The following is a 48,120-nucleotide window of genomic DNA, read 5'->3' on the forward strand; positions in this document are numbered from 1 at the left end:
CCATGAAGGACGAGAAGACAGCAACGATGACTGAAACGATCATCATGTTGCTAAATCTGCGGGTGAGCAAAAAGGCGATGGCGCCCGGAGCAATCAGCATGGCGATTGCGAGAATGATTCCTACCGCTTTTAAGACACCTACAATGGTGAGCGAAATCAGGCAAAGAAGCCCATAATGAAGTAGCCGTACGGGCAAGCCGACTGCACGCGCCTGTGCGGGGTCGAATGCATGCAGCAGGAAATCGCGCCATTTGACGATGAGAACACCCGCGGTCACAGCTGAGATAATCGCGGTCTCTATAAGGTCGCTTGCGCTGATACCGAGAATGTCGCCGAAGAGAATGTGATCAAGATGCACATTCGCACGCACAGAAACATAGAGCACAAGCCCCAGCCCAAACATGCCGGAGAAGACGATACCCATGACAGTATCCTGCTTGATACGGCTGTTTTCCTTGAGAAAACCTGTGGCAAGTGCGCAGACCATACCTGCAACAAAAGCGCCGATACCAAAGGGCAGACCAACTATATAGGCAATCACAACACCCGGCAGCACCGCGTGGCTTATGGCATCACCCATCAGCGACCAACCCTTAAGCACCAGAAAACAGGAGAGCAGGGCGGTTGGAATGGCAATCAGCACCGACGCGATCAGCGCATAGATCATAAAGTCAAACTGAAATGGCATTAGAAGCATGTCGGGAAAGCTCATAGCTCAACCTCCTGCAATGCTTTGGCTGCCCGCCTGCGGGCTGCAAGCATTCCATGTTTAGGTGCCAGAAAAAACACGGTGAGAAACACCAGTGTTTGCAGCACGACGATGATGCCGCCGGTTGCCCCATCCATGAAGTAACTAACATAAGCGCCGATGAAGCTGGTTAGCGCGCCAATTAGTACAGCAATCCACAAAAGCCGCGAAAAGCGATCTGTGAGCAGATATGCAGTCGCGCCAGGGGTGACGACCATGCAGATGACCAGAAACGCGCCTACGGTCTGCATGGCAGCAACAGTGCTTGCCGAAAGCAGCGTGAAGAACATGATCTTCAACGCCGTTGGTTTTAATCCAATCGAACGTGCATGACTTTCATCGAAAAACACCACCATCAGGTCTTTCCATTTCAGCAAAAGCAGCGCGAGCGAAACGAACCCTATGATCGCGAGTTGTAGAATATCGCCCGGCGTTATCGCCAGAATATTGCCAAGCACGATGGTCTGGATACTGATCGAAGTTGGCCGCAGCGAAATCATAAACAGTCCAAGGCCGAAGAAAGCCGTGAAAATCAGGCCAATGATTGCATCTTCTTTGAGTTTGGTTCGCTGATTGAGAAACAGCATTGCTGCAGCAGCCAATCCACCGGAAAAGAATGCACCGATGGAAAAGGGCAGGCCGAGCATATAGGCGCCAGCAACGCCGGGAACGATGGAATGGGAAAGCGCATCGCCGATAAGGGACCAGCCTTTGAGCATCAGATAGGCGGAAAGAAACGCACAAACACCGCCGACAAGCGCTGAAACCCACATAGCATTGAGCATGTAACCATAAGCAAACGGTTCGAGCAGGAGAGCCATCAGTTATGCCCCTGCTGCTTATGCTCATAGAGCACGAAAGGCCGCTCATCATCAGTGATCACACCGATGGCTGAGCGGTTCTGCTTCGTTTTCTCATCGAGAATAAGGTGTCTTAGCACCCCGCCAAACGTCTTTTCGAGATTGGCCTGGGTGAAAATCTCCTCCGTTGGGCCATAAGCCAGCACGGTATTCTTGACGAGAACTGTCCGGTCGCAAAACTCAGGCACACTGCCAAGATTATGCGTGGAAACGAGCATTACCCGTCCTTCATCGCGAAGCCCACGCAGAAGCGTGATAATCGCTTCCTCGGTCTTTACATCAACACCGGTAAAAGGCTCATCGAGAAGAATGACGTGCGCATCCTGAGCAAGTGCGCGAGCAAGAAAAACGCGCTTCTTTTGGCCGCCAGACAGCTCGCCGATTTGCCGCTTGCGAAAATCGAGCATGTTAACGCGGCTCAGTGCCTTTTCGACCGCTTCGTGATCGGCACGACGGGGAATGCGCATCATGCCCATATGACCGTAGCGGCCCATCATGACGACATCTTCGACCAAAACGGGAAAGTTCCAGTCAACCTCTTCACTTTGCGGCACATAGGCGAGAAGGTTCTGCTTGAGCGCCTGTTTGACCGGCAGGCCGAGTATGGAAATGTCGCCCTTTGCCAAACGGACAAAACCCATGATGGCCTTGAATAAGGTCGACTTGCCTGAGCCATTCACGCCAACCAGTGCCGTAATCGTGCCGGTAGGGATTTCAAAACTGGCATTGCGTAAAGCCGTGTGACCATTGCGATAGGTCACAGTCGCGTCCTTCACCTTCAATCCTTCAGCCGCGCTATTTCTAAGCGTGGCCTGTTCTTGAAAGTGGTGATTTATCGGAACGTTCATTGTTTGAGGCCTTTTGCGATCGTGTCCGAAGTTACTTTCAGAAGGTCGATATAGGTAGGAACTGGTCCGTCAGCCTCGGAAAGAGAATCGACATACAACACACCGCCGTATTTCGCGCCGGTTTCGCGCGCAACCTGCTCTGCCGGCGCTGCCGATACCGTACTTTCAGAAAAAACAGCCGTGATGTTATTTGCACGAACCGCATCAATCACCTTACGCACCTGCTGTGGCGTGCCTTGTTGGTCCGCATTAATCGGCCAGAGGTAAAGCTCTTTCAGATCAAAATCACGAGCGAGATAGGAGAACGCACCTTCACTGGTAACAAGCCAGCGCTTGTCAGCGGGTATAGCCGTAAATTCCGTTCTGATCGGATCGATTGTTGCCTTTATCTCGGCCTTATACTTCTCAGCATTGGCTTTGTAGGCTTCGGCATTATCCGGGTCATATTTGACGAATGCATCACGAATATTATCGACATATATGAGGGCAGAAGTTGGCGACATCCATGCATGCGGGTTGGGTTTGCCACTATAAGGGCCTTCCGTGATGCCCATCGGCACAACGCCGTCACTTACCACCGCGCTTGGAACATTCTTAAGTCGCGAGAAAAACTTCTCAAACCACAGTTCGAGATTAAGCCCATTCCAGAGGACAAGATCCGCACCCTGCGCCTTGATGAGATCGCCAGGTGTTGGCTGATACTCATGGATTTCCGCACCGGGCTTAGTGATCGATTCAACAGTGGCGGCATCCCCGGCAACATTCCGGGCAATATCTGCAATAACCGTAAACGTAGTTACAGCTTTGAATTTTTCTGCAGCAAAAGTGGTTCCGGACGCCAGCAACATTGCAAAGCCAGCAACGAGCGCTGTTGCTAAACCACTTCTAATCGGTCGATACATCACCATCTCCTTAATGCGAATAATTAGCAATTGCATAATGCAGAAGAATATCCATCTCAAGCGCTTTTGCAAATCATTTGCAATTAGATGGGGCAATATTATTGGTAGATATAAATTTAACCCATTCTTTTATACACGCATAAATTGTATTTCTGTATTTTGCGTGTAAATTCCTGTTTCAGAACAGAGATGATTGCGGTGTCGTTCGTTGCACGAATTTTCACCGAGTGCCCAAACGCAATTTAGATGGATCAACGCTGCAGAGTTTCTCAGAGTTAACAGTATTTTTTATCTTTCTGGAGTGGGACAGAATGCCTTGTAACAATGAAAACAGTCGAAAAAATAAAGAAAGTGTTCAGGCGGGGAGCCGTAAAAATGAGGAAAAGAACTGGGTAGAACCAGACAACTTGGGCAAAAGTTTTTTCTCTTATGGCGTCCAGCAACCAGGGGTAAGACGATATGTGTCGAAATATGCACTGATAATAATTTTGCTCGAATCTGTTCGCAATTTAAAGTGGAAAGTTGCTGACAATCATGAACTTACTGCGAACTGCATCGCGGGGACTATTTTTTTTGTCCCGGCCGAAACGGAATTGACGTTTTCATGGCCAGATTCTGTCGAGTACCTGCTGGTAACTATTCCTGAAACGAACCATTCTATAAGCGATCTTGCGAAGGCAAGCGCAGAATCGGTGAAAACACGCGGAGAGATCGTTAGCTTTTCCAGCAAACCGTGTTTGCAGATCAGTCAGCTTGTCGTGGGCTGCTTAAGAGACGCGCATGACAGTGACGAAAGCTATTTGAGCGCTCTACACTCCGTAGTGATTCACATACTGTTACGTAGTGAGGACTTTGTAGGTAGGCCCGGTCCCAGTCTTGTGGGCCTTAGCGCATATGCGACCCGGCAAATCGAATCCTATCTGGCGGAAAACTTCAACCGCCCACTTTCCGTTCCAGATATGGCGGTAACGCTTGGGATATCCGCTGGTCACTTTGCAACCTGCTTTCGGGAAAGCTTTGGTCAGACGCCTCATCAGTATCTGATGAATTTGCGCCTGAATAAGGCGGAACGATTGCTAAAAGAAACGGAAATACCGATCAATGCGATCGCTGCCCAGTTAAGCTTCTCCAGCCAAAGCCATCTTACGACAGCGTTGCGAAAGTACCGTCAATTGACGCCTGGCGAAATCCGACGCCGAGGATCGCGCCAAAGAAACAATCCACTGGGTAAAGCATGAAACAGGACTGAGGAGCGGTCGGGCTAGCTAGCAGTCGGTGTCGATCCTCGTTTCAGCCATTTACGCCAAATGTGAATTTCGCTTTTTCGGCGCCAACGCCGGACACGATGCGAGTCATGCGAAAGTACGATCAATCCCAGAGGCAACATCCAGAAGCCGAGCACCGGGAGAAAACCTAATGCGCCGCCGACGACCAATGAACCGCCAAGTGTTCGCCGCATGAGCACTGATTGCGGCATTGGGATTCGCTTTCCAAGAATCACAATTGCGCGTTTTCGTGGTGTAGGTTCGTATTCTTCGGTCACTCGGTCTTTCTCACAGCTTAGGGGTAGCAACTTTTCGGTTGGAAACGTACCAGAGAATATAGGGTTTCATGATCAGAATGCAAAAAATTGAAAAAAAACAAAATTAGGGCTTGGCAAATCAGAAATCCTCCTGCTATACGCCACCTCGCTGACGCAACGAGCACCTCTTCCCCGGTAGCTCAGTGGTAGAGCAACCGGCTGTTAACCGGTTGGTCGCTGGTTCGAATCCGGCCCGGGGAGCCACTTACTTCTAAGTGATTTAAGAAATTAAACTTCTTGCTCGTACGATAAAACTTCCAGAATTGATCATTTAGATCAGGCGAACACTCCTTTCCAATTGCAAGGGATTTGTCTTTCTAAAGTTGGAGTGGAAAAGATTTTTCCGACTTTGTGAATCCTTTTAATTGTTCGGAACCAGTTTGACCGTCATGCATTTTAGTTTCTGTCCTTATAGGAGAGAAATATGCTGACCGCCGGTGTGATGTGGCTTTTTGGCGTTCCCTTTATCGTCGTGATTCTTATCTATTTTCTTGTGCTTCGAAAGCGCTAGATCGATGCGCAATATCAAAACCATCAATGATTTCGGTAGGTTGAAAACAGAACGTGATGACGCTCCGTTCGTTTTTTTGATTACTGTCCCCAATATCGTCAAGTCTCGTGAATGGAGGAAGACATGAAGCTTTCTGTGATTTCGCTGGCCGCCGCTATGGCAATGTTTTCATTCGGTGCAAATGCTGCACCGGTATCAATGCCGGAGCCAACCAACCAAACGGGTTTGACCCATAATGTTGATTACCGCTGTGGACCAGGGCGCGTAACGGACCGTCGAGGCCGCTGTGTACGTGTTCGCCGACATGCGCCGCCTCCGCCCCGTTGGCATCGTGACAGGCCATCTCGTGACTGGAGAGGCGGACATCACCACCGCTCCGACCGACATTATCGCGGTAGAGATAACCGTCACTTCTGGCCAAAGAAGCGAGAATCTCACAACTAAAGGCTTGTGAGTTCTGAATCGTCCAAAAGCCCTGTCAGCTCATCTGCGGACAGGGCTTTTTCCTATTCTTGACTTGATCACAGATCGCGCCATTAATGGGGCAGGCTCAACTAGGTAGATGTTATGAAAAGAACACTTCTTGCCGCCATAATTTTTGTATCTGCAGGACCAGCACTGGCAGACAAAATCTACGACAAATGCATCAATCAATCCGACGGCAGCAATAGCGCATGGTCGCAGTGTGGCGGCGACTGGCTGAAACGCGCCGATGGCAAGCTAAACACAGCTTGGAAAAAAGTTTATGGCCAAGCCGATGGACAAACCAAAACCGATTTGCTGGCAGAACAGCGACTTTGGAATAGCTACAAAGAATCGTCCTGCAACTTTTACGCAAATGGTGACTGGGGCAGGGAAGGACAGGTTCTTAGCTATCCCAGCTGTCGAGCTAGCGTGATTGAAGCCCGCACGAAGCAATTGCAGGAATACAGTTCCTCCATATCCGGTAACTAGAACGAGGATAAGATGCCCTGTCGGCGCTTTGGCGTGCGACGGGGGAGCTGTCCTAAGGGGCGATCTGGATAGGCTTTAAGGTTTTTTGGCGCCTGCAATGGATCGATGATTGGCAACGCCGCTCGCGATCCTTGCTGGTGTAAATAAAGCGCCGCTGTCAAGTAAGCGTCTTCCAGGGCGCCATGGCGGGTCCCCACACGCGATAAACCTACTCTCGAAAGACAATCATCCAATTTGGCAGATTTGCCTCTCCAAAGCTTCCGGGCGCCGTCCATTGTGCAATGAACCGGCTGAGTCAGCATTTCCACTTCAGCCTTACGAAACTCGCGCTGAATGTAGCGCATATCGAACTCGACATTATGGGCAACGATTTCGTCAGCCCACGAAAACCAATCACGCAAAGATCTGGCCAGATCAGCAAACAAATCCTGATAACGCGTCATCCAATTGTCGAAACCGTGAACCGCTTCAGCTTGCGGTGAGCTGTCTTTTCGAGGATCAAAAATCAGATAAAGCGGCTGATTTAGCAACTCATCACCTTCGATTCTCACGGCACCAATTGTGATAATCCGGTCATATGGCAGGAGGCCTGTGGTTTCAGTATCGAAAACAATAATCTTCTTCTTACGTGTGCTAATTGCTGGATGTGAAATATCTGCCATGTCATGCCCTGTGCTTCTGGTGTGGAGGTAAGCACACTTCTTGCGCATGTCGAAGATTTTTAGTGCAGGGAAAGTAACCAAAAGACTTGCTTAAATATGGCGCTAAGACCGGTATATGATATGAGTGTCTTGTTTAGGTGTTACTCCTTGAAACATGGAAAACCTGCAAGATTCGGATGCGAATGCAATCATGGAAGCCGCGTTATCCTGTCGAACTGCCCATTCACTGCTAAAATCTTTCGAACCACACGAATTATGCAAAATCCCACGCTTTGGTGATTGCCTTGCATCAACAGCAAAGGAGCTTCTGGCCATCACTGGTAGGTTGCCGCGCGAAGCGCGTTACCTTTCTGATATGCAAAAGTGGCTGCTCAGTCAGGCAACATTCGCAGTGCATTTCGAGCACGCAACCAATCCTGAAAATCCTCCGATTTCACCCACAAACCTGCTCAATTTTCTAAAAGGGACGCCAATCGCCAGCAAAAATACCACGCTGGCATTTCTTCAGGAGACCCGCCAATATAAGCTGATAGAGGCTGTACCCACGTCAGATAAGCGACAACAGCTTTACCGAGCCAAGCCTGAAACGGAAGAACTGATCCGCTTTTGGGTGATAACGCATCTCACCGCGCTGGATCTGGTGGATGATGGAAACCGGGTCGAGCTGATGAACACTTATCCTTCTCTTCTCAGCTACGTTCAACCAATTATGACGAGGGAAGTTCTGCACAACAGTGATTGGTGCAGGCCAGTAGCTAGCATTGCCAATTTTACGCATGCGGAATCAGGAAACAACATTCTCCACGACGTTGCATCGCGCGCACCGTGGGAGTTTTCAGAAGATCGCATATGGGTAGGGAACGTCACATCAAACGGCATTTCTAATCGTTATCGCATGTCCCAAAGCAACACTGCGAGAATTCTTGCGCGTGCACGAGACGCGGGATTGATAGGATGGGAACGGCCCGCCAATCGCGGCGCTTGCTGGATATCTGCAACGCTGGTCAACGATTATCGTAACTGGCAGTCATTAAAATTCTCGGCCATTTCGAAAGCGATGCAAATGGCTGTTACTGCATTGGGTATCAATATTTAAGTCTAACAAAAAACGGTTGGATTACTACGTCCAACCGCTCTTGGACAATCCGATTGAGTATTAAAATGCGATATGATCTGTTTCTTCCGACTTTTTGCTTGAATGCCTTGGAAATCGGTCTTGTATCCACCCGAAGATATAAATTAAACGGCAACACAGATTTTCAATATTCGCTATCGTCGTGATTATTAATAAGCCATTCAAAATAGAACATCTGAATACTACGGGAAAATCAGGCACACATAATTATGCTCATTCGGAAATTAGCCGTTAGAGAGCACACTTTTCTCGATGCTTCCGGTGGTAGCAGCGTTACACAAACCATCCTTTTCGGAAATTTGGCGATATTTCCCTACTCGATTGAACCAAATCACGGCAGTCGCGTTGTTAATTTGTCATTAACCATAATGGAGATTGCTATGCTGTTCTATTCGAAGATTGAAACAGGTATTGCTGCGGCGTTTCTCGTTCTCATTCCACTGATGCTGTATGTGGTATGATTAGGATGAGACGTTTAGTTTAAAGGTGGCATTGAAGCTTATACTCTTCATTGCCGCCTTTTTAGTTTCTGATCACATTGATTTTATTTAATGTTTGCATAGTTCTTTATTCATCTCGTGTTCACTCCCGCGGCGATAAATTCGTTTCAACACAAAAGGAGTGTCCCATGATTAAGAAAGCCGTTCTCGCCGCCATTGCTCTCTCGTTTGTTGGCGCGCCACTTGCTCAGGCTCAGGATTATCATCAGCCACGCAAGCCGGGATATAATCGTGTTGAGCCAACCCGTCCGTCACACGGCAAGGAATTCCAGCGCTATGATCGCCGTGATCAGGGCCACAAACGCTGGTCGCGCGGTGAGCGCTATGGAGATTGGGCCGTCATCAGGAAATCCGCGACTACAAGCGTTATGGCCTGCGCAAACCAGGTCGCGGTCAGCATTGGGTAAAGGTTGATAACCAATATCTGCTCATCACAGCAGCAACCGGCCTTATCGCAGGGATTCTCGCTGCCCGGTAGGCTTCGCGAAAATCGACATATTCTAAGCTTGAAGGCGGCGTAAGCCGCCTTTTTGCATTTTCAGCATTTCATTCTGGGTAGGCAAATACGCTATAAAACAACGAACGAGGAAGAAAGCACTGCTTGCCCAAATAATCCCGAGTCTGCAATGTAAGGCCGCGTGACACTCCCCGTCACATATGCAGGCACAACGCCCAGATACTGACGCGTTAAGCGGAGAATTTTATATGAGCGGCTTTCTTGCCCTTCTGGATGACGTTGCAGCAATCGCAAAAATTGCTGCGGCTTCGGTCGATGATATATCCGCAAATGCAGCGAAAGCTGGCAGCAAAACCATTGGTGTCCTGATCGACGATGCTGCCGTCACACCGAATTATGTTGTTGGGATAGCTGCTGCGCGCGAATTGCCAATGATAGGCAAAATCGCGATAGGCAGTTTGCGAAATAAAGCCCTGCTTATTCCGGCACTCTTGGCACTGGATTATTTTTTGCCGATCGCAATTACCGCGCTTTTAATGATCGGCGGCGCTTATCTTTGCTTCGAAGGTGCAGAGAAAGTCTGGCACAAACTTTTCCCAAGCAATGACCATCATGAGCATGGCGGTTCAAAAGAAAAAGATCCAACTGCGCTGGAGGAAAAGCGCGTTGCAGGTGCAATCAAGACCGATCTCATCCTATCCGCTGAAATCATGACACTAGCGCTTTCCATGATCGAAACCAATTCAATCTGGATCGAGCTTTTTACGCTGATTGTAGTCGGCATTATGATCACTGTTTTGGTCTATGGCGTCGTTGCCGTCATCGTAAAGCTTGATGATTTCGGCGTCCTCATGGCTAGGAAAGGACGGCTTTCGGTGACACGCGCATTGGGCCGGTGGACAGTCCGCGCCGTACCTAAGCTCCTGCTTCTTCTCACCATAATTGGAACAGCCGCAATGTTATGGGTGGGCGGCAATATCTTTATCCATGGCCTTCATGAACTTGGTGTCCATCAGCCATTTGCATGGATTTCCGAAACAGCCAGCAATCTGGCTGCGTTCGTGTCGGCCGGCTTCTCGGGAACTGTTAACTGGTTCGCCACGGCCTTTGCTGATGGTGTCTTCGGCTTTGCTCTTGGTTCAGCAATAGTGATTATTATGGCCAAAGTTGTAGAACCACTTTGGAATACCGTTGGCCAAAAATCCTAATTATGCAGAATGAGCGAGGAACGGGTCTTCCTCGCTCATTGTTATCTTAGATCATACCACCATTGGCACGCAGAACCTGCCCATTTATCCAGCGACCATCTTCGCCGACAAGGAAAGCCACTGCAGATGCGATGTCTTCCGGAGTTCCAAGGCGCTCCAACGGGTTCATTTTTGCCATCCGCTCAATCAGTTCGTCAGATTTGCCATTTAAAAACAAATCAGTTGCCGTCGGTCCCGGTGCAACGGCGTTCACCGTGATATTTCGACCGCGCAATTCCTTGGCAAGAATTCCTGTGAGGGTTTCGACTGCAGCCTTGGTTGCAGCATAAACACCATAGTTTTCAAGCTTCAGACCAACCACACTTGTTGAGAAGTTGACGATACGTCCACCATCACGCAAGCGCTGGGCAGCCTCTCTCATCGTGTAAATGCTGCCCTTAAGATTAATCGCAATCTGGCTATCAATGACTGAGTCATCGCCGTCCTTTACGGAAGCAAGTTTCATAATACCGGCATTGTTGACCAACACATCTACTCCACCAAAGGCGGATTCCGCACTTTCAAACATATGTTTAACGGCCGCAGCATCGCTCACGTCTGCTTGATGAGCGACGGCCCGACCGCCTGACTGGATAATTTCTGCGACTAATTTTTCAGCAGCATTTTTGTTACCAGCATAATTGACGATTACGGTAAAGCCATCAGAAGCTAACCGACGTGCGATAGCAGCCCCAATACCACGCGATGCGCCTGTAACGATTGCAACTTTGTCCTTGTTTGCTGACATGAGCCTAATTTCCTTAAGATGTGTGTTTAAAAATTTCATCCGAGTGCAGCGCATTGGGATTGCGCTTTTCACCTTTGAGACGAAACATAGCGCTTCTAAAACGCCGGATAATCATCCATAATTCGGCATCACTATCCGAAAATGGCGAATAGTATTATGGATCGATTTGATGCCATGCGGGTTTTCACCCGTGTCGCGGAACGACGCAGTTTCACGCTCGCAGCAGAAGATTTAGGCCTGCCGCGCTCAACCGTAACAGATGCAATCAAGCAACTGGAGAAACGTCTGGGTGTATGTCTTCTACAGCGAACGACGCGCCACGTCAGTCCAACGCTAGACGGTGAGGCCTATTACCGCCGCTGCATTTCTATCCTTGAAGAACTGGAAGACGCGGAGGGTGCGTTTGCTGGTGCAAAGCCTAAGGGTCTATTGCGTATCGATGTGCATGGAACATTAGCCCGGCATTTCCTTATGCCTGCATTGCCACGTTTCTTTCAAACATACCCCGATATCGAAATTTATATGAGCGAAGGTGATCGCTATGTCGATCTTGTTCGCGAAGGCATCGATTGTGTTCTGAGGGCAGGTGTTCTGCAGGACAGCGATATGATCGCTCGTCGTGTCTCTTTGTTGAAAGAGGTCACATTGGCTTCCCCGGCCTATGTTGAGCGTCACGGTAAGCCTTCACATCCAGACGAACTAACAAATGGCCATCACATGGTCGGTTTTCATTCGACATCGACAGGCGGTTTGCTCCCGCTTGAATTTACCGTCGCGGGCAGGGTAGTGGAACTTAGTCTGCCCGCGCCAATGTCAGTTAATGCCGCTGAAAGTTACGTATCAGCTGCTTGTCTTGGTCTGGGACTTATTCAGGTTCCCATTTACCACGTACAGAAATCGCTTGAAGCCGGTGAATTGCTTGAGGTTCTAGCCGATTTTCCTCCAAAACCGACACCGGTATCTTTGCTCTATAGGCGAGAGAGGCAGCTTTCTCCACGCGTACGTGTTTTCATGGACTGGTTGCAACGTGAGTTCAAAGAAGCGCAGGCCTTCGACACAGACCTTGCATTCGTGCAGTCTTAGCGTATGTCAGTGTCCGGGGATGTTTTGAAACATGGTGCGATTGCAATCATTCATGCGAAATATGCGATATGCAGCAATCCGCAGAGGATTGGATGCAATTGCATTTTCCGGTCTGGGTAAGTTGTTCCCATCCAGCGGTGGGCGTGGTGTAATCTTTACTTTGCATCATATCGGCGCGGATAAAACTGACGAGTTTCGCCCAAACTCCATCTTATCGGTTACACCTGAGTTTCTGACAGACACAATCGAAACTGCGTTTGATGCGGGTCTTGTGCCAGTCCATCTGCACGATCTTCCCGCGTTACTTGCAAATAAGTTGGATAATCGAAAATTCGTAGCTTTCACATTTGATGATGGTTATCGCAACAACGCTGAGATTGCTGCTCCGATCTTCCGCAAGTTCGGAATTCCCTACACAGTTTTTCCCACGATGGGCTTTGTCGAACGCACCCATACAATCTGGTGGGAAACGACGGAAGCACTCTTGAGAAATACAACGGAGATTAGCTTCGATTTCGGTAGAGGATCTGAGACCCTATGCACCAAAACGGTCGCGCAAAAATATGAGGCTTTTGACCGATTAGCCGCTTTCGTTCGCGCTTTCGATGAAGACGAAGCTGTCCGACGGATCGATGATCTAGCCGTTAGCCAATGCGATGTCGATCCGCGAGCCATCGTTAATGACATGGTCATGGATCAGACCGAACTTAAAGCACTGGCTGCTGATCCGCTCGCTCATATCGGCGGACACACGATCGCGCATGTCAATCTTCGGAGCGTAAGCGAAGAACGCCTCACACATGAAATAGAGGCATCTCAAGCCGCAATAGAGCGCGTTGTGGGCTATCGACCAAAATCGTTTTCCTATCCATACGGCTGGTGTTCCGCTGTCGGAGAACGTGAAATCGAGATGGTAGCAAAAGCTGGCTTTCAGGTAGCGGTCACAACACAGCCAGCGGTCCTCCAACGTTCTGACGCGTTGAGACCAACAGCCATAAAGCGTATATCGCTGAATGGCGATTTTCAAAAGCAACGCTACGTCAAAGCTTTGATCTCAGGTCTCGCCTTCAAATTCTTATAGGCTCGGATCGGATTCGAGTAATTCCATGCATAATGCCTTGCTGGCCGCGGAAATATCAGGATTGAAGACTAGCCAATAGCCTTTCTTGCTCTTGAGGGTGACGTCGCAAGCCGGAACGAGTTGCCCTCGCTTTATCGCACCATCAATCAAACCGGCCCAGCCAAGAGCCACGCCCTGTTCGGCAATTGCTGCTTCGAGCACCAAATTATAGGTGTTAAACACCAAACCGTAATTTCCGTCCTCAATTTCCTCACTAATAGAGTCAAGCCAGGTCTGCCAAGTGTACCAGCGATCACCTTGTAGAGTATCGAGGTGCAAAAGTGCTGTCGAACTTAAACCTTTTCCATTCGGAAATGGGCCATTTCGTTCCAGAAAGCCGGGAGAACAGACCGGCACAACGGATTCCCCGACAAAAGGGATAGCATCTTTGGGAAAATCCTCGCGCGATCCGAACAGAACGGCGATGTCAGCCTCCCTGTGATCGAGAGGCTGCAGCATCGAAGATGCTGTAATGCGAACATCAACGTCTGGATACTTTGGCCTAAAATTTGCGACACGCGGCATCAACCAGAAGGCAGCAAAGCCATAATCCGTAGCAATCCTAAGCCCCGGCGTGCGCTGTCTACGCTTGATCTGCTGGATAGCCTCGTCGATTCCATTCAACCCTTGCCGCACGGCCTCATAAAGTATGCGTCCTTCGGGCAAGATTTCGACGCCGCGCGCCCGTCTGGCGAAGAGTGAGACGCCCAGACGTTCCTCCATGCGTTTTATTTGATAGCTAACGGCAGGTTGCGTCATCCCCAGTTCACGCGCTGCAAGGGTCAGATTTTCCAACCGCCCCACCGCTTCAAAAACACCAAGACTGCCAAGATCCCAAGATGGAGAAACCATAAACAACCTTTATATCTGCAATAAAAAATGAATGTCTTTTCCCTTATCCTTAAAGATGTTTTCCTTAAAGCCAGAATGCAAGACATAACGAAATTTGATTTTACCGAACAGGTTTCGTTAAAGCCAAACAGGGGAAAAGAATGCGCTATCTCAAATTGACGGCATTAGCATTGGCAGCGTTCACGGGGCTTACGGGCGCGGCTGCTGCAGCAGATCCTGCTGCATGTGAAACTATCCGCCTTTCCGATCCAGGCTGGACCGACATTACATCCACAAACGCCATCGCAAGCGTGCTGCTGGATGGGCTGGGCTATAAAGCCGATGTGAAAACAATGTCGGTACCAATTGGATATGAAGCCCTCAAGACCAGAAACATCGATGTATTCCTCGGCAACTGGATGCCAGCACAGCAGAAGTTCCGTGACGACCTCGATAAAGCAAAGGCTGCTGAAGTGCTGGTCAAAAACCTGGAAGGCGCCAAATTCACTCTTGCTGTGCCGGATTATGTAGCGAAAGAGGGCGTAAAAGACTTTGCCGATCTGTCAGCCCATGCTGACAAATTTGGCAAGGAGATTTACGGTATTGAGCCAGGCGCTCCGGCAAACCAGAATATCCAAAAAATCATCGAAGATAAGAAATTCAAGCTGGATGGCTGGAATATTGTCGAATCGAGTGAGCAGGCCATGCTTGCGCAGGTCGATCGTCGAAATAAAGACAAGCAGTGGGTGGTCTTCCTTGCTTGGGCACCACATCCAATGAACACCAAACTCAATATTGAATATCTGTCGGGCGGTGACGATTATTTCGGCCCCAACTATGGTGGCGCAGAGGTTTATACGCTTTCGCGTACCGGTTGGGCTCAACAATGTCCGAATGCTGCGAACTTCTTCAAAAAGCTCGTCTTCACAGTCGATATCGAGAATGAATTAATGGACAAAATCCTGAACGAAGGAGCTGAAGGTCCAGCTGCAGCTACTGCTTGGTTGAAAGCCAACCCAGAACATGTTGACAAGTGGCTGGAAGGTGTGACGACCCTTAAAGGTGAGCCCGGTGCCGCAGCTGTGAAAGCCAAACTCGGTCTATAACCTACACTGAACATGCTTTTAGGCGGGCGTTTTCGACGCCCGCCATTCTGCATTTTGATTTCTTTCCATTTATGGTCTTAGCCAAATGAAAAAACCGAATATCCTCGTTCTGATGGTCGATCAGTTGAACGGAACGTTCTTCCCCGACGGGCCTGCTGATTTCCTGCATACGCCAAACTTGCGCAAACTAGCTGAGCGCTCGGCACGCTTTGCAAATTGCTATACCGCAAGCCCACTCTGCGCGCCGGCACGCGCATCCTTCATGTCAGGACAGTTGCCTTCCCGAACAGGCGTCTATGACAATGCCGCTGAGTTTTCGTCAGAAATACCCACCTATGCGCATCACTTGCGCAATGCAGGCTACCAGACAGCATTATCCGGCAAGATGCATTTTGTCGGACCGGACCAGCTGCATGGTTTTGAACAACGCCTGACGACAGATATTTATCCTGCCGATTTCGGCTGGACGCCAGATTACCGTAAGCCGGGTGAGCGTATTGACTGGTGGTATCATAATCTCGGTTCGATCACGGGAGCCGGCTCCGCCGAGATTACCAATCAGCTCGAATATGATGACGAAGTTGCTTATCAAGCCGAAGCGAAGCTTTATGACCTTGCTCGCGGTCACGATGACCGCCCATGGTGCCTGACTGTAAGTTTCACCCACCCGCACGATCCTTATGTGGCGCGCAAGCGCTTCTATGATCTCTACGCAGATATTCCAGAGCTTGATCCGAAGATCAGACCTTTATCTGAAGGTGAAATCGATCCCCACAGTGAGCGCCTGCTGCGCGCTTGCAAGGCTGAAGACTATGATCTCACGCGCGAGCAGGTAAGGGCTGCCCGCCAGGCCTATTTTGCTAATATCTCCTATGTAGATGAGAAGATTGGCAATCTGCTCGATGTAATAGAGCGATGTGGGATGAGCGACAATACATTGATCGTCTTCACATCCGATCATGGTGATATGCTCGGTGAGCGCGGTCTTTGGTTCAAAATGAACTTCTTTGAAGGCTCGGCGCGCGTGCCGTTGATGATCGCAGCACCCCAGCTAAAACCGGGTTTAGTCGAACAGGCAGTATCGACCCTTGATGTTTTGCCAACTTTGTCCGACCTCGCAGGTATCAACCTGCACGGCATCGTGCCATGGACCGACGGCGTTTCGCTTATCGATGTCGTATCCGGTGCTAGTTCAAGAGGTGCAGTTCCTATGGAATATGCAGCCGAAGGCACGGTCGCGCCGATGGTTTCTCTTCGGGAAGGGGACTGGAAGCTAAATTTCTGCAAGGTCGATCCACCTCAGCTGTTCAATCTTGCAAGTGACCCTGATGAGTTGGAAAATCTGGCTACTTCCACAAAACATAAAGACGTGCTTGAACGTCTTGTCGATGCCGCCGAGAAGCGTTGGGACCTTGAATTGTACGATAGCCAGGTGCGAGCCAGTCAGGCGCGGCGCCATGTGGTTTATCCCGCTCTTCGCAACGGCGCTTACTATCCTTGGGACTACCAACCTCTACAGAAGGCATCAGAACGCTATATGCGCAATCATATGGATTTGAATGTTCTTGAAGAAAATCAGCGCTTTCCGCGTTAGATCTAATAAAAAGGCTGATCAAAAATCAGCCTTTTTTAATTAGCGAAGAATGTCAGAAAGACGCTTCTGTTCTTTCTCAGTCCGGTCAAGATTGAGACCCGTCAGAAGGTCCAGAATGTGCGTTTTCATCAAGGCAGACGCCTCATCGGATCTATGTTGTTCTATCGCATCAACGAGCGCGTTATGCGCATGGCTTTCACAAGTCGTTTCCCGACGTTGCCAGTACAGAGCAATAATCAGTGAAGAACGTGGTAAAAGCTCAGCCACAAAACCCGCCAGGATAGAATGTCCCGCAATCTCAGCAAGATCGAGATGGAAGCGAGCCGATAATCTGATGGCGTCGCTGTCCCGCCCAGCATGAAGTGCTTCGTGCTCGTCATGCAAATGCTTGCGGAGCTTGGCGATATCCTCGGCGGTTGCGACCTGAGCGGCAATAGCTGCAACTTCCGGCTCGATCAGCGTCCGCGCTTCAAAGACCTCACGCGCTTCTTCGCGTGAGGGTTCAGCGACAAAGGCGCCACGATTGGGTTCAAGCCGCACGAGACGATCATGGGCGAGAGCCTGCAAGGCTGAACGCACAACCGCACGGCTCACAGAATAGATCGTTGCCAGCTCATCTTCTGGTAGTTTGGTTCCCGGCAGCAATTGATGGCCGACAACAGCATCCCGCAGGCCCTGATAAACCGGATGCCAGCGTGTGGCTCCGTTACTGGTTCCGGTCTCGCTATGGTCTGTTGGTTGAGTGTCAAGAAAGTTCATTTGCATCCGGATAGAAACTGCGCGGATTGATCAACGACCGCGACCATATTACTTTTTTAGAGTTCACTCACTTACATATCGAACCCGGCTTATCGAGTGTCAACAAACGCCGCGATTTGATCTACAAAATAGAGTTTAAAAGTTGCATATCCACTTCTGAAGCCAGTTCCATTCATCTTCCGGGTGAATAAGGTTCAAAAATTCCTTGAAACGCCTTGGTTCTTGGCGGCAGATATCCACCGCGTTTTGACGTTTTCAAGCCTAAACTCACCAGACCTTCACAGAGCTTTACTGCAGCAGTCACACCGTCGATCACTGGCAAACCATGTTCTTCCGACAAAGATGCAGCAAGATCAGCCATACCCGCACAGCCAAGAACAATTGCCTCTGCATGATCATCACGGATTGCACGCGCAATCTCTTCCGAAATTCGCTTTCGCGCGTCTGAGCCCGGCACTTCAAGCTCCAACACCGCGACATCACTTGCACGAACGCGCGCGCAACGCGTCGCCAAGCCGTAACGCACGAGATTATGCTCGATTGCCGGAACAGAGCGGGAGAGGGTCGTCACCACACTGAATTTCCCCGAGATTAAGCTCGCCATATGAAAGGCAGCCTCTCCAATACCGATGACAGGCATTGTTCCCGCGCAACGCGCCGCATCAAGACCGGTATCATCGAAACAGGCTATGATGCAGGCGTCCGCATTAGCATGTTTCTGCATTTCACCAATCATGCCTGGAATTGCAAAAACTTCATCGAAATAACCTTCAATGCTAGGCGGACCGTCCTTGGGATTAACGGCAATAATATTTGTATTGGCTAGCGCAATGCTTCGTGCGGCTTCACCAATTTTCTTAGTCATAGAAGAAGTCGTATTCGGGTTGACGACAAGTATGTCCATTTCCTCAAACCATCGTTTTTTATCGTTGTTGATGGCTTGAAGCGCGCTGCGTTTTGAATGGCCTTGTCGCGCTTCAAGTTATTATTATTAAAAAGGAAACCCAGCTATCAGGTTTCGCAATTACCCCAAGCATTGAACCGGCTTGAAGCTGAATTCTAGCAGCTGTGCCTTGCCCCCACGACACAGCTGCTGATCTGGTCAACGACTAGATTTCGCCGCCCAGATAGAGTTTTTTGACGCGATCGTCCGAAATGAGCTCTTCTGAATTTCCAGAGAGTACAATCTTGCCAGTCGTGAGAGCATAGGCTCGTTGAGAGATACGAAGTGCCATACGAGAATTTTGTTCAACAAGCAGAACGCTCACCTTTTCGTCGCGATTAATTGCAACGATGGAGCGGGCAATGTCCTGCACAAGCTTGGGTGCGACGCCCAGCGACGGCTCATCAAGAAGTAACAGTTTCGGCTTAGCCATCAGCGCACGCCCAATGACAAGCATCTGCTGCTCACCACCGCTCATGGTACCCGCTGCTTGCGAGTAACGCTCTTTCAGACGTGGGAAACGCCCCATAACCATTTCGAGCGTATTGGCAATCTCTGCTTTGCTTGAGCGGGTAAAAGCACCCATCAGAAGATTATCGCGCACGCTCATATACGGAAATACGCGTCGTCCTTCTGGCACCATGGCAATGCCCATTTCGACAATGGCGTCCGAGCGTGTGCCGTCAAGTCGACGGCCTTCGAAATGGATTTCGCCCTTACGAAGCTTGTTCAGCCCGGTAATCGCCCTCAAAATCGAGGATTTTCCCGCCCCGTTTGCACCAATCAACGCGACTGTCTCTCCCTCGTTGACTGTTAGCGACACGCCTTTAAGGGCATAAACATGATCATAATAGAGTTCGGCATCAGTGACTTTCAGAAGCTCTGTCATGATCAGTATCCAATCGTTTCATCTTCTGCGCCGAGATAGGCTTCGATGACTTTCTCGTTTTCCTGAATTTCCTTAGGCGTGCCTTCTGCGATCTTCTGACCGAAGTTAATCACGACAATTCGATCAGAAATATTCATGACGGCCGGCATGTCGTGTTCAACGAGAAGAACAGTGACGCCACGATCCCGAACGGCTCGGACCATTTCCACCGCCTTGACTGTTTCGTCATGGTTCATGCCCGCAAAAGGCTCATCAAGCAGAAGAATTTTGGGTTCAGTTGCAAGCCCGATGGCGATGCCGAGCGCTCGCAAGTGACCATGTGGAAGGTTTTGCGCGACTTCATTGCGTTGATGCCCAAGCCCCAGAAAGTCGAGGATTTCATCAGCCGAACGGCCAAACTCTTCCTGATCCTGACGCGCCAGGCCAGTCCCGATATAGCAACCCAGAAAGCTGGCCTTCGCGCGCAGGTGATGAGCGACAATAACGTTCTCACGCACCGTCATGCCCTTGAAGATCGTAGTTTCCTGAAACGTCCGCACCACACCTTTTCGGGCGACTATATGCGGAGCGAGGCCAGATATACGTTGACCGCCAAACAGAACTTCACCGGTCGTGGGCGTAATGAAGGATGCAATCAACTTGAAAAGTGTCGATTTGCCCGCACCATTCGGCCCGATTACCGAGAGAATTTCCTTTTCCTTGACTGAAAATGAAACATCATTGACCGCGACCAGCCCGCCGAAACGCTTGGTCAGGCTTTTGACTTCGAGAAGCGCACTCATGATTTCGTTCCTTTCTTGCCGGACAGTCGAAGGCTGAGCAGTCCGTTAGGCAGGAACAGCATCAGAATTATCAACAAGCTCGAGAAGATGAGGAGCTGGAATTTGCCGGTTTGGAACAGGAAGTCCCAACCGAAATAAAGAACAAAAGTGCCAATGATCGGTCCGAAAACATAGCCAAGGCCACCAAGGAAGCAGTTGAGCATGAAGTTTACGGAGTCGGTAACTGTGAAGCTCGAAGGGTAAATCGACTGCGAGATTGCAACGAACATCGCACCGCCGATCCCACCCAGGAAGGATGAAATGGCATAAGCCAATACTCTGAGATAGGTGATGTTGACGCCGATAGAGGAGGCGAGTTCTTCATTCTGTTGCAATGATTGGCAAAGGCCACCAATCCGCGAATGGATCAGCCGATAGAGGCCAGCAAAACACAGAACCATCAACACAACCGAGACAAAGTAGAAAGCCGCGCGCGGATTTTGCAGGGTTGCGAAGTCAGGCAGAATGGTGAACCCAAAGATCGATATACCGCCTGGCATCGGAATACTGACCATACCCTTTGCGCCATTGGTAATGGGAAGAGCCATCGCCAGCAGTCGGGCAACTTCCGTCAATACAAGCGTAACCATCGCAAAATAGACGCCGCGAAGGCGCAAGATCGGAATACCGATAAGGATACTTGCGAAGGCGCAGAACAGACCAGCCAAAGGCAGGGTCAACCAGAATGAGAAGCCGTATTGCACCATAAGAATGGCCGATACATAGCCACCCATCAATGCATAGGCGCCCTGGCCGATATTAATCCGGCCAATGTAGAATGTGAGCCAGACACCGCCGCTGACGATAGATAGCAGGGCGACTGAAGTCAGCGTGTAATAGAGGTCGTTGCGCCCCGTTACTTCGATCAGAAGTGGAATACCGATCAGCACCAGTGCGAGGAAGGCAATGACGCCAAGGATTTTTGTTGTCTTTGTCATGTTCGCCCCCATCAGCCCCAAGGTTTGCCCATAAGCCCATTCGGGCGAAGGCTGAGGAAGACCATCAACCCGGCAAAGATGACGAGATAGGTGATATCGCCATATGGACGCAGGACAGTAAGACCTACGGATTCAAGCATACCGAGGATAAAACCACCGGCAATTGCTCCGCTGACCACGCCTGCACCACCAATCATCACCATCATGAACGCTTTGATGGAAATTGCTCCACCAATGCCAGAGTTGACACCGGTAATGGCAACCAACAAGCCACCGACCAAGCCTGCCAGCATTGCCCCCAATGCGAAGCCGATCATGGAATAACGGTCGACATTCACGCCCATCAATTGCGCCGCAACGCGATCCTGGGCGAGCGCGCGCATGGCGCGACCGGGCTTCGTGAATTGCATGAAAAGAACAAAGGAAGCGATGAAGATCACGGCAAGTGCGCCGATCAACATGCGGTCATAAGGCATGATCAGCCAGTCGGATACGTAAACACCATTTACGATCTTCGGCACGCCACGCTGTTTTTCACCAAACAGAAGCAGAATGATTGCATCGAGAAAGAATGCCACCGCCGCCGCAAGCAGCATCGTACTTTCATCGCGCAGACTTCGCTTGATAACAGGCCTGAACAAAAGCTTTTCGATTAGCGCCCCAACGATCATCAGTGTCACCGCAGAAGCTAGCAAAGCCACAACAAACGGCAATCCTAGCTGGCCATAAACCGTGTAAGTGACAAAACCGCCGAGCACATACATTTGGCCGTGCGCGAAGTTAAGGACGTTCATCAGTGCGAAGATCAGCGTCAAACCCAACGCGATCAGTGCATATTGCGCACCGAGATACAGCCCATTGGCTATAATTTGTTCCATGAAGGCAGACTCCCCCTGTGGAGACAGGGCGATGCCAAAGTCTCCTCGACAGTTCTTTAAGGTTGGGAGGCCTGACGCGCGTTCAAATCCGTCACGTCAGGCTATTCAGTCATTGCGATCGATTAGTCGACCTGAGCCACAAACAGCGTTTCGAACTTGCCGTCCTTATACTCAGTGACCACCATAGGAATACCAATCTGGCGCTTCTGTCCAAACGAAGTCATCCCGACATAGGTCAGCTTTGCATCGTCACCCTTCACAAAAGGATTTGGCGCTGAGAACGTATCCATGGTCTTCTTGAATTCTTCGACATTATCGATTGCTGCCGGATTAACCTTCATCGTTTCGACGATGTAATCGAGCGCATAAACCTTGGTATTGGACTCATCGTTATACTCGCCATAGGCCTTTGTATAACGATCAACGAATTCTTTCATCGTATCGGAAGCGATTTCCGGTGTAGATGCACCGCCGACGGAAATAAAGCCATTTGCCAGCTCGCCTGCACCTTCTTCAAGAACCTTGGCATCCTGTGCAGTTTCAGTGGAAATAAAACCTTCATATCCCAGTTCGCGTGCAGCACGGATCAAAAGCGGAGCGTTACCCGGTGCGACACCAGAAAGAACGAGCAGATCGGGCTTCTGCATGACAATCGGCGTCAGGACCGGCGTGAAATCGCGAGTATCGTTCTGATAAGCATCGCTTGTTGAAATCACTTCAAGGCCAAGTGCCTTTGCAGCTTCAATACCGCTATCGCGCTGGCTCAGTGGATCGGACTCATTGGCCGCCACGAACGCAACCCGCTTCACGCCTTTGTTTTCTTTGAGATACTTATAAATTGCCGGCCCGGACTGATAATTGGCGATCATGCCAAGAACGGCATTGGATGCCGGTGGTGTGTAAAGTTCTTTCGGGAAGGAATAAGGAAAGTAGATGATCCCTTTGGATTCAGCCACAGGACGAACAGCCGCCGCACCATCATCCACATTCGGGCCGACCACATAGTGGACGCCTTCCTGGGCCATCTTTTCCATGCCCGCAATCGCGCGCTTGGGGTCTTTCTGATCGTCAAATGTTACGATCTTGATCTTGTAGGTGTCGTCACCGATCTTCACGCCACCAAGTTCATTGAGCCAGTCGGCACGTACCTGCATTGAGCGGACGTTGGAAGTGCCCCAAGATGCAGCAGGGCCACTGGTTACACCGACAAAACCTATTTTGAGTTCTTTGTCTGCTGCTTGGGAGGCACTGGCGGACATGAGCGCAAAAATTGAAACAGCGCCCAGCGCCGCAGTTTTGATAACTGCGCGTCTGTTAAACATCTTTATTCCCCTTGTTTAAAGCACTCCTCTCTCGTTTGATGGAGAAGAGCATGAGGAATTGAACGCCACATCTGAAAAATTGTCAACAATATTAATTCTCATCATGAACAATACAGGGTCAGGGTGGCTACAATGAATATTAGTAATAGATCAAATAGTTTGTTTTTAAAGACTTACGCTGACTTCTGCGTGCAGAACAGTAAAACCTAACAGGCGTGTGATGCTATAAAAATGCCGACGCACTTGATATCTAAAAGGCATCAATGAGTCGTCGACTTAACCAAAGTTCAATCAGTTTTGCTCACTGAACGTCGTAATAGCTATTGAATGAAAACCGAATAGCGGTCACGTTTGCCACCCGTATTCAGTCAAAAGAGATGCCATGTCCGTCCAGCGCGCAAGTTTCTACATTCTTCTAGCTCTGGTCACTATAGCCTTCGCATGGCTGCTCATTCCATATTATTCAGCTGTTCTTTGGGGCGTAATCCTCGCACTTATCTTTTTTCCAGTGCAGCAACGCCTTGTTCGACTGTTGCGTGGTCGCAGGAACATCGCAGCTTTTCTGTCGGTACTTATGTGCATCTGCCTTGTCATCATCCCGACATTGCTGATTTTTGGATCGCTCGTTCAAGAAGGAAATTCCGTCTATCAGCGGCTGAGTACGCGTGAATTTGACCTAAACAGCTATATTACGCGCATATTAGCGGCGCTTCCCGATACACTGGAAGAATGGATGGTTCGCTTTGAGCTTGGCACTTTCGCAGAATGGCGCACGCGTATTACCGGCGGTATTCTGCAAGGCAGTCAGATTTTTGCGAGCCGCCTAGTAAGTTTCGGTCAAAACACGCTGCAGTTTTTCATCAGCTTTGGCATTATGATCTACCTGCTGTTTTTCCTGTTCCGCGATGGAGCGGAACTGGGTGAGAAAATCCGTCAGGCAATCCCTCTCAGCGAAGATTACAAGAACCAGTTTGTCGAGAAGTTTGCAGCCGTCATTCGTGCCACCGTCAAAGGTAACATTATTATCGCACTCGTTCAGGGAACGATTGGCGGTGTCACGTTTTGGCTTCTTGGTATCGAGGCCGCATTGCTGTGGGGTGTGATGATGACGATCTTCTCACTGCTCCCAGTTGTCGGGGCTTCCCTTGTGTGGGGACCTGCAGCCATATGGTTTGCCGTCAACGGTATGTGGGTCCAGACAATCATCTTGATACTGGTTGGTGTTTTGATAATTGGCCTGATCGATAATCTCTTGCGTCCGCCATTGGTTGGCAAAGGCACGCGTATGCCCGATTTTGTCGTGCTTATCTCGACGATCGGCGGCATTTCCCTGGTAGGGATCAATGGATTTGTCGTCGGACCGATGATTGCAGCAATGTTCATTGCTGCCTGGTCGCTTCTTGCTCAAGAGCAGAACACGGAAATCCCGCCTCAAACAGGCTCTGATTAAAAACTCACACAGTGCTGGGCTTAAAAGCAAGAACGCCCGCTGCACTGGGAGGAGGAGTGTGCAGCGGGCTGATCTGAAAAGCGCGACTGGGAGGAGGAGTGCCGCGCTTCGGGTTCAGTTTCTGGGAGGAGGAGTGAAACTGAACAAACCCAAAATAGGTGCGGGGCTTGCCACTTACAAGAGGCGATGCTGCAATGCTGTTATGCATTTACGAATAGCTAAAAAAAGAAACCGCCCCGCAGCGATATACGCGCTGGGGCGGCTCTATCCTCCTCCAAGTGGAGCCGACAATAACGGCACATAATCAAAAAGCAACCCCTTAATATCTAATCTCAATTTTCAGAAATTACTGAAATTATTGCATGTAAAACCAGCATTACTAAATAGCCATCAAGCTGTAACAACAGCCTCTTCATCAATCGTCATGTAATAAGAAATTTTTTAATAACTCTGTAAAAAATTACACGCCTAAGGCTCACGTCTTAACTTTAATTTGTCGTTAAGGTGTTAAATTCTTTAATCGATTAAAGCGCTGCAATGCTTCACATTTCACAACCGTACGCATAGCCATGGCCGCCAACATATAATTAAAGTTGACTCATTAAATCAGGATTAATATAGCCTCCCAATTAATATGAGTCTTTTTATCATCTTAATGACATGACGGTGAAAGCCAATATGGGGGTTGCAATGAAAATGAAGTCGAAGCGCGGCGGTTATTTGTTGGAAACAACGGTTTTAAGCGGGGCAATTGGTTTGAGTTTGTTGGCAGCGATGCCTGCTTTTGGACAAAATCTGGGACAAAACGCGACAGCTCAGAATCAGAAGACGACGGAAGAAGCCCAGCCAGCTCAAAAGAAAGAGCAAGCTCTTCAGCTAGACACGATCACTATTTCGCCGACAATCCAGAACCAGGCTGCGATTGATGCAATGGCCTCGACCAGTGTCATTACACAACAGCAACTCGATCGTATTCAGGCAACAACACCGGCCGACCTTTTCCGTTCGACACCGGGCGTACACGCATCTCTGAATGGCGATGATCCTGCAACATCCATTAATATTCGTGGCCTTCAGGAATATGGCCGGGTTGCGGTAACGATAGATGGTGCTCGTCAGGACTATTGGCGCGTTGGGCATGGCTCGGGTTCATTCTATATCGACCCTGAAATGCTAAAGCAGGTAACGGTCATTCGAGGACCGGTATCCAATGCCTATGGTTCTGGTGGCATTGGCGGTCTCGTTGCTTTCGAAACCAAGGATGCAGGCGATTTCCTGCGCGATGATGAAACATGGGCGCTCAGCGAAAAGCTACGCTATGAAAGCAACGGCAATGGCTGGATGACCAGCACCGTCGGCGCCTATCGCTTCAACCCGAATTTCGATGTCATCGGCAATATCAACTATCGCGACAGTGACGCCTATAAGAATGGTGACGGCGATGTCGTGCGCTGGACTGGCGAACGCGTTGTCAGCGGTCTTGGCAAGATCACCATCCGTCCTGCAGATGGGCATGAAATAAAGCTCGGTTTCCAGCGTCAAAAATATAATGACATCATGACCGGCAGCAGTGGTTCCACTTCGAGCACGCTATCGCGCTATAATGCCGAAACCATCGTCAGCACTTACACGGGTAATTACACTTATAAGCCGGACGACAACCCATTCTGGGATCTGTCGGTCAACGCCTATTACAGTGATACGGATAACGATCAATATCAGGTCTGGCCGAAAGCCAATATCGGCAAGACGCGTTATTATGATGTCTCGACGGCAGGTTTCCGCGCTTACAACAGCTCACGTTTTGAAACCGGCGCTATGAGCCATACGCTCACCTATGGCGTGGATTACTATAAGATGCGCGGTGAATCCGACACCGACAACTTCGGTAATGGTGAACAGCAGGCCTATGGCGGCGTTATTCAGTGGCAGGGCGATTATCAAAAGTGGCTCGAACTGATTGGCGCTCTGCGTTATGACGGATACCGCCTCGATGGCACGACCAAAGCGACGAATGTTCTGCCCTCGGAAGAGGTCAACGTCGACGGCAATCGCGTTTCACCACGCTTCAGCGTCGGTGTAACACCATGGGACGGCGTTCAGTTTTACGGTCTTTATTCCCAAGGTTATCGCGTTCCTCATATGCAGGATATGTTTAGGCAGAACGGCGCACATGGCTCGGGATATGAACCAAATCTGCTTCTCAAGCCCGAAGTCGCAACCTCTTACGAATTTGGCGTAAACTTGCGCCAAGACGGTATTCTGGATGCAGGCGATCAGGTTCGTGCCAAGCTCAATCTGTTCCACACAGACGTCAAGAACTACATCAACACTGTGAAAACCGGGAACGTAACAACATCTGAAAACGTCGGCGCTGCACGCTTGCAGGGTATTGAGCTGGAAGGCACTTATGACAATTGGTGGGGCTATGTGAACCTGGCTGCTTCTTACACGGATGCCGAAATGAAAGACGGCGTTTACAAAGGAGAAAGCCTGAGCAACACGCCGCTCAACAATTTCAGTGCAACGCTTGGCCTCAAGGCATTTGAAGAGAAGCTCGTTTATGGTGTCGAATATCAGAGCGTCGGCAAGGTCAATCGCGCACTGACAACAGGTGGCGTCAAGGTTTACCCGCGTGTCGATCTCGTTAATGCCTTTGCCAACTGGCAAGTCACCGACAATGTGAAGCTCGACTTCGGCGTCGATAACCTCTTCAACAAAGCCTATACCGACGCCCAGACTGGTTGGGCCACGAGTACGGATATTGAGCAGGCCAAGGGTCGAACCTTCAAGATCGCTATCACAGGTCGCATTGGCGGCTGATCATGGGGCAGGCGAGGCTAAAAATTGCTTCGTCTGCCAATCACTCATCTGAACGATAAAAGTTTTCCTGAATACTCAAGTTTATGATAGTGAGATTCCTGAAAACATAGATTGAGAAAAGCCGTGTCCAAGATGTCATCAGAACTGACCTCCAAGCTGACAAGCCATTCCCATATTCGCCTTCTGAAAGGCGAAGCCTATCTGCCGAACATCATTGATCGGCTCAACTCTTATCAGGCACAGTATAACAGTCACGAAAGCCGCCACGAGTTCACTTATGAATTCGGTCGGATCGAGATTGATGCCGCTGATAGCGGCTATCGCGTTTCCTTGCTTGCAGACGAAGACATCGGTCTGCATCGCCTTAAAGATCTCGCAGCCGTTGCCATCAAACTCTACACCAAGGAAGAAGCGCCGGAGATCGTTTGGCAAGGCGACCGTGCTGGTGAACAGGTTTTGCCGCAGTTCCGGTTGATGCGGGTAATTTCTACCAGTCTGTTGACGCCGCATATGCTGCGCGTGCGGCTAGCTGGTGAGGACTTGAAACGCTTTTCTCTCTTTGGGGCGATGCATATTCGTCTACTGCTTCCCACAGAAGAAGTGCCACAGCCGATCTGGCCCATCATGGGGCCAAATGGTTTGCCATTCTGGCCTGATGAACAACGCAGACCCGCTTCGCGCGCTTATACAATCCGGGCTCTTGATATTGACGCTGGGTGGCTTGAAATCGACTTCTATCTCCATGAAATAGAAGGCCTGGCCTGCAAATGGGCGAAAGGCGCGAAGATTGGCGATACGGTTGGTCTGATGGGGCCAGTCGGACGTCCATTGCGTCGTGCAAGCCGCTATCTCATGGGCGCAGATGCGACTGGCTTGCCTGCTATTGGTCGTATGCTTGAAGAGTTTTCCTCAGACGTAACAGGTCGCGTCATCATTGCCGTCGATAGCGAAAAAGACGTTCAGCCTCTGCAGCACCCAAAGGGCATTTCCGTCGATTGGGTTATCGATGCGGATCAAAAGCGTGCAGGCGAAACGCTGACGCAAATTTTGTGCGAAGCTGAGTGGCCCGAAGGACCAGACAGTTTTGGCTGGTTTGCGGGTGAGGCTGATCAGGCTAAGATTGTTCGCCAGCATTGGCGTCAGACGCTGGGTAAAAGCCGCGAGGAAACGCTCGTCGCTGGTTACTGGCACAAGGATGCGGTTGGTTTTATGGCTGGGTAGGCCGAAAAGGCCATTTCCCAAAAAATGCTGACCCAAGAAGTCATAATAGCCTTCCACTCACGATAGGAATGCGCTAGGCACCCTACTAATTGTGAATGGAAGGAGCCATGCCATGGCGGATTTGTTGAAGCGCTTCGGCACATATTATCGCCCGCATCGCGGGTTGTTCGTGCTGGATTTTTCGAGCGCCGTGGCAGCCGGTCTTTTGGAACTGGCCTTTCCAATTGCCGTGACTCTCTTCATCGATAGGCTTCTGCCTACTGGCCAGCTCGGCATTATTGCTCTGGCTGCCGTTGGGTTGCTTGCGATTTATGTCTTCAATGCCATTCTGCAAGTCATTGTGACCTATTGGGGTCACATGCTCGGCATCAAAATCGAAACCGAGATGCGTCGCAAGGCATTCGACCACCTGCAGAAGCTTTCATTTGGGTTCTTCGACAATCAAAAAACCGGACATTTGGTTGCCAGACTGACCAAGGATCTCGAAGAAATCGGGGAGGTCGCCCATCACGGGCCGGAAGATCTCTTTATCGCTATAATGACGCTCATCGGCGCCTTCTGCCTGATGATGTGGGTCCACGTCCCACTTGCACTTATAACAGCTGTGATCGTTCCGCTTTGCGCTTATGTGACGCTCCGTTATGGCGGACGGATGACCGCAACATGGCACGCGCTCTATCGTCGTGTTGGTGACTTCAATGCCCGTATTGAAGAAAATGTCGGTGGCATTCGTGTGGTTCAAGCCTTCACGAACGAAGACCATGAACGCAAGCTGTTTGCTGAAAGCAATGAAAACTATCAGAAGACCAAGCTTGCCGCCTATAAGATCATGGCTGCCTCGATGTCACTGTCTTATCTATCGATGCGCTTCGTGCAGGTTGTGGTCATGCTCGCCGGTGCATGGTTCGTTGTGCAAGGCGATCTAACGGCTGGCGGTTTTGTTGGTTTCCTCCTGTTGGTCAACGTGTTCTTCCGCCCGATCGACAAGATCAATTCGGTCATTGAAACCTATCCGAAAGGCATTGCAGGCTTTCAGCGATACATCCAGTTTCTCGATACCCGCCCGGATATTGCTGATCGTCCGACAGCAAAATCGGTTGCGCGCCTCAAAGGCGATATCGAATATCGCGATGTGAAGTTTGGCTATAATTCCGAACGCCCGATTTTTGATGGTCTGAACATGAGCATCAATGCCGGTGAAACCATTGCTTTTGTTGGCTCCTCTGGTGCAGGCAAGACGACGATATGTTCACTGCTGCCGCGATTTTATGAAGTGACCGGCGGGGCCATTCTCGTCGATGGCATTGACATTCGCGACATGACGCTGAAGTCGCTGCGCTCCAATATAGGCATTGTGAGCCAGGATGTGTTCCTGTTTGCGGGTACAATCCGCGAGAATATCGCCTATGGTCGCCTTGATGCGACGGATGAAGAAGTTGCCGATGCCGCTCGTCGCGCACGTCTCGACGCTGTAATTGCAGCTATGCCTGATGGCTACGATACGGTCATTGGCGAGCGCGGCGTCAAGCTCTCTGGCGGACAGAAACAGCGTTTGGCAATTGCGCGTATTTTCCTGCGCAATCCACCAATCCTGATCCTAGACGAAGCAACTTCAGCGCTGGATACGGAAACCGAACGTGCAATCCAGCAATCGCTTTCAGAGCTTTCAGTAGGCCGTACAACGCTTGTGATCGCACACCGCCTGGCGACTATCGTCAATGCTGATCGTATCATGGTTGTCGAAGGCGGTCAGATCGTAGAGCAGGGCAGTCATTCGGAACTGTTGTCGGTTAAGAATGGTCGTTACAAGCGTCTTCATGCGGTGCAGGCGGGTTCTACAAGCGATGGCATTCTTTCCGCGGCTGGATAAACCTGGGCCTTGATCCGTTACAATCCTCAAGGGCTTGCTCTCGACGTGAATAGACCTATTGTTTCCTGACCAACCAGTCTGGAAACAAGTCATGCCCGATATCAAGATCAAACGTATTTATGACGAACCGCAGCCGAATGATGGTTTTCGGATCTTGGTCGATCGCGTTTGGCCACGCGGGATGACAAAAGAAAAAGCTGCAATTGATCTTTGGGCCAAGGACTTAGCCCCGTCAACAGGGCTTCGAAAGTGGTTCGACCATGATATTGCCAAGTGGCCTGAGTTTCAGGAAAAATATCGCGGCGAGCTGAAAGCCAATCAAGCAGCAATTCAAGAAGCCCTCACGAAAGCCTCTGGTACACGCCTCACTTTGCTTTTTGGTGCGAAAGACGTCGAGCACAATCAGGCGGTCGTGTTACGTGACTTCCTAATGGAGCAATCCTGAATTGTTTTATTAGAAAAGAATCCTATCTATTTATAATAGCTTAAATAAATAACGCCCACGATGAATAAATCGTGGGCGCCTAAGTATATAAAACTCAACCTTTTTGGGGCTTATCCGACCTTTACCACTTGGTATGGACTTTGAGCAAAGCCTTACGGCCTTCGCCATAGCCACAAACATAAACGCCCTGGCAGCCAGCTACATAGTCTTTGTCGAAAAGATTTGTGACGTTGAGATCAATGCCCCAATTGTCCTTTTCATAGCCGAGCTTCAGGTCAGCCAAAGTCACGGCAGGAACCTTAAGCGTGTTCTGGGCATCGGCATAAGAAGAACCGACATAGCGAATACCGCCTCCAAGCTTGACGCCTTCAAGTACGCCTTCCGGAACTTTATATTCCACGAATACGGATGCCTGCTGTTCTGGCAGAAGATATGGGCGCTTGCCGATGAGCGATGTATCGTCGTCGTCTTTGACTGTCAGATCATAGGCCGTCAACGCACCCGTCAGCTTCCATGATTCATTGATATTGGCCTGTACCTCGAACTCAAAGCCGCGGGAGTTTACGCGTCCCAGCTGGCTCTTGTTACCGAATGGCCCGGTCACAACATTCTCTTTGGTGAGATCAAAGAATGACGCCGTGATGAGACCGTCGAAAAGTTCGGGGCGATATTTTACGCCTACTTCGTACTGAATACCGGTTTCAGGTTTGGCTGGCGTAATGACGATGTTCGGAGCATCGCCAATTCGATATAGCTCGTCCAGCACCGGGTTGAAGAATGATGAGACGCTAACATAGGGCGTGAGACCATTTTCAAACTCGTAGCCGATACCTGCGCGACCTGAGAAGCGATCATTATGGTCCTTGTAGTGCGGCAAGCCCTTCGCATTTGTCGTCACATAATCATAACGACCATTCAGCGTAACGATCCAGCCGTCACCAAATTCCATACGGTCCTGTGCATAGATACCAAACTGGTTCCGGCTCAGATCCTGATCGATATATGGATCGCGCATCGCAGGCTGCGTAGCGCCATATACCGGATCAAATGGGTTGATCAGCGTACCATCGCCCGACTGCTGCATCTGGTCGATACCAAAATAACGATACTCAGCACCAAACAGAAGATTGTGAGTCAAAGCGCCAGTTGTAACTGTACCTTCGAGCTGGTTGTCTGCCTGAAACGTATTGATTGTCGTGTCGTGCTTGAAATTGATGCGTGACACATATGGATTTCCAGGCGCAGGTTGCGCAAGGAAACCATCATATCCGAATGCGTAAAGGCTATGTTCCTTTACATGCGCATAGCCGTAACGAACGTTCTGGCGAACAGTCCAATCATTGTCGAACTGGTGTTCGAACTCATAACCGATTTGCACCTGCTCGCGGTTATAATCATCCAGACCCGGCTCAGTCAGATTGGTCTTGCGCGAAATCTTACCGAATTCAGTTGGAACAACGGTGCCATAATAGGGCAGGAAGCCACCGCCGTCATGTGTCAGATCAAGATGGCTATAGCTCGCCAAAATAGTAAGGCTGGTCGATTCATCCGGCTTGTATTGAATACTTGGCGAAATGACGCCCCGGAATTCCTTGGAGTAATCCGTGTAGTTGTCGCCGCCCTGAATCTTGCCGTTAATACGGTAATTAACGGTATCTGTTGCCTTATCGCCGACATCGAAGCCAAGGTAGCCATTGCCGTAGCTGTTAATGCCAGCCTCAAGATAACGAGTGCGCTCGCCATCAGGACGTTTGCTGATATAGTTGACGATACCGCCGGGGTTGGAGCCGCCATAGAGCGCCGAAGAAGCCCCCCGTAGAACTTCAATACGCTCAAGTCCGAAGTCATCGATCAGGAAGCCACCAAAGCCATAGCTAAAGTTCTGCAAACCATCGAGATAAGTGCCGTATTGAGTTGCTTCAAAACCGCGAATGTAAATCCAGTTTGTATCATTATCGACGCCAAACGGCTGCCCCATGACGCCAGCGGTATAACGCAGAGCTTCATCGATTTTCTGCGCGCCTGTCGCATTCATTTGATCACGACCAACAACTGCAACAGATTGCGGTATCTTTTCAATCGCAACACTATCTTTGGAGCCTGTGGTTGTGGCTTGGGGAACAAAGCCCTGAACAGGTGCAGTTCCATCGGAAGGCTTACCGTCGCCAGTCTGTACGACCACCGTATCGAGACGGATTGAAGTGTTGGCGTCCTGTGCCGCAGCAGGCATCAGCGAAAGCGGTAACACGGCTAGAGCCGTTCCGCTGGCAAGCAGCACCTTAAGCGTCAGCTTCATCGATCTCGTCATGTATTCAGCCCCTCAAATAATCTGGAGAGTGCTTGCTTCAAACGATTGGCTTTTTCGGATCGCAAGAAGCTGCTGGCACTATAATTGCGCCGATTGTTCGACGCAGCAAATTAATATGAGTGTTTACATCAGGATATGACGTGAAGATTGATCGTTATTACGCCAAATTGAATGATATTTCGCTAATATACTGGGGCCTATATCAGGCCTGCAAACGCAGCCAGGCTGCTGGCGTAGTCCCTGTCAACTTCTTGAATACGCGCGTAAAATGCGCCTGATCCGAAAACCCGGTAATCGTGGCTATATGCGGCAAAGATGCACGAGGCTGCAAAAGAAACCCCTGCGCACGCTCAATACGTCGCTTCATTTGCCATGCATGAGGGGAAATTCCGGTCGAAGCTTTGAATGCACTGCAGAAATAAGATTCTGAAAGCTCAGCTAGCGACGCGAGCTCCTGAAGTCGGATAATCCGGTGATAATTATCTTCGATGAAATCGGTCACGCGGCGCAACTGCCATGGTGACAGTTTGCTACTTCGCGATGGAACATCCCGGCGCACATCGAACAATTCGCTGACAAGCGCATTGATAAGACCTTCACCATAAAGATCGTGAAGGGGTGCGGGTGAAAGGCATTCATCCGCCAACAAGGATCCGATCTGCTCAATCTTTGAGTTTGAGAAGAGCAGACGAGGGCGCTCCAAATTACTTTTACTCAGCGCACCTCCAAGCCGTTGTTGAAGGACAGTCGTATCGAGATGCAGGTCGAGATGTCGTAGTTTTCCGGGTCGCGTGACACGGCTCCAGATCGTCATTCCTGCCGGGATATAGCAAAGTCGCAGCTGTTCGGTGTTCTGCACGATGGTGCGATCATTTTGCTCAGGCCGGATCGCAAGTTCCCCACGACTTTCAAGCACCAGAAAAAGCCGTGGCGCCTGTGAGACATACTCGCCTCGCGCTCCAGGACCACATTCGACCGTCCACACATCCGCAATCGCGCCATTCCAGACACGATAATGAAGATCGTCCAGCAAACGGACATCCTCAATGCGGCTTGTCATATGCGGATGGAACCCCAATAGCATTTTCCTGATTAAGCAATTTTAATATGTATATCTTCGTCAGGTTTTGCTATCAACCGGCGAAATGCTGCTTAAATGCAGAGCTGCTATCCGAAAACGGGATAAATTGATGACTTCCGCATTGTTTGAACTTGAGAATGTCAGCTTCGCAGTACCAGGGCGCACTTTGCTGCAGCCCCTGACAATGTCGATCCAAGCGGCAAGCCTAACAGCGCTCATTGGTCATAACGGATCGGGCAAGTCCACCTTGCTGAAAATTCTCGCGCGACAGCATCCGGCATCAGGCGGGACTGTGCGCTTTGCAGGCAAGCCATTGAATGAGTGGGGCGACCGTGAGTTTGCTCGCAAGCTCGCCTATCTGCCTCAGCAAACAGCTGCGGCATCCGGTATGCTGGTAAAAGAGTTGGTAGCGCTTGGTCGATACCCATGGCATGGCGCTCTTGGTCGCTTCGGAGCTGTTGACCGCCAGAAGGTTGAAGAAGCCATCGAGCTCACAGGCATCGCTCCTTTCACCGACCGTATGGTCGATACGCTTTCAGGGGGCGAACGGCAGCGCGTATGGCTTGCCATGCTGGTTGCACAAGATGCCGAATGCCTGCTGCTCGACGAGCCGACATCAGCTTTGGATATCGCGCATCAGATTGAAGTGCTTTCACTTGTGCAGAAATTATCGCACGAGAAAAAACTAAGTGTGTTTGTTGTCCTTCACGACGTCAACATGGCTTCCCGCTTCTGTGACGCGGTGTTTGCGCTGCATAGCGGTCGTCTTATCGCGCAGTCGACGCCAACCGGTATTATGGTGCCAGAACAGCTCGAAGAGATTTACGGCATTCCGATGGATGTCATGCGCCATGCATCGACAGGACATTTGATTGCCGCACCGCGATAATAAGCTAAATATTCAAGCTTCGGACTTGTAGTCTGAGCGGTTTATCCCGTGCCGTTGCATCTTGTCATAGAATGTTTTGCGAGGAATACCGAGAGATTCCAGTGTCTGCTGAATATCGCCATTATGCGCTGCGAGGGTCTCACGGATCAGCGAAGCTTCGTAACGCTCAAGCCGCTTTGGCAGCGTGGCTTGATCGTCTGGAACAGGGACTGTCTTCGCAGGTGTCGTGACACCAAGAGAAAATCGCTCGGCAAAATGCACGAGTTCTCGAACATTGCCGGGCCAGTTGTGTTCCATCAAATGGCGATGTGTAGCGGCATCGAGAGCTGGAATGTCTCGATTAAAACGTCGAGCTGCGCGCGCCAAAAAATGTGAGAAGAGCAGGGGAATATCTTCACGCCGTTCCCGTAGAGGTGGGATCGTCAGCGTAACCACGTTCAGCCGATAATAAAGGTCTTCGCGAAAATCACCCCGTTCCTGAGGATCGCCGAGATCGATTTTTGCAGCCGCCACAACACGAAGATCGACCGGACGGATTTCATTCGTGCCAAGCGGCGTGATCTCACGCATTTCCAGAACACGCAGAAGTTTCACCTGAGTTGCCGCAGGCATACTTTCGATTTCATCAAGAAAGAGAGTGCCACCACTCGCGTGTTCGATGCGTCCGACGCGCTTTTTCTGCGCTCCAGTGAAAGCTCCTGCCTCATGACCGAACAACTCGCTTTCAATGACAGTTTCGGGCAAAGCACCACAATTAAGCGCAACGAAGTTGCCTTTTTTTCGGCGGCCCCAATCATGCAGCAACTGAGCGACGACTTCTTTGCCGCTGCCGGTTTCTCCTGCAATGAGCACATCGACATCCGTATCAGCGATATCTCGGATCGTGCGGCGCAGATTTTCAATTGCCGGCGTCTGACCGATCAGAGGCATGTCGTGCTGTGCTTCATCCGCCAAATGGCGCAGGCTGCGATTTTCCAGAACAAGCTTTCGGCGCTCGCCCGCACGCAATACACTATGAACCAGTCTGTCAGTTGCGAAAGGCTTGGCGATAAAGTCGTAAGCACCATCCTGAATAGCCCGGACGGCCATTGGAATGTCGCCATGACCAGTAATCAGGATAACCGGCAAATCGGCGTCGATTTCGCGGATTCGGGCGAAAAGCTCCAATCCGTCGATCTGCGGCATACGCACATCTGTAACGATCACGCCTTCAAATGAAGAGTTGATTGCATTCAGCGCCTCGCTGGCGCTGCCAAAATCCAGCACTTCATAGCCCGCCAGCTCCAATGTTTGTCTGGTTGCACGGCGTAGTGCTTTGTCGTCATCGACAAGTATGACCGAAATATTCATCATGCTTTCTTGAATTCCACACGGAATAGAGTGCCATTTGCACTGCTTTTTACTGAAATCTTGCCGCCATAGTCGGTTAGAATTTCCTTGGCGATCACCAGTCCAAGCCCAAGGCCTCTTTCCTTGGATGTGTTGAATGGCGTGAATAGATTATCGAGAATATGCTGCGGAATGCCCGGGCCATTATCCGAAACCGTCAGTACAACACTCTTCGAAAGAGCTTTTGTGCGGACTTCTATGTGACCGTCATTCCCTTTGCTTTCAACTGCTTCCAACGCATTCTGAAACAGATTTATGAGAACTTGCTCAAGTCTGATTGAATGACCGAAAACACAAAGATCGGGCGCGGGGAGCTCGATATCCAGCTGATCCATGCTGCCTGCAAAGCGACTGCGCAAAAGAACAAGTGCGCCTGAAATCACCTGAGCTAGCGGCACTGGTTCTGAAGCACGATGTCCTTTACGTGCAAAGGCACAAAGATCACCGGTGATCGCACCAATACGTTCGGTCAGAGCGGCGATTTCAGCAAGGTTTTCCGCCGCATCATCCAGTCGCTTGCGATCAAGAAACGTCCGTGCATTATCGGCATAAGCGCGGATTGTCGCGACGGGCTGGTTGATCTCATGTGCAACGCCAGCCGCAACTTGTCCCATGATTGCCAAGCGGTTTGCATGTACCAGATCCTGCTGTACGCCTTGCAACATGCCTTCGGTTTTATGGTGTTCGTTTATCTCGGACTCCAGTCGGTCGCGCGCTGAAATGAGATCAAGCGTTCGCTCCGCTACACGTTGCTCGAGTTCAATTTGTCGACGTTGCGCATCGGCAATACGTGCAACAACACGCTGACGGCGGCGCAGCAGAATACCGGCCACGGTAGCAATACTTGCCAAGATAATGAAAGCGATAAGGCGTGCCTCACGTATTGCAGCTTCCACAGGCTGCCTGATCGGTGCGAGGCTATACATGAGCCAAGGCGTGCTTGGAACATGCGAGCGGATTGCCAGAAAATCTGTGCTCCGAGCCGACCCCGGCAGAATTGCATCAACCAGCACCATATCGTCTCCCGCCACAGGCTTTAGCGAAAGCGGCAGAGGCTTAAGAGGCGCATCACCAAACTGTAGACTGTTGCGAATGGTTTCAACTGTTTGAGGCTGAAGTTCACCAATGGTCATAAACCGCCATGAGGGCATGGTGGTGATCAGTACTATATTTCGATTATCTGTAACGAAAGTCGGACGGCCAGTTTCATTCCAATCGCTTTCCAGCTGATCGAAGGACAGTTTCACCACGACAACACCAAGTGGTCCATTTGGCCCATCGACACGGCGCGAAATATAAAGGCCAGGCCGCAGGCTGACATTACCAAGCGCAAAATATTCGGCGTTTGTGTTTTTCAATGCGTCATTGAAATAAGGCCTGAACTTATAATCGTTGCCGACAAAACTGTCCGGCTCGCGCCAGTTACTGGCGGAGATTGCATAGCCATGAAGTCCAACAAGATAGATGACCGCCGCTTGTGTGCCTTCAGCGAGCGCTTCCAGCTTACGGTTGAGCTGATCGATAGCCACCGCACTCGGCATTGCAAGCGCGTCGGCTAGCTCCTTGTCTTTGGAAAGGACCAGAGGTAGTGCGCGTTGCTTCTCAAGAACGGTTCGGAGGAGGGCCGTATTCAGATTTGCATCGATCCGGGTCTGCTCACCCAGTGAAAGCAAAGCACGATCACGCGCAGCATCGCCGACAACCCAGAAAGCCAGTGCAAAAATAGCAGCACAAATCGCGCCAAATATCCACCATGTCCGGCGATTATTGGCGGGCAGCGAAATTGCTTCAATTGTAGAAACCGATGCTTCATTCATGAAATCGATTGTGCATTAATCCGCACCGCATGAAAAGTAATATGTGCGATAATTCGCACAAACAGAAGAAAAAGACTCCCAACTAATTACTATTATATAATTATTTCAATAGCTTAATTCTAATAACAAAAACTGGCACGCAGCTTGCAATCATGATGTCAACAGCAGCGGGAGCTGTTGAACGACAGACTAGTGGCTCGGGAGGCTGGATGAGATCCGGGCTGAGCCGAACGGAGGACATCATGATCGCTGTACCGTCAGGCGCTGTGGCCGAGCCACGCCGCCCAATCCCTTTTTACAAGCACCTCTATGTGCAGGTTCTGGTAGCCATTGCTGCCGGTATTCTTCTTGGTCATTTTTATCCGGAGCTTGGCACGCAGCTAAAGCCACTGGGTGACGCTTTCATCAAGCTGGTGAAGATGATCATTGCCCCGGTAATCTTCCTGACCGTCGCGACCGGCATTGCCGGCATGACTGACATGAAGAAGGTGGGGCGCGTGGCCGGTAAGGCCATGATCTACTTCCTGACTTTTTCGACGCTTGCGTTGATCATTGGCCTTATCGTTGCCAATGTTGTGCAGCCGGGCGCAGGAATGCACATCGATCCTTCGTCGCTCGATCCGAAGGCAGTTGCAAACTACGCCGAAAAAGCTCACGAACAGACGATTACCGGCTTTCTGAGCAACATCATCCCAACCACCATCGTTGGCGCCTTCGCGTCTGGCGATATCCTTCAGGTTCTTTTCTTCTCGGTCCTGTTTGGTATTTCGCTCGCCATGGTTGGCGATAAAGGCAAGCCAGTCACCGACTTCCTACAGATGCTCACAGCACCTGTCTTCAAGCTGGTTTCGATCCTGATGAAGGCGGCTCCGATTGGTGCGTTCGGCGCCATGGCTTTCACCATCGGCAAATATGGTATCGGCTCGATTGCCAATCTGGCCTTGCTGATCGCGACGTTCTACATCACAGCTTTGCTATTCGTTCTGATCGTGCTTGGCGCGGTTGCACGCTATAACGGCTTCTCAATCCTGGCACTTATTCGCTACATCAAAGAAGAGCTCCTGCTGGTGCTTGGCACTTCATCGTCAGAAGCTGCTCTGCCAAGCCTCATGGACAAGATGGAAAAAGCGGGCTGTAAGCGCTCGGTCGTGGGCCTTGTCATTCCAACTGGCTATTCGTTCAACCTTGATGGCACGAATATCTACATGACGCTTGCTGCACTGTTCATCGCACAGGCAACGGATATTCCGCTTTCGCTCACTGATCAGATCCTGCTGCTTCTCGTGGCAATGCTTAGCTCGAAGGGCGCTGCTGGTATCACCGGTGCAGGCTTCATCACGCTTGCTGCAACGCTTTCGGTTGTTCCGGCAGTACCGGTTGCTGGTATGGCGCTGATCCTCGGCATTGATCGCTTCATGTCGGAATGCCGTGCACTGACCAATCTCGTCGGCAATGCCGTTGCAACCATCGTTGTGGCGCGTTGGGAAAACGAACTCGACACCGACATGTTGGCAGCAGCAATGAAGGGCGATGTGATCGACGTTCAGGGCACACCGGTTCTCGAAGCGGCGGAATAATTGGGCTGATCTTCTTTCTCAGGCAACCGGAACGGCCCGCTTTTGGCGGGCCGTTTTGTTTATTTGTTATCTTCGGCAGCTTTGCCCTGAGTAATCAGGCGCGCACTGTGCTGCCCGGATATAAATGTCCAGAGCCAACTCCAGGCAACGGCTGCGCGACTACGCGTGCCGATCAGGAAGAAGATATGGGCGATGCCCCATACCCACCAGGCAATTGCGCCTTTAAGCTTGATCCGCCCCATATCAACCACGGCAGCACCTCGACCAATAGTCGCGAGATTGCCCTGATGACGATAACGAAACGGCGCTGGAGCCGCACTACTTGAAACGCGACTGCGAATAACCTTTGCAATATAAGCGCCTTGCTGTTTTGCGGCAGGCGCAATACCCGGCACAGGCTTTCCGTCAGGTCCTTCAACCCAGGCTGTATCGCCAATCGCAAAGATGTTTTCGTGTCCCGGCACCGTAAGATCGGAAAGCACGCGAACGCGGCCCGCGCGATCGCTTTCCGCTCCGAGCCATGAAGCTGCAGGCGATGCAGCGACACCAGCAGCCCAGATAGCGGTTTTGCAGGGAATAAACTCTTCGCCAACGGTCACGCCATCTTCCGTGATCTCCTTGACAGGTACGCCGAGACGCACTTCCACGCCGATCTTCTGAAGGGCGTTTTGTGCGTAAGTCGATAAGTCTTCTGGAAATGCAGCCAGAATGCGTGGCCCTGCCTCCACCAGCAGCACACGCGCCTCACGCGTATCGATATTGCGGAACTCGGGCCACATTGTCTGCTTGGCCAGCTCTGCGATAATACCTGCCAGCTCCACGCCAGTTGGTCCCCCACCAACTACCGAGAAAGTAAGCAGTGCCTGCCGTCTCTCTGGATCTGTTTCGCGCTCTGCGCGTTCAAAAGCCAGAAGCAAGCGGCGGCGAATGGTCGTAGCGTCCTCCAACGCCTTAAGACCGGGTGCCAGCTTTTCCCATTGATCATTGCCGAAATAAGCGTGCCGTGCGCCAGTGGCCAGGACGAGCGTGTCATAATCAATCTTCGTGCCGTCTTCGAGCCGCACCTGCTTTGCGGATGCATCGACGCCCACGACAGTGCCAAGCAATGTCGTCACTTCCTTACGATCGCGGAAAAGATGGCGAATTGGCCAGGCTATTTCCGATGTCGCAAGGATTGTTGTTGCAACTTGATAAAGCAGCGGCTGAAAAAGATGATGATTGCGTTGATCGACAAGGGTTATGCGAACATTGGCACCTTTGAGATCATGAATTAATTGCAGGCCTCCGAAGCCTGCACCAACGACGAGGATATGGGCGGTATCCGGTCCGTTCATTGAAGTTATACCACCTGAGGTTGGCGTGAACCCGAGTCACGCTTTTCGTACGATAGTTGCACTTCGCAAACTAACGTTATCAGGCAGATGGTAAAGAGCCTAACGGCAAAGTGACATTAATTCTTGACGAAATAATTCAAGATTATTGCCGGAGAACGTGCTTTCGAGTTTTGCATGAGCCGATGTCCAAATAGGAACAGCTGATGCAAGAACCGTTTGTCCTTCAGATGTAAGCAAAAGAAGGCGTTGGCGGCGATCGTCGGGATTTACGACAATCTCCACCCAGCCATTGCGCTGCAAAGGCTTCAATGCTGCGGTGAGGGTGGTTTGATCCATAGCCAATAGTTCAGCCACCGGCTTCATAGGCGGCGGGCTGGGACGATTTAATGCCATTAGAAGCGAAAACTGACCATTATTGAGACCAGAAGGGCGAAGTTCCTCGTCAAAATAACGGGCAAGCGCACGGGCTGCACGCTGAACATGCAAACAAAGACAGGTATCACGCACAAGAAGCGTGGTTTCAAACGGAACGGCGCGACTATCTGGCATTACTTAGTAATGTTGATATCAATCTATTTCGTCAAGCCAGTTAGTAAGCCACGTCATCAACGGGCATCCCGAAAAGTGTGAAACAGTTTTCGGACAGAGATGCGCGTTAAACAGATGCCTAGAGCTCCGATCTGATCCAATCGGATCAATGTTCCAACATTCGAAGCTTTCAGGCGCAATCTGAATTACCGCTTAGAAATCATCACCATGATGCATGTGACGAAGGTAAGCGAAAGCAGTTCCGGCCAGAACCGGCAGAATGACAAGCGCCATCCAAAATATAATGTTGCTCATTTTTCCCTCCCTTTTACCAACAGTTTACCATACCAGGCGGATAAAAGAAAAACGCGTAATGCGACGGCTTGTTCCGCGCATGTATAAAGACAGTTCTTTTCGTCTTGGAGACGCTCTTTAAACCGGAGCAACTTTGCGCGTTAAATTGTTAGAATAAAATTCCATCACAGCCGAGTTACAAGCATTCAAACACTATTGCCAGGACGCAGGAGTTTGAGTAGAAGTAGCGTCACATCAAGAGTTGGGGCGACGCCCAACGCCAACCTGCCTTTCCGGGCAAGGTGGTACTTCCTAAAATGGAAGGATGTGGCCAACCGGCAAATATACGGATCAAGCCACACGCGTCCGCTCTGACATAACGAAGGACTGACGCGACATGCCTATTAAAATTCCTGACGATCTGCCCGCAACCAGTGTTCTCGAAGCCGAGGGCGTTATGGTCATGCGTGAGGCAGATGCTATCCGTCAGGATATCAGGCCGCTGAAAATCGGCCTTCTCAATCTCATGCCAAACAAGGTCACGACAGAGACGCAGATTGCGCGTCTTCTGGGTTCAACTCCATTGCAGCTGGAATTGACGCTTGTTCGTATCACCAATCACGTAGCGCGCCATACGCCTGCAGATCACATGCTTTCTTTCTATCGACCTTGGGAAGAGGTGCGGGACGAACGTTTCGACGGCTTTGTGATCACCGGTGCGCCAGTCGAGCGTATGCCGTTTGAAGAAGTCACATATTGGGACGAAATGCAGCGTGTCTTCGACTGGACACAGACCCATGTTCATCGGTCGCTCAATATCTGCTGGGCGGCACAGGCGGCTGTGCATCATTTCCATGGCATGAGCAAATATGACCTGCCCGGTAAAGCGTCAGGTGTTTACAGCCAACAAAACCTTGCTCCAGCATCGCCTTACCTGCGCGGATTTTCAGACGACTTTGCAATTCCTGTTTCTCGTTGGACGGAAGTGCGCAAAGACGACATCCCGGTAGATAGCAATCTGAAGGTTCTCGTCGATAGCCCTGAAAGCGGTCTTTGCTTGCTGGAAGACCCCAAGCACCGCGCGCTTCATATGTTCAATCACGTCGAATACGATACGACGTCGCTTGCTGATGAATATTTCCGGGATATCCAGCTGCAACCAGATACACCCGTACCAGCCAACTATTTCCCAAGCGACGATGCAAGCCGCAAACCACAGAACTGCTGGCGGGGCCATGCACATCTACTTTTCGGGAACTGGATCAATGAGATGTATCAATCGACGCCGTATGATCTGGCAAAGATCGGCAAGCCGGATTGAGCTTGCTGAGCATCAATAAATCACTATAAAAACAAGATATTATAGCGCTAATCTAATTTATTAGATTAGCGCTCTCTCAACTTCAACTCTAGAAATCAGCTTGCGAAGCGTCCGATCCACTGGTGCCACTGATCTTCACTTCCGTGGAAGACATTCAGATCGATCTTACCGTTTACACCCTGCGACAATCCTGAGCCGGAATACTGCCAGAAGACCCAGCGACGGCCCGGATAGACCTTGGATGGATGTTGCGCGACAGCACGCAGCCAGAACGGATAATCGGTAAACGCACCCTTCAAATTATCATCGTAAAAATCTGGTGCGGTGTAGATAACCGGACGCTTGCCATAATGGCGCTCAAGCGCATCCATGAAAACCTGCATCTTTTCACGAACCTGAGCAGGCGATGGACGACGCTTGCAAGACGAGTCGCCGTTCCATTCAACGTCGATAACCGGCGGCAGCGCATCTGGATCAACCGGCACGTTCCGAATGAACCAATCAGCCTGCTGACTGGCTACGCGGCACCAATAGAAGAAGTGATACGCACCACGCTTCAGGCCTGCGGCCTTGGCATCACGCCAGTTCTTGCGGAACATTGGATCGAGATGATCGCCGCCATCGGTCGCTTTGATATAGGCAAAATTCGCACCGTTCTGTCGCAACGTTGCCCAGTCAATGTCTCCCTGCCAACGCGAAACATCTACACCATGCACTGCATGCCTGCGTGGCGAAACACTACCGAAGTTGATCGGCTTCGCATCGCGGAAGCGCTGGCTGTAGACCTTATTGCGCGTTTGCCGATCAAGGCGAACAGGTGGATAAGCCGCGACTTCCGGCTTGGGAACCGAGATTGGAGCCACCACACGCTGCTCTGGACGCTGCGTCAATGGTGCAGGCGGCTCGTTTTTAAATGGGCCCGCATCAGGAACCGGACCAGCCCAGGCAAGAACTTCTTCCTGCGGTGCGGATGGCATCGATTGCGGGGCTCTCGCCATTTCTGTCAAAGGTGCAGAAGGCCTGACAACCGAGCTGGTCAGCTCTGCAGATGGCTGCGGCATGATACTGTCGATGCCGGAACTAGACGTGCAACCCGCCAAAGCGGTGCAGGCAAGGGCAATTGCTGACACAACCGAAAAACGCATGATACCCGTACACAAAACTCAGGCGCTCTACAGCCAAACCAAAACTGGTTGCAGAAATGCCATCAACCAACACCCGCAACGCTCCTCCCGAGCTATTTGCTAACCAAAGATTACCGCCAAAAGCTGAATCCAAAGTTTACGAAATGCTTAAACGGGCCGGGGTGAAAATGATTTCTGTGTTTTTGCGCTGATAATTTTTGCGAACTGTGTCAGGCACGCTTCGCTGGAAGATCGAAGTCCTGCGGAAAGAACTGTTCCGCATAAGGCTTAGGCTTAACGCTCTCAATCTGAAGCATCAGCTCGGCGATCTTTTCGGGGCTCGAAATACCGCATTCATAGATTTGGATAATTTCGCGCGACATCTCATCCTTTTGCGGAGAGGTGATCGGGCAGCGTCCGAGAACTTCACACGTCTTTAGATAGGCCGCCTGCAACTGTTCGAGCTCAGCGGGCTTGAAACGCTTAAAATAATAATCTCTCGAAAACGGCATATTGTTTCATTCGCAGTCTGGTCGTGATTGACCGGATTTCATAACCTGTGACGATACTTTTCAAGGCATGTCTTTAGTAAAACTGAACACTTTACTATCATACTTAGGGATAGTTTACATTCAGTAACTGGTTTCAACTGCGCATAAGTTCTACTCGCGCTGCGATTGCAGCAATTTTTTCTGGATCATGTTCACCAGATTCATATGTCCTGATGATCGCACGGGCGAGTTCGTTTTTCGCCTCATGGGTTGTCGGGCAGCGGTCTAACATGGCACAGCTGCGGTTATAGGCGGCTTGCAGAACTTGCAAGTCCTCAGGCGTGAACGTTCCGCGATATTGGCTGCCTCGAAATGGCATTTTTGCTCTCCCCAACTTTTTGATTGAAGCTCGAATTTAAGAGGAAAGCAACTGCATTTTGATGACGAGGTGATATACCAGCTTTGGAAGGCTAGCGGCCAGCTTCAAACCTTCACAAGACAAGGCGTGGTCGCTATAAACTTAAGTAAAAGCTCAATTAAAAGGATAAGATAGTGAAAATCGGCGTCGTTACAGTCTCAGACCGTGCAAGCCGCGGCGAATACGAAGATTTGAGCGGTCCTGCTATCGAAAACTGGCTAAAAAGCGCGATTGTAACGCCTTACGAAATTGATAAACGCGTCATTCCGGATGGTATGGAATCCGTGCGTGATACGCTTATCGATCTCGTCGATAATGTTGGGTGCGATTTGATCCTGACAACAGGCGGAACTGGCCCAAGCCCGCGCGATGAAACACCGGAGGCGATGAAGGCTGTTCTGCATAAGGAACTGCCGGGTTTTGGTGAACAAATGCGTCGTGCAAGTCTTGAGCAGACGCCGACAGCCGTTCTTTCGCGCCAGACGGCAGGAAGCCGTGGCAAAAGCTTCATTCTCAATCTGCCGGGGAAGCCAGTCTCGATCGCTATGACACTGCAGGCCGTGTTCCCTGCCATTCCTTATTGTCTCGATCTTATTGGTGCAGGGCGTATCGAAACCGATCCAGCTGTCGTCAAAGCACATCGTCCCGGTTGAAGCTCGCGGATTATCGCGAGCATTTAATCCGCTGTCGCGACGCAATTGCGCAACCCAGCTTTGCGCTTTTGCATAAATTGCACACTTGCATTTCCCTGATTTGAAGCCGACTATTGGTGAAAAAGAAGGGGAATTAAGTGAAGCCATTTGATGAGATGCTCAACCATGGCGGGAGTGTTCGCCAACCTTATGAATTTCTCAAGCAGTGGCTAGACCAGCAGGATCAGCACAAACTTCTGCAAAAAACACATGATGCGGAAAGCGTTTTTCGAAAAACCGGCATCACCTTTGCGGTCTATGGTGATCAGGACGCTGCGGAACGGCTTATTCCGTTCGATATTATTCCGCGTATCATTTCCGGTCAGGAATGGCGAAGGCTATCGCAAGGCATCGAACAGCGCGTGATGGCGCTCAACGCTTTTCTTGATGATATTTATCATCGTCAGGAAATAGTCCGGGCAGGGCGCATTCCAAAGGAACTCATCACCAATAATGAGGCATTCCTGCCCGAAATGATTGGATTTCGTCCGCCGGGCAATGTCTACACGCATATTATCGGTGTTGATATCGTGCGGACGGCTGAAAACCAGTTTTACGTGCTGGAAGACAATGCGCGCACGCCTTCCGGCGTTTCCTACATGTTGGAAAACCGCGAAACCATGATGCAGCTTTTTCCGGAGCTGTTTCAGAATGTGAAAGTTCGCCCGGTCGAGAACTATCCGCAACTGCTGCGTCAGTCATTGGCAAGCGTTGCACCACCCGGAACGCAAGGGGTGCCGACTGTCGCAGTTCTCACGCCGGGCATCTACAATTCAGCCTATTTCGAACATGCGTTTCTGGCTGACCAGATGGGCGTCGAACTGGTCGAGGGTAGCGACCTGCGCGTTGTGGATGGTCGTGTCGCGATGCGAACGACAAAGGGCTATCGCACCATTGATGTGCTTTACAGGCGCGTTGATGACGATTTTCTTGATCCGTTGACATTCCGTCCAGACTCAACGCTCGGCGTTGCGGGCATCATGGATGTCTACCGTGCTGGCAATATAACGATTGCCAATGCGCCGGGCACAGGAATTGCCGATGACAAGGCCATCTATTCCTACATGCCGGAAATTGTCGAGTTCTACACCGGCCGCAAGGCAATCCTCGAGAATGTGCCGACATGGCGCTGTTCGGAACCCGATAGTCTTGCCTATGTGCTCGATAATCTGGCCGATCTGGTGGTCAAGGAAGTGCATGGCTCAGGCGGCTACGGAATGCTGGTTGGGCCTGCCGCGACCAAAGCCGAGCGCGATGCGTTTGCTCAAAAACTCAAAGCACGTCCACGCAACTATATCGCACAGCCAACATTGGCACTCTCAACAACGCCAATCTTTACCGAAAGCGGCCTTGCGCCACGTCACGTCGATTTGCGTCCTTTCGTTCTCGTGTCAGATCGTATCCGGATCACGCCGGGCGGATTGACACGGGTGGCGCTCAAGGAAGGTTCGCTTGTTGTGAATTCCAGCCAGGGTGGCGGCACCAAGGATACTTGGGTACTCGACGATTAAAACACATAACACGCAGCAACTGACACGAAGATCAGAGCGTGAAAAGGGGAATGATTTTATGCTTCTTGGCCGTACGGCAAATGGGCTTTACTGGATGTT

General features: G+C 50.5%; 42 protein-coding genes, 1 tRNA gene, 1 pseudogene and 1 riboswitch (1 of these 45 only partly in view). Of the genes and pseudogenes, 20 read left to right on the forward strand and 24 right to left on the reverse strand.

Annotation, left to right across the window (positions count from 1 at the left end; translation table 11 throughout):
- The 4 genes in view from CEV34_RS24110 to CEV34_RS24125 are tightly spaced (each overlapping or abutting the next) and all read right to left on the reverse strand, a layout consistent with a single transcriptional unit that may run on beyond the window.
- On the reverse strand, nt 1–712 hold the 5' portion of the coding sequence (locus CEV34_RS24110; protein ID WP_094544716.1) for a metal ABC transporter permease. 143 nt of this gene lie to the left of the window's left edge; only the first 712 of its 855 coding nucleotides appear in the window; the start codon lies at nt 710–712; the stop codon falls past the left edge of the window.
- Nucleotides 709–1,569, reverse strand: a complete 861-nt coding sequence (locus tag CEV34_RS24115) for a metal ABC transporter permease (protein WP_007879329.1) — start codon at nt 1,567–1,569, stop codon at nt 709–711. Before CEV34_RS24115 ends, CEV34_RS24110 begins: the two co-directional genes overlap by 4 nt.
- On the reverse strand, nt 1,569–2,456 hold the full coding sequence (locus CEV34_RS24120; RefSeq protein ID WP_235819172.1) for a manganese/iron ABC transporter ATP-binding protein: 888 nt from the start codon (nt 2,454–2,456) through the stop codon (nt 1,569–1,571). Before CEV34_RS24120 ends, CEV34_RS24115 begins: the two co-directional genes overlap by 1 nt.
- On the reverse strand, nt 2,453–3,358 hold the full coding sequence (locus CEV34_RS24125) for a metal ABC transporter substrate-binding protein (protein WP_007879319.1): 906 nt from the start codon (nt 3,356–3,358) through the stop codon (nt 2,453–2,455). Before CEV34_RS24125 ends, CEV34_RS24120 begins: the two co-directional genes overlap by 4 nt.
- A gap of 227 nt (nt 3,359–3,585) precedes the next feature.
- On the opposite strand from CEV34_RS24125, the gene CEV34_RS24130 reads away from it, so the two are divergent.
- On the forward strand, nt 3,586–4,596 hold the full coding sequence (locus tag CEV34_RS24130; RefSeq protein ID WP_235819173.1) for a helix-turn-helix domain-containing protein: 1,011 nt from the start codon (nt 3,586–3,588) through the stop codon (nt 4,594–4,596).
- Nucleotides 4,597–4,619: 23 nt separating this feature from the next.
- On the opposite strand, the gene CEV34_RS24135 is transcribed toward CEV34_RS24130, so the two are convergent.
- The gene (locus CEV34_RS24135; protein WP_039860816.1) at nt 4,620–4,901 is read right to left on the reverse strand and encodes a hypothetical protein; all 282 of its coding nucleotides are present in this window, start codon (nt 4,899–4,901) and stop codon (nt 4,620–4,622) included.
- Nucleotides 4,902–5,069: 168 nt separating this feature from the next.
- Between CEV34_RS24135 and CEV34_RS24140 the strand changes: the two genes are divergently transcribed.
- Nucleotides 5,070–5,144: transfer RNA gene (locus CEV34_RS24140), tRNA-Asn, on the forward strand.
- Between the two features lie 874 nt (nt 5,145–6,018).
- Nucleotides 6,019–6,405, forward strand: coding sequence for a lysozyme inhibitor LprI family protein (locus CEV34_RS24145; protein WP_007879308.1), 387 nt, complete (start codon nt 6,019–6,021; stop codon nt 6,403–6,405).
- Here CEV34_RS24145 and CEV34_RS24150 read toward each other — a convergent pair.
- On the reverse strand, nt 6,402–7,067 hold the full coding sequence (locus CEV34_RS24150; protein WP_007879307.1) for a 3'-5' exonuclease: 666 nt from the start codon (nt 7,065–7,067) through the stop codon (nt 6,402–6,404). The two genes, CEV34_RS24145 and CEV34_RS24150, sit on opposite strands and share 4 nt — an antisense overlap.
- Before the next feature lie 154 nt (nt 7,068–7,221).
- Here CEV34_RS24150 and CEV34_RS24155 point away from each other — a divergent pair, with 154 nt between their 5' ends.
- The 3 genes and pseudogenes from CEV34_RS24155 to CEV34_RS24165 all read left to right on the forward strand — a co-directional run bounded on the left by CEV34_RS24155 (nt 7,222) and on the right by CEV34_RS24165 (nt 10,367).
- Nucleotides 7,222–8,163, forward strand: a complete 942-nt coding sequence (locus CEV34_RS24155; RefSeq protein ID WP_007879306.1) for a hypothetical protein — start codon at nt 7,222–7,224, stop codon at nt 8,161–8,163.
- A gap of 667 nt (nt 8,164–8,830) precedes the next feature.
- Nucleotides 8,831–9,180: pseudogene (locus CEV34_RS24160) on the forward strand (RcnB family protein).
- Between the two features lie 227 nt (nt 9,181–9,407).
- Entirely contained in the window at nt 9,408–10,367 is a 960-nt protein-coding gene (locus CEV34_RS24165) for a DUF808 domain-containing protein (RefSeq protein WP_007879300.1), read from the forward strand.
- A 46-nt stretch (nt 10,368–10,413) separates the two neighbouring features.
- Here the strand turns inward: CEV34_RS24165 and CEV34_RS24170 are convergent, their stop codons facing one another.
- On the reverse strand, nt 10,414–11,154 hold the full coding sequence (locus CEV34_RS24170; protein ID WP_007879298.1) for an SDR family oxidoreductase: 741 nt from the start codon (nt 11,152–11,154) through the stop codon (nt 10,414–10,416).
- A gap of 156 nt (nt 11,155–11,310) precedes the next feature.
- Between CEV34_RS24170 and CEV34_RS24175 the strand changes: the two genes are divergently transcribed.
- Both CEV34_RS24175 and CEV34_RS24180 read left to right on the forward strand, forming a co-directional pair.
- Entirely contained in the window at nt 11,311–12,237 is a 927-nt protein-coding gene (locus tag CEV34_RS24175) for a LysR family transcriptional regulator (protein WP_007879297.1), read from the forward strand.
- 52 nt (nt 12,238–12,289) lie between these two features.
- The gene (locus tag CEV34_RS24180) at nt 12,290–13,318 is read left to right on the forward strand and encodes a polysaccharide deacetylase family protein (RefSeq protein WP_235819174.1); all 1,029 of its coding nucleotides are present in this window, start codon (nt 12,290–12,292) and stop codon (nt 13,316–13,318) included.
- On the opposite strand, the gene CEV34_RS24185 is transcribed toward CEV34_RS24180, so the two are convergent.
- On the reverse strand, nt 13,313–14,209 hold the full coding sequence (locus tag CEV34_RS24185) for a LysR substrate-binding domain-containing protein (protein ID WP_094544717.1): 897 nt from the start codon (nt 14,207–14,209) through the stop codon (nt 13,313–13,315). The genes CEV34_RS24180 and CEV34_RS24185 overlap by 6 nt on opposite strands.
- Nucleotides 14,210–14,349: 140 nt before the next feature.
- On the opposite strand from CEV34_RS24185, the gene choX reads away from it, so the two are divergent.
- Together choX and betC are read left to right on the forward strand one after the other, a co-directional pair.
- A complete protein-coding gene (choX, locus tag CEV34_RS24190; RefSeq protein WP_007879294.1) occupies nt 14,350–15,294 on the forward strand; it encodes a choline ABC transporter substrate-binding protein in 945 nt (314 codons plus the stop codon).
- 85 nt (nt 15,295–15,379) lie between these two features.
- Nucleotides 15,380–16,888 (forward strand): choline-sulfatase, encoded by a 1,509-nt coding sequence (gene betC / locus CEV34_RS24195; RefSeq protein ID WP_007879293.1) that lies wholly within the window; start codon nt 15,380–15,382, stop codon nt 16,886–16,888.
- Nucleotides 16,889–16,927: 39 nt separating this feature from the next.
- Here betC and CEV34_RS24200 read toward each other — a convergent pair whose 3' ends face one another.
- The 7 genes from CEV34_RS24200 to CEV34_RS24230 form a co-directional block, all read right to left on the reverse strand.
- Nucleotides 16,928–17,647, reverse strand: coding sequence for a GntR family transcriptional regulator (locus tag CEV34_RS24200; RefSeq protein WP_007879292.1), 720 nt, complete (start codon nt 17,645–17,647; stop codon nt 16,928–16,930).
- A gap of 172 nt (nt 17,648–17,819) precedes the next feature.
- The gene (locus CEV34_RS24205) at nt 17,820–18,551 is read right to left on the reverse strand and encodes an aspartate/glutamate racemase family protein (RefSeq protein WP_007879291.1); all 732 of its coding nucleotides are present in this window, start codon (nt 18,549–18,551) and stop codon (nt 17,820–17,822) included.
- Nucleotides 18,552–18,756: 205 nt separating this feature from the next.
- Nucleotides 18,757–19,479, reverse strand: coding sequence for an ABC transporter ATP-binding protein (locus CEV34_RS24210; RefSeq protein WP_007879290.1), 723 nt, complete (start codon nt 19,477–19,479; stop codon nt 18,757–18,759).
- A 2-nt stretch (nt 19,480–19,481) separates the two neighbouring features.
- Entirely contained in the window at nt 19,482–20,261 is a 780-nt protein-coding gene (locus tag CEV34_RS24215) for an ABC transporter ATP-binding protein (protein ID WP_007879288.1), read from the reverse strand.
- Nucleotides 20,258–21,238, reverse strand: a complete 981-nt coding sequence (locus tag CEV34_RS24220) for a branched-chain amino acid ABC transporter permease (RefSeq protein WP_039860818.1) — start codon at nt 21,236–21,238, stop codon at nt 20,258–20,260. The genes CEV34_RS24215 and CEV34_RS24220 overlap by 4 nt, the downstream gene beginning before the upstream one ends.
- 11 nt (nt 21,239–21,249) lie before the next feature.
- Complete coding sequence (locus tag CEV34_RS24225; protein ID WP_007879284.1) at nt 21,250–22,116, reverse strand: branched-chain amino acid ABC transporter permease; 867 nt, start codon at nt 22,114–22,116, stop codon at nt 21,250–21,252.
- A gap of 122 nt (nt 22,117–22,238) precedes the next feature.
- The gene (locus CEV34_RS24230) at nt 22,239–23,438 is read right to left on the reverse strand and encodes an ABC transporter substrate-binding protein (protein ID WP_094544718.1); all 1,200 of its coding nucleotides are present in this window, start codon (nt 23,436–23,438) and stop codon (nt 22,239–22,241) included.
- 382 nt (nt 23,439–23,820) lie between these two features.
- On the opposite strand from CEV34_RS24230, the gene CEV34_RS24235 reads away from it, so the two are divergent.
- The 5 genes from CEV34_RS24235 (at nt 23,821) to CEV34_RS24255 (ending at nt 31,247) form a co-directional block, all read left to right on the forward strand.
- Nucleotides 23,821–24,888, forward strand: coding sequence for an AI-2E family transporter (locus tag CEV34_RS24235; RefSeq protein ID WP_007879280.1), 1,068 nt, complete (start codon nt 23,821–23,823; stop codon nt 24,886–24,888).
- Between the two features lie 690 nt (nt 24,889–25,578).
- A complete protein-coding gene (locus CEV34_RS24240) occupies nt 25,579–27,711 on the forward strand; it encodes a TonB-dependent hemoglobin/transferrin/lactoferrin family receptor (RefSeq protein ID WP_235819175.1) in 2,133 nt (710 codons plus the stop codon).
- 132 nt (nt 27,712–27,843) lie between these two features.
- Nucleotides 27,844–28,932 carry a siderophore-interacting protein gene (locus CEV34_RS24245; RefSeq protein WP_007879267.1) on the forward strand — a complete coding sequence of 363 codons (1,089 nt, stop codon included), beginning with the start codon at nt 27,844–27,846 and terminating at the stop codon, nt 28,930–28,932.
- 112 nt (nt 28,933–29,044) lie between these two features.
- Nucleotides 29,045–30,802: an ABC transporter ATP-binding protein gene (locus CEV34_RS24250; protein ID WP_007879265.1), complete on the forward strand. Its 1,758-nt coding sequence runs from the start codon at nt 29,045–29,047 to the stop codon at nt 30,800–30,802.
- Nucleotides 30,803–30,893: 91 nt separating this feature from the next.
- On the forward strand, nt 30,894–31,247 hold the full coding sequence (locus CEV34_RS24255) for a DUF488 domain-containing protein (protein ID WP_007879264.1): 354 nt from the start codon (nt 30,894–30,896) through the stop codon (nt 31,245–31,247).
- Between the two features lie 121 nt (nt 31,248–31,368).
- Here the strand turns inward: CEV34_RS24255 and CEV34_RS24260 are convergent, their stop codons facing one another.
- Nucleotides 31,369–33,555 carry a TonB-dependent siderophore receptor gene (locus tag CEV34_RS24260; protein WP_039860808.1) on the reverse strand — a complete coding sequence of 729 codons (2,187 nt, stop codon included), beginning with the start codon at nt 33,553–33,555 and terminating at the stop codon, nt 31,369–31,371.
- A 202-nt stretch (nt 33,556–33,757) separates the two neighbouring features.
- Nucleotides 33,758–34,615 carry a helix-turn-helix transcriptional regulator gene (locus CEV34_RS24265; protein ID WP_235819176.1) on the reverse strand — a complete coding sequence of 286 codons (858 nt, stop codon included), beginning with the start codon at nt 34,613–34,615 and terminating at the stop codon, nt 33,758–33,760.
- A 130-nt stretch (nt 34,616–34,745) separates the two neighbouring features.
- On the opposite strand from CEV34_RS24265, the gene CEV34_RS24270 reads away from it, so the two are divergent.
- The gene (locus tag CEV34_RS24270; RefSeq protein WP_094544720.1) at nt 34,746–35,525 is read left to right on the forward strand and encodes an ATP-binding cassette domain-containing protein; all 780 of its coding nucleotides are present in this window, start codon (nt 34,746–34,748) and stop codon (nt 35,523–35,525) included.
- Nucleotides 35,526–35,537: 12 nt separating this feature from the next.
- Here the strand turns inward: CEV34_RS24270 and CEV34_RS24275 are convergent, their stop codons facing one another.
- The gene (locus tag CEV34_RS24275; protein WP_007879251.1) at nt 35,538–36,878 is read right to left on the reverse strand and encodes a sigma-54-dependent transcriptional regulator; all 1,341 of its coding nucleotides are present in this window, start codon (nt 36,876–36,878) and stop codon (nt 35,538–35,540) included.
- On the reverse strand, nt 36,875–38,731 hold the full coding sequence (locus tag CEV34_RS24280) for a sensor histidine kinase (protein ID WP_094544721.1): 1,857 nt from the start codon (nt 38,729–38,731) through the stop codon (nt 36,875–36,877). The genes CEV34_RS24275 and CEV34_RS24280 overlap by 4 nt, the downstream gene beginning before the upstream one ends.
- A 242-nt stretch (nt 38,732–38,973) precedes the next feature.
- Here CEV34_RS24280 and CEV34_RS24285 point away from each other — a divergent pair, with 242 nt between their 5' ends.
- Nucleotides 38,974–40,308 (forward strand): dicarboxylate/amino acid:cation symporter, encoded by a 1,335-nt coding sequence (locus tag CEV34_RS24285; RefSeq protein WP_094544722.1) that lies wholly within the window; start codon nt 38,974–38,976, stop codon nt 40,306–40,308.
- Nucleotides 40,309–40,367: 59 nt separating this feature from the next.
- Here the strand turns inward: CEV34_RS24285 and CEV34_RS24290 are convergent, their stop codons facing one another.
- Complete coding sequence (locus tag CEV34_RS24290; protein ID WP_094544723.1) at nt 40,368–41,642, reverse strand: NAD(P)/FAD-dependent oxidoreductase; 1,275 nt, start codon at nt 41,640–41,642, stop codon at nt 40,368–40,370.
- A 99-nt stretch (nt 41,643–41,741) separates the two neighbouring features.
- Nucleotides 41,742–42,191, reverse strand: coding sequence for a MarR family winged helix-turn-helix transcriptional regulator (locus CEV34_RS24295; RefSeq protein WP_007879241.1), 450 nt, complete (start codon nt 42,189–42,191; stop codon nt 41,742–41,744).
- A 520-nt stretch (nt 42,192–42,711) separates the two neighbouring features.
- Nucleotides 42,712–42,820: riboswitch (SAM-I-IV-variant riboswitch) on the forward strand.
- Between the two features lie 41 nt (nt 42,821–42,861).
- On the opposite strand from CEV34_RS24295, the gene CEV34_RS24300 reads away from it, so the two are divergent.
- Entirely contained in the window at nt 42,862–43,785 is a 924-nt protein-coding gene (locus tag CEV34_RS24300; protein ID WP_007879233.1) for a homoserine O-succinyltransferase, read from the forward strand.
- A 95-nt stretch (nt 43,786–43,880) separates the two neighbouring features.
- Here the strand turns inward: CEV34_RS24300 and CEV34_RS24305 are convergent, their stop codons facing one another.
- The 3 genes from CEV34_RS24305 to CEV34_RS24315 form a co-directional block, all read right to left on the reverse strand.
- Entirely contained in the window at nt 43,881–44,930 is a 1,050-nt protein-coding gene (locus tag CEV34_RS24305) for a GH25 family lysozyme (protein WP_007879232.1), read from the reverse strand.
- Between the two features lie 209 nt (nt 44,931–45,139).
- Nucleotides 45,140–45,421, reverse strand: coding sequence for a hypothetical protein (locus tag CEV34_RS24310; RefSeq protein ID WP_007879219.1), 282 nt, complete (start codon nt 45,419–45,421; stop codon nt 45,140–45,142).
- 133 nt (nt 45,422–45,554) lie between these two features.
- Entirely contained in the window at nt 45,555–45,779 is a 225-nt protein-coding gene (locus CEV34_RS24315; protein WP_007879218.1) for a hypothetical protein, read from the reverse strand.
- Nucleotides 45,780–45,952: 173 nt separating this feature from the next.
- Here CEV34_RS24315 and mog point away from each other — a divergent pair, with 173 nt between their 5' ends.
- Both mog and CEV34_RS24325 read left to right on the forward strand, forming a co-directional pair.
- On the forward strand, nt 45,953–46,471 hold the full coding sequence (gene mog / locus CEV34_RS24320) for a molybdopterin adenylyltransferase (RefSeq protein ID WP_007879217.1): 519 nt from the start codon (nt 45,953–45,955) through the stop codon (nt 46,469–46,471).
- Between the two features lie 137 nt (nt 46,472–46,608).
- The gene (locus tag CEV34_RS24325) at nt 46,609–48,021 is read left to right on the forward strand and encodes a circularly permuted type 2 ATP-grasp protein (protein WP_079213816.1); all 1,413 of its coding nucleotides are present in this window, start codon (nt 46,609–46,611) and stop codon (nt 48,019–48,021) included.
- Nucleotides 48,022–48,120 lie beyond the last annotated feature (99 nt).

The organism is Brucella pseudogrignonensis, from assembly GCF_002252525.1.
Classification (GTDB): domain Bacteria; phylum Pseudomonadota; class Alphaproteobacteria; order Rhizobiales; family Rhizobiaceae; genus Brucella; species Brucella pseudogrignonensis.

Excerpts from the sequence above, each read along its gene's own strand:
- CEV34_RS24115 (WP_007879329.1), bottom strand. The coding sequence starts at position 1,569 with ATGGCTCTCCTGCTCGAACCGTTTGCTTATGGTTACATGCTCAATGCT.
- CEV34_RS24120 (WP_235819172.1), bottom strand. The coding sequence starts at position 2,456 with ATGAACGTTCCGATAAATCACCACTTTCAAGAACAGGCCACGCTTAGA.
- CEV34_RS24125 (WP_007879319.1), bottom strand. The coding sequence starts at position 3,358 with ATGTATCGACCGATTAGAAGTGGTTTAGCAACAGCGCTCGTTGCTGGC.
- CEV34_RS24145 (WP_007879308.1), top strand. The coding sequence starts at position 6,019 with ATGAAAAGAACACTTCTTGCCGCCATAATTTTTGTATCTGCAGGACCA.
- CEV34_RS24150 (WP_007879307.1), bottom strand. The coding sequence starts at position 7,067 with ATGGCAGATATTTCACATCCAGCAATTAGCACACGTAAGAAGAAGATT.
- CEV34_RS24155 (WP_007879306.1), top strand. The coding sequence starts at position 7,222 with ATGGAAAACCTGCAAGATTCGGATGCGAATGCAATCATGGAAGCCGCG.
- CEV34_RS24165 (WP_007879300.1), top strand. The coding sequence starts at position 9,408 with ATGAGCGGCTTTCTTGCCCTTCTGGATGACGTTGCAGCAATCGCAAAA.
- CEV34_RS24170 (WP_007879298.1), bottom strand. The coding sequence starts at position 11,154 with ATGTCAGCAAACAAGGACAAAGTTGCAATCGTTACAGGCGCATCGCGT.
- CEV34_RS24175 (WP_007879297.1), top strand. The coding sequence starts at position 11,311 with ATGGATCGATTTGATGCCATGCGGGTTTTCACCCGTGTCGCGGAACGA.
- CEV34_RS24180 (WP_235819174.1), top strand. The coding sequence starts at position 12,290 with ATGCGAAATATGCGATATGCAGCAATCCGCAGAGGATTGGATGCAATT.
- CEV34_RS24185 (WP_094544717.1), bottom strand. The coding sequence starts at position 14,209 with ATGGTTTCTCCATCTTGGGATCTTGGCAGTCTTGGTGTTTTTGAAGCG.
- choX (WP_007879294.1), top strand. The coding sequence starts at position 14,350 with ATGCGCTATCTCAAATTGACGGCATTAGCATTGGCAGCGTTCACGGGG.
- betC (WP_007879293.1), top strand. The coding sequence starts at position 15,380 with ATGAAAAAACCGAATATCCTCGTTCTGATGGTCGATCAGTTGAACGGA.
- CEV34_RS24200 (WP_007879292.1), bottom strand. The coding sequence starts at position 17,647 with ATGAACTTTCTTGACACTCAACCAACAGACCATAGCGAGACCGGAACC.
- CEV34_RS24205 (WP_007879291.1), bottom strand. The coding sequence starts at position 18,551 with ATGGACATACTTGTCGTCAACCCGAATACGACTTCTTCTATGACTAAG.
- CEV34_RS24210 (WP_007879290.1), bottom strand. The coding sequence starts at position 19,479 with ATGACAGAGCTTCTGAAAGTCACTGATGCCGAACTCTATTATGATCAT.
- CEV34_RS24215 (WP_007879288.1), bottom strand. The coding sequence starts at position 20,261 with ATGAGTGCGCTTCTCGAAGTCAAAAGCCTGACCAAGCGTTTCGGCGGG.
- CEV34_RS24220 (WP_039860818.1), bottom strand. The coding sequence starts at position 21,238 with ATGACAAAGACAACAAAAATCCTTGGCGTCATTGCCTTCCTCGCACTG.
- CEV34_RS24225 (WP_007879284.1), bottom strand. The coding sequence starts at position 22,116 with ATGGAACAAATTATAGCCAATGGGCTGTATCTCGGTGCGCAATATGCA.
- CEV34_RS24230 (WP_094544718.1), bottom strand. The coding sequence starts at position 23,438 with ATGTTTAACAGACGCGCAGTTATCAAAACTGCGGCGCTGGGCGCTGTT.
- CEV34_RS24235 (WP_007879280.1), top strand. The coding sequence starts at position 23,821 with ATGTCCGTCCAGCGCGCAAGTTTCTACATTCTTCTAGCTCTGGTCACT.
- CEV34_RS24240 (WP_235819175.1), top strand. The coding sequence starts at position 25,579 with ATGAAAATGAAGTCGAAGCGCGGCGGTTATTTGTTGGAAACAACGGTT.
- CEV34_RS24245 (WP_007879267.1), top strand. The coding sequence starts at position 27,844 with ATGTCATCAGAACTGACCTCCAAGCTGACAAGCCATTCCCATATTCGC.
- CEV34_RS24250 (WP_007879265.1), top strand. The coding sequence starts at position 29,045 with ATGGCGGATTTGTTGAAGCGCTTCGGCACATATTATCGCCCGCATCGC.
- CEV34_RS24255 (WP_007879264.1), top strand. The coding sequence starts at position 30,894 with ATGCCCGATATCAAGATCAAACGTATTTATGACGAACCGCAGCCGAAT.
- CEV34_RS24260 (WP_039860808.1), bottom strand. The coding sequence starts at position 33,555 with ATGACGAGATCGATGAAGCTGACGCTTAAGGTGCTGCTTGCCAGCGGA.
- CEV34_RS24265 (WP_235819176.1), bottom strand. The coding sequence starts at position 34,615 with ATGACAAGCCGCATTGAGGATGTCCGTTTGCTGGACGATCTTCATTAT.
- CEV34_RS24270 (WP_094544720.1), top strand. The coding sequence starts at position 34,746 with ATGACTTCCGCATTGTTTGAACTTGAGAATGTCAGCTTCGCAGTACCA.
- CEV34_RS24275 (WP_007879251.1), bottom strand. The coding sequence starts at position 36,878 with ATGATGAATATTTCGGTCATACTTGTCGATGACGACAAAGCACTACGC.
- CEV34_RS24280 (WP_094544721.1), bottom strand. The coding sequence starts at position 38,731 with ATGAATGAAGCATCGGTTTCTACAATTGAAGCAATTTCGCTGCCCGCC.
- CEV34_RS24285 (WP_094544722.1), top strand. The coding sequence starts at position 38,974 with ATGATCGCTGTACCGTCAGGCGCTGTGGCCGAGCCACGCCGCCCAATC.
- CEV34_RS24290 (WP_094544723.1), bottom strand. The coding sequence starts at position 41,642 with ATGAACGGACCGGATACCGCCCATATCCTCGTCGTTGGTGCAGGCTTC.
- CEV34_RS24295 (WP_007879241.1), bottom strand. The coding sequence starts at position 42,191 with ATGCCAGATAGTCGCGCCGTTCCGTTTGAAACCACGCTTCTTGTGCGT.
- CEV34_RS24300 (WP_007879233.1), top strand. The coding sequence starts at position 42,862 with ATGCCTATTAAAATTCCTGACGATCTGCCCGCAACCAGTGTTCTCGAA.
- CEV34_RS24305 (WP_007879232.1), bottom strand. The coding sequence starts at position 44,930 with ATGCGTTTTTCGGTTGTGTCAGCAATTGCCCTTGCCTGCACCGCTTTG.
- CEV34_RS24310 (WP_007879219.1), bottom strand. The coding sequence starts at position 45,421 with ATGCCGTTTTCGAGAGATTATTATTTTAAGCGTTTCAAGCCCGCTGAG.
- CEV34_RS24315 (WP_007879218.1), bottom strand. The coding sequence starts at position 45,779 with ATGCCATTTCGAGGCAGCCAATATCGCGGAACGTTCACGCCTGAGGAC.